Source organism: Vibrio sp. D404a (genome assembly GCF_030248535.1).
Classification (GTDB): domain Bacteria; phylum Pseudomonadota; class Gammaproteobacteria; order Enterobacterales; family Vibrionaceae; genus Vibrio.
The window spans coordinates 1-57,671 of the sequence record NZ_JAHGAJ010000008.1; the positions used below are offsets into that span (position 1 = coordinate 1).

A 57,671-nucleotide genomic window follows, 5' to 3' on the forward strand; every position below is an offset into this window, starting at 1 on the left:
CAGGTCTAGGTCAGAACGATGTACCAGTGCTGTTTGATTACTTCACTAAGCTAGAGAAGTAATACAAATAGACCCTGCTCATGAGGATTTTTTAGTGAACCTGATTTTTGTTCACTAACAACGTCAGTTGGCTAGGTGACCCTCGGCTTAAGAAGGGTCACTTAGTAATAAGCAGAATGCGTGCCAACTTTAAAACCATGGTTTTTTGGGGTGATATCGCAAAAAGAACCCTCGAAATGACTCTCACAATGCAAAATGCAATTGCAAAATGCAACAAACCGCAATATGAATAGGAAATCAATTTCATTTGGCAGACTTAATTTGAGAATCAATCTGAGTTGCAGCAGTTATCGTTCAATTCGAAACTCGTACTTAGATGAGAGATTTTAACGTCAGCCAATGACAGGATAATGAAAGTGCAGTTTCTTGATTGCATATTCATACTTTTTTTACACCAAAGTTTGTATACTGCTGCAAACCATTTTTAACTCTCAGAGACAAATGAACTACTTAAGTACTTTTTTTAAAGGCATGGCGATGGGCGCAGCGGACGTTGTACCTGGCGTATCTGGTGGCACCATTGCTTTTATCACCGGCATTTATGACACGCTTTTAGAAAGCATTCGTCGAATCAACCCTAGCGTTTTAGGTATTTGGAAGCGCGAAGGCTTTAAGGCTGCATTCAATCATATCAATGGCTTTTTCCTGATTGCTCTGTTTGGTGGCGTATTCACAAGTATCGCAACTTTAGCAAAACTGATCTCATGGCTTCTCGTCGCGCACCCTGTGCCATTATGGTCTTTCTTCTTCGGTCTTATCTTGGTCTCTGTGTTCCACATTCTCAAACAAGTTGAGAAGCGTGATGCAATACGTGGTCTGTTTTTACTGCTGGGAATCGCATTTGCCTACAGCATTACTGTACTTAAACCACTACATATGGAACCGACCAGCCTCAATGTGATGCTGGCAGGGGCGATTGCAATCTGTGCGATGATCCTTCCAGGTATCTCCGGCAGTTTCATTCTATTGCTTATCGGCATGTACACCCCAGTTCTTGCGGCAGTAAAGGGCTTTCAAATTGACATCCTACTGCTGTTTCTTTCTGGATGTGTGATTGGTCTTTTAAGCTTCTCTCACGTTCTTTCTTGGCTACTGCGTTCATTTAGAGACGTCACTTTAGTGTTCCTAACCGGTTTGATGATTGGCACCCTGCCAAAAATCTGGCCTTGGAAAGAGACCGTCAGCTGGCGCACTAACTCTAAGGGTGAGCAAGTGCCATTGATTCAAGAGAATCTTTCTCCATTTGAATTTGAATCTATTACATCTCAGCCATCACAGTTGGTTCTAGCGGTCATCATGATGATGGCAGCGATTCTATTGGTACTTGGCCTAGAGAAATTCGCAGAGCGAAACGGTCATTAACAGACCAGTAGCCAGAAATTAATAGAAGAACACCAAAAGCGAAGCAAGCAGCTTCGCTTTTTTGTATCTGGTTTGTACAAAAATTAGATATCTCCTACGCAGCTTAATCACCACAACAAAGCTTCTACCCTCCGCACAAAATTGTTTTTTGATACAAGCACGTAATGAGCTTTGTGATAACATCGCCTCCTCAATATAAGGAATGATGAGAGCCCCTATGCACCCAGCACTTAAGGTTGCGATGGTAAGCGCCGCCCTGCTTGCCGGCTTCTTTGGCCCACAACTACTCGAGCAAGTTAATCACGCGCTAGACACTCAAACAGAGCAAGACATCAGTCAGTACTGTATGTTGAGTACACAAGAGTGCGCTCAAGACTCGGTCACCATGGTGTTTGAGCACGATACGGCTCAACCTCTGGTTCCTGCTACTCTGACCGTCACTTGGGATGACACCAGTTCTGACCAACTTCAATTATCACTCAGTGGTTTAGAAATGGAGATGGGTACGGCGAGATTTCAATTACAGCGCACCGAAGGGAATACATTCCAAGGTGACGTCATTTTACCTGTGTGTACCATGGATAAGATGACATGGCTCGGTGAATTAACCGACGGCAATAATACGGTACACCCAGCAATAAGGATGGAAAGATGAGTAAAAACTGGTCACTCGCATTAGTCGTTGCGTTCGTACTCGGGTTCGGGATCAAAACCTACCTTGATGAACAGAGTAAAGCTCAGATGCAATTAGAGAAAGAGCAACAGATCTCGGCCACCACTCTGTTTGGTAAAGATAACCAACCCGTTGAGATCTTCGACGAAAATGATTCTCGAGTGCGCATTGTGTACTTTGGCTTCACACGCTGCCCAGACGTTTGCCCGACGTCACTAGCTATGTTGGCTGGCGCTCTGAATCAGCTTTCTGAAGATGAGGTAGCAAGCGTGCGCCCAATGTTTATCTCTTTAGACCCAGAGCGTGATGCCGCAGAAGCATCTTATGAATACGCACAGTACTTCCATCCGAATATGGAAGGATTAAGCGGTCCTCTTGATATCACAACAGCATTGGCTCATAACTATGGCGTAATTTTCCGTAAGTCAGAACTAGAAGGCTCCGAGCTTAAGTACACGCTTGATCACAGCTCTTACTTCTACTTTTTGAAGCCTGATGGCACCTTGATTACTAAGGTTCCGCATACACTTACGCCAGCACCGATTGTTGATGCAATCAAAAAGCTATAGCGCCTAGTTATAACCGTTAACACGATTCAAATAGATTGTTTAGGGAACCAAGAATTAATGAAACTAAAAGCCCTCGCATTAGCAGGTATGCTGTTCTCTGGTGTTACTCAAGCAAGTGACGTGATGATTCATGACGCCTACGCACGCGCAATGCCCCCCTCCGCTGTGAATAGCGCTGTTTTTACCACTCTGATGAATCACAGCGATGCAACTCGCACGCTTGTCTCTGCCTCGACACCAGCAGCTGGGAAAGTAGAACTTCATGATGTCATCATGGAAGGTGAGGTCATGAAAATGCGTCAGGTGGAACATATTCAAATCCCAGCGCACGGCAGCACAGAACTCAAACCGGGTAGCTTACACATCATGTTATTTGATTTAGCGGCTCATCTTGAAGAAGGCCAAAGCATCACTCTGACCCTCAACTACGCGAACGGCGACGCCCAAACTGTCGAAGTTCCTGTCAAAAAAGTGATGAGTGGTATGAAGAAAATGGATCACTCTCATCATTAAGCTAGAGTTTGAGTTCAATTTCGCATAATAATTGACCATGACAGCTTCTAGTTGTCATGGTTTTTTGTTAGAGTCGCCAAGCAATTTAGAGTCGAGTGAGATGACATTGCGTTATACTCACTACTTTCAATAACTCACCAAGGAGAACGTCCATGATTGTAATGAACCCACTAGCGCCCGTAGTAAAAGAAGCGTACTACTCGTAAGGCAATAACAACTTACTTTCCCTTACGACCAATAAGTTACAACAAAGCATCTGTAACTTGTTATCCAGCACAGTGTAAACACCACTCACACTTGGCTGAAGAATCTGACATAACCTTCTTTTACCCGGTTTGCGCTGCAGATAAGCACAAAACCCGGGGTCCTATCTATTGAATTCGACCCATATTCTCATTTTTTGACATCGCAATTACGCCCAACAGTCGCGGATTGTATGTCGAGGTATAGCAATGAATTCTAAAAACGTATTTTCCGATCCAATTTCACTCTCGCAACTTGGATGGAAACCTATTTTTCAACAACAGCTAACACTTGAAGATTACGAGCAAGAAAATTTCGCAGCACGAGTGATCGCGCATCACCGAAGCGGTTATACGCTTGCTTCGGAGCAAGGAGAAATCCATCTCGCGATTCACCATGCCCTACCCGCAATGACGATTGGCGACTGGGTGATACTCAAACCTAATCAACAATTCGAACGATTACTAGAGCGACAGTCTCTGTTCAGTCGCAAGGCTTCAGGCACTCGAGTAGCAGAGCAACTGATCTCGGCCAACGTTACGACCGTGTTCATCGTCGTATCCTTGAATCACGATTTCAATCTAAGCCGCATTGAGCGTTACTTAGCATTGGCTAATGAAGCGAAAGTGGAACCTGTCATCGTCTTAACCAAAAAAGACTTATGTGATGACTCAGAGACCAAAGTAAGCCAGGTTCAGAGCCTAGATCCATTACTCATGATTGAAACCGTCAACGGCCTTGATTTGGACTCGGTTCAGGTTTTAGCACCTTGGTGCAAATCTGGTACAACTGTCGCTTTGATGGGCTCATCAGGTGTAGGTAAGTCGACCATCGTCAACTCTTTGATGGCAGAGCAAGCACAAGCGACGAGCGGGATTCGTGAAGACGACAGTAAAGGTCGACACACGACCACATCACGTTCACTTCATTTGCTGAAAGACGGTGGTTTGCTGATTGATACTCCAGGAATGCGAGAGCTGCAACTTTCTGAGTGTGCCGAAGGTGTCAGTGAAACCTTTGCCGACATCGAAGAGTTTGCTACGAATTGTCGCTTCTCAGATTGCCAACATCAATCTGAACCGGGATGCGCGATTCAACGAGCATTGGTAAGTGGCGAGTTAAGTGAGCGTAGGTTTAACAACTACCAGAAACTGCTCCGTGAGCAAGCGAGAAATAGCGCGACGTTGGCACAGAAACGAGCGAGCTTTAAGCAGCTAACTAAGATGTATCGCAGTGTGCAGAATGAAAGCCGTCATCGAAAACAGTTCGATGATTGATATGCATACTTAGTCATTAAATAGCGAAAAAAGATAAAGCAACCTATGCTGCCGGTGAGAGGTCGCTCGGCAGCATTTTTATATCCAAGATATCAATTCTGCATACATAGTTTGCATAACCATTCCTTGCCAATCCCAACCACAGATACTTCAACTACATATCCATAGTTGTAAAGATTTATATCTTATCTTGCATACATAACTTTAACAATTAGAGCCAAAACACCCACACAGCGCAAACAATCACACCAAAATGAAACTAATCCTAGACACTGAGTCTAATCAAGCTAATATGACCGCCCATTCGACTAGTGTATAGTTCGAAATGGTTCCATTTTATAAAAGAAATATCACTATAATAAGTTAACAATTGCAGGTAATTTATGCAAAATCACAACATGTTCGCCCGCATCGCTCGTGGAAATCTTGTTCTACAGATCCTTGCTGGAATTGTATTCGGTGTCGTTCTCGCCATGTTCTCGCCTTCGGCGGCCCAAGATGCAGGTCTACTAGGTAGTCTGTTCGTAGGTGCGTTAAAAGCTGTAGCCCCAATTTTAGTATTCATTCTTGTTGCTGCTTCTATCGCTAACCAAAAGAAAGGTCAGCATACCCACATGCGTCCAATCATCGTGCTTTACTTGATTGGTACTTTCTCAGCTGCACTAACGGCTGTTGTTCTGAGCTTCATGTTCCCAACGACTCTAACTCTGGTTGCCGGTGCAGAAGGCGCAAACCCTCCTCAAGGCATCACAGAAGTTCTACAAACACTGCTATTCAAATTGGTTGATAACCCTGTCAATGCACTGATGAACGCAAACTACATCGGTATCCTTGCATGGGCGATCGGTCTAGGCCTTGCTCTACACCACGCTTCAGCAACAACCAAAGCGGTATTCGAAGATCTAAGCCACAGTGTTTCACACATTGTTCGCTTCATTATTCGTCTAGCGCCTTTCGGTATCTTCGGTCTAGTATCTGCAACATTTGCGACAACCGGCTTCGAAGCGCTAGCAAGCTACGGTCAACTACTGGCTGTACTACTAAGCTCTATGCTGATCATCGCACTGGTTATTAACCCAATCATCGTATTTGTTAAGACTAAGCAGAACCCTTACCCACTGGTTCTTCAATGTCTACGTGAATCTGGTGTAACGGCATTCTTCACACGTTCAAGTGCAGCAAACATACCTGTAAACATGAACCTATGTAAGAAGCTTAACCTAGACGAAGATACTTACTCTGTATCTATCCCACTAGGCGCAACCATCAACATGGCTGGCGCAGCAATCACGATTACTGTTCTAACACTCGCTGCAGTGCACACTATGGGTATCCAAATCGATATCTTCACAGCAATCCTTCTTAGCCTTGTTGCTGCTGTATCTGCATGTGGTGCTTCTGGTGTTGCAGGTGGTTCTCTACTACTTATCCCACTAGCATGTGGCCTATTCGGTATCTCGAACGACGTAGCAATGCAAGTTGTCGCGGTAGGCTTCATCATCGGTGTGATTCAAGATTCAGCTGAAACAGCACTTAACAGCTCAACTGACGTAGTATTCACCGCTGCCGTTTGTAAAGCTGAGCAACAAAAATCAGACGCATAATCTGAAATTCAGATAGAGAAAGGGGTAGCCAATGGCTACCCCTTTTTATTTGTGCGGTATATATCAACGCTTCTGTCTGTTAGCTCTTCCAATTAGGTTGAACCGTCGACTGACTGAAATCGAGCCCAGCGGCACCATCACTTTGCTTATTAGTTGACGCATCAAATGGAACTTGTGTGTAATCACTCACTTCTGCTCGACTCTGCTCTGGCGTTAGCTCTTCTGTCACCTCTTCCGGCATCACCTCAAGCCCCTCTTCTGTTTTCTTCGGCACCGGCACTTTACGTTTATAAAGCTTATTAAGCGCCTTGATAACCGAGTGCTTGGTTACCGCTTCTTGGGACAGCTTAGTCATAATAGGCTTGGTTAGTGCCTGCAAGCCCACGATCGAGTCAACGCCAAGGTTCCCTCCGACTTTGTCGCGAAGCGCCTTTGCAGGTTCATAGCCAAAGTGCGCAGATAAAAACAGCCAGATGTAAGCGATAGCATTGCCGTGCTCACCGTGATCAATCCACGCTTCACCCGCATGGAACATGGCTTCGGTATTGTTCTTTTCTGCCGCTCTCTCTAACCAATAACAGCCTTGGCCGTGGTTTTTCTCCACACCTAAGCCGCTCAAGTAACTCAGACCCAACTTAATTTTCCCGTTGAGATCGTGCTTATCTGCCGCCATTCGAAACCACTCGACCGCGTTCTCTGGCGAGTAATCAGAGTTGTCTTTATCAAGGCACCAGTCGCCCATAAACAACATCGCTTCGGTGTGGCCACTGGTGGCTGCTTCCTCAATCAGAGCATAGCCTTTCGGTATATTTTTAGTGGTGCCACGGCCGTGGATCAAGGCTTGCCCCATGTTGAACTTAGCGTCGGAGTCGTTATCTAGCGCAGCAATCGCTAATTGCCAGAAGTTGGCTTGCTCTTTCAGAATCAAGTCTTCTTTGCGCTTCATACTCAACCGAACAATACCGTACATACCATTGACGTTGTCTTGTTGAGCAGCCTTTTCATACCAGTACAAAGCCTCTTTAATGTTGCTTCGCTCGGCTTCTTTAGCAAGATAAAGAATCGAAGGTATATGACCAGTTTCTGCTTTAAACAGGCGGTCTTTCTTCTCTTGCAGGCGCGCCTTTTCGATCGCCTTACGATAAGCGACCTCTCTTGCCTTGCGCTCTTGCTCTAGGCGCTGCTTTCTCAACGATAATGAGATCAACCAAATGACGACCAGAATCAGAGAAAGTGCGGTTGCACCGATAGCGATGCCCATTGTGCTCATAACGTCTCAACTGTTTGCTATTCGACTAGTGTTTAACGGGAACGATACTAGGCGATAAATGATGATTGAATGACCGTAGAACGCAATCTGTTCATTAGCCCTAATGAGTTTAGTATCTCAGGAATCATGTGCCATAAGAAGCGAAACCAATGAACTCAGAATGAAATACTGTTAGCCGGTGTGATATTGATTCCATTATCAATATGGAGAAGGTCAATTCCCGTTTTGGAGATCAAATCATCACCGCAACCTGTGTTGTTATCATACCCACTTCGGTGGTGATTCCCTATTTATCATCACCAAAGTGTTACTGCGCTATCGTTTCGTTTGTCGGAAATCTGCTAGTTTCGATAGGTAAACCCCACACCCAGAGTGACACCGTAACTTTGCAGCCTATTAGTTTGTGGTGATTGACCTCAATTGAGCCTTTTTCCGACCAGTTTTACATTGTAAATCAGGGCACCAAAAACCCATCATAACCACCAAAAACAAAAAAGCGGCTTGAAACCAACGTCTCAAACCGCTCAAACTTATCGTTCTACATTATTTCGCGCTCTACGTTATTTTTCGCTTTGCATTCTTTCCCAAATGGTCGGTGAGCCGATATAGTCTTGGACGCAGCTAATGAACTCTTTTACCAACTTTGTCTGCTTTCGATGTGGATACACGGCATAAATAGCTGTTTCTTCAGTTGATATACGATACTCAGGCAACAACTGAACGAGTCCGAGATCTTTCATTGGTGCATGTAGGTTCGATTGATCCATCAAGCCATAACCTAATCCGTCACTCACGCCCGAGACGATAGTACGGACATCACTCACCTTATAGTTACCTTGCAGTGACAGCACTTGATAGGTGTCGCCATTTGGCTGCTCACTGATCCGAAGTTGATCGAGCGTCATATCACCATTGGTGTAAATGATTGCTGGCAACGCTAACAAATCTTGCGGGGTTTGTGGCTCACCATGCTCAGCGATAAAATCGTGCGATGCCACCAGCATAAAGTGACTATCTGCTATCTTCTTGGCGATAAGGTTTGATTCAACCAACTTACTGAAACGGAAGGCGATATCGATTTTACCCGCAATGATATTCGCAATCTTATCGTCCAGTGAGAGCACGATCTGAACATCGGGATAGCGACGCATAAATTGAGTCACGATAGGCTGCAGATACTGCTGGCCAAAATAGATCGGTGAGGTAATGCGTAGCACCCCTTTAGGCTCTGATTGATAAGAGTCTGCAATGCCTTGTATTTGACTCAAGGTATCTTGTAGCACTCTTGCTTGAGCCAAGATCTCCTCACCCGCCGACGTCAGTGAAAACGATCGAGTAGACCGATTGAGCAGCTGAACACCAAGGTCAGCTTCCAAGCGCTTGATCTGCTTAGACAAAGACGAATTATCCATGTCATGAAGCGTTGCCGCTTTGGTAAAAGATCCCTGCTGAACCACATCGAGGAACAGGAGTAATTGGTTGGTATTTAACACATGACTCTCTTTAGAAAATAGATTCGGTTATCGTTCATCTTTCGGCGTATCCATCACCACCATGGTTGTGATGGATTGTACTTGAGGGCACTCACCCAACACATCCGCATGAAACTTTTTATAGCTGGGCAAATCTTGGGTTTCGACCCTCAACAAGTACTCGTTCGCACCAGTAATGTTGTGGCATTCAACCACCTCTTTTTCCAAGCTCACATGATCTTCAAACTCTTGCTGAGCGGCTTTACTGTGACTGGATAAGCCAATTGAAACATACGCGATAAAACCAACGCCCATTAAGGTGTTATCGAGTACGGCGCGATAGCCCTGAATGACACCTTGTTTCTCTAATTCCTGTACGCGACGCAACGTTGCAGATGGAGACAAACCGATGCGCTCTGAGAGCTCAATATTGGAGACTCTGCCGTCCGCTTTAAGCTCAAGCAATATCCTTTCGTCAAATCTATCCATAGGTGAATTTAATTGTGCAATTAATGAATTTAACTCGAATAAAAGCACATAATTGCCCGACTTTCCACTTAGTATGAATCGTGACCGGTCAGACACAACTGTAATTTTTACTATTTAGGAACAACGCCATGCCTTTTGAACAACTTACCGCACTCGCGTTATTTGCGTTTGTCTCGACCTTTACACCTGGCCCAAACAACATCATGTTGATGACTTCGGGTGCAAATGTAGGCTTCACTAAGACCATTCCACACATGCTTGGGATCACGCTCGGCTTTGCCGTTATGCTGCTATTGGTCGGCTTTGGCCTGATGGGCTTGTTCCACAGCTTCCCTATTATTCATCAAGTGTTGAAATATCTGAGCTTGGCTTATCTCGTTTATTTAGCGATTAAGATTGCGACAAGCGGTAAAGCAGAAGAGAAGGAGAGATACAAGCCGATGTCATTTCTGGCAGCTGCGAGCTTCCAATGGGTAAACCCAAAAGGCTGGTCAATGGCATTAACAGCGATTTCAGTTTATAGCACGGGCAGCTCTTGGATTGAATTGGCGATCATCGCGGCCATCTTTACCCTTGCTAACCTTCCATCAGTCACCTTTTGGACGGCAGCAGGAAAGCAACTGCAACACTGGCTGACCACGCCACTGCGTATCAAAGGCTTTAACTACGCAATGGCATTGTTACTGTTGGTTTCAACCGTACCAATGATCTAAGCACACTCGATAATACGAACCCGTTTATAGCCAACTAGAAAGCATCTCATGCGGCAATGCCACAATAGCTTGTCCATGAGGTGTTAACGTCCAGACAAAGGCTAAGATGTTCAGCCCGACACACATAAAGAACACAGCTTTAAATGGCTGCTTCTGAGTCTTATGTCGAAGCTGCTGCTGAGCAATCAAAGCCCCTAACCAACCACCCAACAGTGCCAATAAATGCAGCGTTTTCTCTGGTACTCGCCACTCCCCTTTGATTGCCGCTCGCTTATCTTTAGCGTAAGCCAAGTAGGTGATGACACTCACGATCAAATACAACGCCAACATCACGCTAGAGCTTGGATAAAACCACATCGACAAGCCGACGATAAAGAGATAAGTGAATACAATTTTCAATGATGATGACAAGGTTATCCCCTTTTGCGCAGCAGCTCACGAAGCTGAAAAACTACGCCCTGAATTCTTAACTAAAGGATGAGTAATTGGTCTGTTGTTTGCGTTAGCCTACTCGCCTCATCCCTACATAACATGATGGAAGTTAAGGAATTATAACCATGTACAATAAAAAACATACCATCTATCAAGTCTTTACACGTTTGTTTGGCAACCAAAATACCAACAACAAACCTTGGGGCACAATTGAAGAGAATGGCGTTGGTAAATTCAGTGATTTTACCGACAAAGCGCTCTCTGAAATCAGAGACCTAGGCATCACCCACATCTGGTATACCGGTGTTCCACACCACGCTGTGATCAATGACTACCAAGAAGTGGGCATTACCCAAGATCACCCAAGCGTAGTCAAAGGGCGAGCTGGCTCTCCTTATGCAGTTAAAGACTACTACTCAGTAAACCCAGACCTAGCGGATAACCCAGAACAACGCGTCGAAGAGTTTGAGGCTCTTATTAAGCGCAGTCACGATAACGGGTTGCAAGTTATCATTGATATTGTGCCAAACCACGTCGCACGTCAGTATCGCGGTAGCCACAACCCAGCGGGTGTTGAAGACTTCGGTGCCAGTGACGATACCAGTGTCGAGTATCACAGAGAGAATAACTTCTATTACATCCCAGATTCTCAGTTTGAGCTGCCTGATATAGACCCCGCATTTACACCACTCGGTGGAGAAGCACACCCTAGCCTAGAAAAGCCGTTCGTTGAAAAGCCTGCCAAATGGACCGGAAACGGTTCACGTCTGGCTAAACCTAACTTCGATGACTGGTATGAAACCGTCAAGATCAATTACGGCATTAAACCAGATGGCAGCAAAGACTTCCCTGAACTACCTAAAGGCTATGAAAATAAAGACTATGTCGAGCATTATCACTTCTGGCAGCAATTTGATGTGCCAAGCTCTTGGGTTAAGTTCCGTGATATCGCTCTGTACTGGATCGCTAAAGGTGTGGATGGTTTCCGCTACGACATGGCTGAGATGGTGCCCGTTGAGTTTTGGAGCTACTTGAACTCATCCATTAAGATGCGCAAGTCCGATGCCTTCCTAATGGCAGAGGTCTATCAACCGGATCTCTACCGCGATTACATTCGTCTCGGTAAGATGGATTACCTCTACGATAAAGTCGATCTCTATGATGGCCTAAAAGAGATCATGCAGGGCAAAGCCTCCACTGCGATCATTCCTGAAATTCAAGGCAAGATGCAGGACATTGAACATCACATGCTGCACTTCTTAGACAATCACGATGAACAACGTGTCGCGTCGCCTGAGTTTGCTGGAAACCCTGACATGGCAAGACCTGCAATGTTAGTAAGTGCTTTGATCAGTAGCTCTCCAACCATGCTCTATTTTGGTCAAGAGGTCGGTGAAGCGGGAGCCGAAAACGCAGGCTTTGGTCAGCCATCACGCACGTCAATCTTTGATTACATCGGTGTACCACAGCACCAAAAATGGATGAACCACGGCAAGTTCGATGGTGGTCTTCTGAACGAGAGTGAGATGGCACTGCGTAACTTCTATAAACGCATCATGAACTTCACCTTAGAACACTCTTCCTTAACAGGCGAATACGTTGACCTCATGGCGAGCAGCGAGGTTTCCAACACCAGTCATGCGTTCATGCGTTATGACGCCAAAGAGTTGATTATTGCGACCAGTAGCTTTGCGACTCAAGGTCAAGACACCATTAAAGTGACCATCCCTGAAGCGCATATCTCAGCTATGGGCCTAGTCGATGGTGTCTATGTGTTGGAAGAGAAAATCGAGGGATTACCAAACCAATCGCTTACCGTTGACAACGGAATCGGTTATTTCAGCTGTGAGTTGCAGCCATTAGCCGCATTAGCGTGGGTATTAGAAACTAAATAATGTCATAATGAACAAATAATATAAAAGAGCCAATCGGCTCTTTTTTTTTGATTATAATTAAGTGGTGAATAAAGCACTGTTAATCTCACAATAATTAGGCTGAGTTCTCATCCTATTTACTCATCCTCCCCTCTACGCCTTTTTAAAACAATCGTTAATTATATGTGTTATTGATCCAATTAATTATCGATTGACCTAATACAAAATGTGATTCTGTCACTAATAATTCTTAATTTCCGAATTTTAAATAACTTTGTATATAAGGCTCACAAATAGATCACCATATTCAACATTACGATATTCATCGAGAATAAAACTAATATGGATATAACTCGTGAATACAAAAAACTTTAAACTCTCTACCCTTGCAAAAGCAATGCTGCCAATCCTTGCTGCAAGTGCACTAAGTGCCTGTGGAGATGACAACGACAACAGTTACACCGCTCCAACACCGGGCACCTCTGTACCGGGTGAAGTAGAACTTGCACCGAACGTTGATCTGCCAGCCGCAGCGCCAACACCAAGTGCCAATGAAGTGGCGCTAAGTTACATCGCCGATACCACTTCAACCGTTGCACGCATGTCGAATACCACCACAGATTTCAGCCAATGGACGTTAGTGTGTGGGGACAAGTCTTTTGCACCGACTTCGTCGGATCAGTTTGGTCCAACGTGGTTGGTTGCCGCTAGCGAAGCAACTGGAAGCTGCAAGATCACCGATGGTACGACAGATCAAGCGTCGGTCAATATAGATGCCTCTGACGCTGGTAGCAATGTGGGCGTCACTCACAATGGTGAAAAAGTGACTGGCTCACGTCAAGACACAATGCTCAAAGGCTACGGGCTTGATCAAACAGGCACCGATGTAAAACTTCCGGAAGCTAAAGCGCCGGGTGAGTTGCCTGCTCCACCAGCTAATCACTTCGCCGTTCACCTTTATGATCCTCTAGGCGATAAGAAAGAAGAAGGCGCAGACAAAGACGGTTACGGCAACCTTAACCTGCACATCTGGAACGATGCAAAGTGTGCAGCTGGCGATCCAAGCTATTTCAATGATGACTGGGAAGACACCAGTGTCACACCAGATGATTCAGACGAGTTCGGCCCAGTTTGGTATGTTCCGGTCACTGACGACGCAAGCCAATGTTTCAATCTTATCTTCCGTAATGCCAACAAAGACAAGCTGATTGGTGCGGACCTCGTCATCGACATTTCTGGGCAAGCGACTAACCCAGCCGTCACTTACATGTCTGGAAGCTCAACCTCTTACGCTACCCGTAGCGAAGCCTTTGCGGTAGGAGGTCCATCTTCTGAGTTCACGATTGATAGCGTAGGCGCGATTCTGATTGATGACAAAACCTTAGTTTGGAACGCAGGTAAAGATGCGGATCAAGTTCAGATCATGTTCAGCTCAAATGGTGAGTACCAAGTCTCAGATGATGGCGTTGTGAGCGGTGCCTCCATTGTACTTTCAAGCACAACACTCACAGACGCGCAGAAAGCGAAGTTCCCACACCTAGCGGATTACCCAACCTTCGAACTTCCTGACCTACCAGAAGAGCTATCTCTAAGTTCACTGATGAAAGGTAGCTTAGTCGCGCTTGCTTCATCCGATGGCACAGACGATGAACCAGCTCAGCTTCGCTCTTCAACCGCGGTGCAATATGCAGGTGCACTGGACGCAATCTTTGCAGAAGCAGCAACAGATCTTGAATACGGCCCTATCTATGGTGATGGCGGGGTGACATTCCGCCTATGGGCACCTACGGCATCTGAGGTTGAGTTGGTTGTCTACAACAGTGACAAATCAGAAGCTTCTCGCCACACCATGCAAGAAGACAGCGCAACGGGTAGTTGGAGTGTTGAAGTCGAAACTGATTCAGTCGATAGCAAGTTCTACCGTTATGCGATGAAGGTCTTCCAACCAAGAGAGCAGAAGGGTTACAGCTACGAAGTGACAGACCCATACTCTGTCAGCCTATCTATGAACTCCTTCTACAGCCAAGCTGTGGACCTAGATTCAGACGAGTTGAAACCAGCAGGTTGGGATGGACTAGACGCACCACACTCACAAGATCCAGAAAATGGCGATCTTGCAAATATGGTGATCTACGAGTCACACGTACGCGACTTCTCAGCACGCGATCAAAGCACGGAAAACAAGGGCAAATACCTTGCCTTTACCGAGCAAAACTCAGTACCTGTGAACCACCTCAAAGAGCTTAGTGAAGCGGGCATGACCCACCTACACTTAATGCCAGTGTTTGACATCGCAACCATCAACGAAGATCCAGACCAAGTCGCGGATATCGATGAGCCGTTCAGCAAGCTTTGTTCTTTGAATGAATCAATTAAGAACGACAGCCGCTACAGTGATTACTGTTCAAGTGGTGGCACCATCGCCGAAGCCTTTGAAGAGCTCAAAGCGACAGACAGCAAAGACAACGCCGTCGTCGAAGGGCTAAATGAATACGTACGTTCAGTCGATTCGTATAACTGGGGTTATGACCCATTCCATTACACGGTGCCAGAAGGCTCTTACGCAACTGATGCAGAAGGCACAACCCGTATTCTTGAATTCCGTGAAATGGTGAAATCGGTTAAGCAAGATGTCGGCATGAATGTGGTCGTCGATGTTGTTTACAACCACACTAACGCATCTGGCATGAACGACAAGTCGGTACTCGACAAAGTTGTACCGCTATATTACCAACGTCTGGTTCCAGATTCAGGTATGGTCGAGACTTCAACTTGTTGTGAAAACACCGCACCAGAGCACGCGATGTTCGCCAAGCTGATCGACGATTCCATTCAAACTTGGGTAGAAGCGTACAAGATTGATGCATTCCGTTGGGACTTGATGGGCCACCACCCTCTATCTCAAATGCAACAAACGCTCGCTGCAGCTCGTGAAGTCAATCCAGAGGTGTACTTCTACGGTGAAGGTTGGAACTTTGGTGAAGTTGAAAACAACCGTCGCTTTACACAAGCAACACAACCTAACCTAGGTGGCACAGGCATCGGTTCTTTCTCGGACCGACTCAGAGATGCTGTTCGAGGCGGTAGCCCATTCGATGGTGGTGAAGCGATTCGTAAGACTCAAGGCTTCGCAACGGGCGCAGCAACACTGCCAAATGAACTAATGGCCGATGATGAAGGTAATGTTTCTGACGTCGAGCTGGAACGCGCGCTACACCAAATCGACCTGACTCGTTTGGGCATGGCGGGTAACCTGAAAGACTTCAAGATGGTCGACTTCGAAGGCAACACCCAAGTAGGTTCATCCATTGACTACAACGGCCAAGAAGCGGGTTACGCAGAGCAACCATGGGAAGTACAGAACTACGTATCAAAACACGATAACCAAACATTCTGGGACATCAACATGTACAAGGTATCGGAAGATGCTAGCGTAGATGTGCGTGTTCAAATGCAGACCATTGGTATGTCTACTGTACTACTAGGTCAAGCGATGCCGTTCAACCACATGGGTGGTGAGCTGCTGCGTTCAAAATCGATGCAACGTGACTCGTACGACTACGGCGATTGGTACAACCTCGTTGATTTCACTCTTACCGACAGTAACTGGAACAAAGGTCTGCCAGCAAAAGATAAGGATGCGGATAACTACGACCAAATCGCTCGTGCAACTGCGGATCTAAACTCTCAGCCTCAAGCTGAACACATGGAGCGCATGTACAATAACTACAAAGAGTTGTTGATGCTTCGTTCTGCCTCAGATCTAATGACGCTTCCAAGCGCACAAGAGATCATCAATCGTGTTGATTTCCGTAATACGGGTAAAGGTCAAACGACCGGTGTGATCGCAATGACCATCGATAACGGCAGTACCCAAACCGCGGATATCGACAGCTCAGTTGATGCTGTTGTCGTTATCATCAATGCAACGCCAGAGACGCAAACAGTCGGTGATTTCGTTGACCACGAGAGCAAGCCAATTGTTCTGTCTGACTTTGAATTGAGTGCTGCGCATCAAGACAACGGTATTGCTGGAAATGCATCCTTCACTGAAGGCAAGTTCTCAGTACCAGCTTGGTCTACTGCAGTCTTCGTTCAACCACGAGGTTCTGAACGTGGCCTAGGTCTACCAGTTGCGGAGAAGAAAGCAGACTTACCACCGTTTGGTAAAACTAAGGTCTACATTGCAGGCGGCTTCGAGCAAGCTAGCTGGGATCCAGCAGCGATTGAAGTGCCTTACACCAACAGCGGTTTGTACACTATCGAGTTAGGCTTGGCTTCTGACACTGGTTACAAGTTCACGCATGGTGATTGGGACTCTCAAATTAGCTGCGGCGGTGAGAACTGTCCTTCAAACTTCACTGAAATGGGTATGTATGAGTTCTCATTGGACGCTTCTGATGCGGAAAACCCAGTAATTGTTGAAGCTAAGCTTGCTGAAAGCTACAAAGACAAAACTTGGTACATCCCAGGCACAATCTCAGGTAACTGGGGTCACGACGATGCACAGAAGATGACTACAAATGCGCAAGACGCCACTATGGTGAGCTTCACCACTGCAGAGCTGGCTGCGAACCAAGAGTTCCAATTCAAGTTTACTTGTGGAGATTGGGGACAGTGTGAGCATGGCTACAGTGATGTCGTGGTTGCTGAAGGTTCACTTGCCGTTACTGACAATGGTGGCAACCTAGCCTTTACGCCTGCAAGCGAAGGCACTTACACAGTGACATTCGATATCATCTCTAAACAGGTTAATATCGCAGCGACTGAGTAATCGCTTGTTCAACGCCTACAAAAAAACGCTGACTCAGGTCAGCGTTTTCTTTTTCAACTCGTTTAAAAACGTAAGATCGCAGAAAATTCAAGCTCGCAGAAATTAGGGCACACTAATAAGAGTGTTGCTGAAGAATCTCGATAAAGGCCTCGATCTTTTTATCCTTCACGCCCTGCTTTGCGTAAAGCCCAACATTCCCCAAACGTTCACTGTTCACCAAAAGTGTCTCAACACCCTGCTCTCCCATCCACTGGCACATGGTGTGACTATATGGCATAACCGCATCGGTCATTTTCAACAGATCGATGCTGGCAGATAGAGAGTCCACATCGTAGATATCTCGGCCCAGGTGTTCGCTCTCTTTGGTCATGATTTGAGAGTTTACATGATCACTCAATACCGAGTTGTGACGCGAGTGATCTGGCGTAACCCGCAAGATCGGATAAGCCTCGGCCTCAGTCATCAACACCTCAGTCGATAACTTTTTCCGTGTCAATAAAGGGTGTTCAGCCCTCACAAACATCGCTTCTTTATCTCTAAACAGCGGATAAAAGGTCACTTTACATCGCTCATGCAAACCGTAGATTTCGTGGCCAACAAACAGATCGATATCGCCTTGTACCAAGTGATGCATCAAAGAGAGATTGTTACCGAACTCCAGATGAAGTGATCCCGAAGGCTCTCGCTCTTTGTAGGTTGCTACCGCATCACGAACAAACTGTTCCCACCAAGCTTCACCCGTACCCAACTTCAACTTACCCAGTTGACGCTGCTGCATATCGGTAAAACGATGCATTAAAGAGAGATGCTTCTCTTGTTGCTCTTGAGCATGTTCACGAAAGAGTAAGCCATACTCAGTGAGCTCGACACCTTTCGACTTACGAACAAAAATCGGCACGCCAATATCGTTCTCAAGTTTCTTAATCGCAGCGGTCAATGATGGCTGACTGATATTGAGCTTTTCAGCAGCACCTTTAATACTGCCTGTATGCGCAACCATCAAAAAGTATCGGTAGAGCTTATTCATCGTATTCTCTTAGTTTGCATCGGATCACAAAATGTAAGGTTAGAATTTCAACAGTTTTAGACAGCTAAGACTGGATCCCGCCTCAAACCACAATGATATAGGATTTTTCTATAGAGAGCACCATTCTCGCTATTTCCCAGAGAGAGACGAAATCTCTATAGTGGCGAAAGTGAAATGAATAAGTGAGATCGTACAATGGAACAAAAATGGTGGCATGACGCGGTAGTCTACCAAATCTACCCTCGCAGCTTTCTAGACTCTAACAATGACGGTATCGGTGACCTAAACGGCATCATTAGCAAACTCGACTATCTAAAACTACTGGGCATCAATGTCATCTGGTTGTCGCCAGTTTATCAATCTCCAATGGATGATAACGGCTATGACATTTCAGACTACCAAGCGATAGCCGAAGAGTTCGGTAGCATGGAAGACATGAAACGTTTGATGGATGAAGCCAAAAAGCGCGATATCAAGATCGTGATGGATCTTGTGGTCAACCACACATCAGATGAACATCGTTGGTTCGAACAGGCACGCTCTTCAAAAGATAATCCATACCGCGATTACTACATCTGGCGTGACGCAAAACCAGATGGCAGCGCACCGGATGATCAGCAATCTATTTTTGGTGGCAGCGCATGGCAATGGGACGAGCAAACGGAACAGTACTACTTCCACTTATTCTCAAAACGTCAGCCTGACCTAAACTGGGAAAACCCGAAAGTACAAGAAGAAGTCCACCAGATGATGAACTGGTGGATTGATTTAGGTATTGGTGGTTTCCGTCTTGATGTGATTGACCTTATCGGCAAAGAGATCGATAAAGGCATTACAGGTAATGGCCCACGTTTGCACTCATTACTAAAACAGATGAACCAAGCGACCTTTGGTAATAAAGATCTGCTAACGGTTGGTGAAACTTGGGGCGCAACGCCTGAAATCGCTAAGCTATACAGCGCCCAAGATCGTGATGAGCTTTCGATGGTATTCCAATTCGAGCACATTACCCTGACCTGGGAAAATGGCGATAAGTGGAATCCAATCCCGCTAGATCTGCGTGAATTCAAGAACGTACTCACCAAGTGGCAGGTAGAACTGGCTGACGATGGCTGGAACTCGCTATTTTGGAACAACCACGACTTGCCGCGCTTAGTCTCTAAGTATGGTGACGACAAAAAGTATCGCGTTGAATCAGCGAAAATGCTCGCGACGTGTCTGCACTTCCTAAAAGGGACACCTTACATCTACCAAGGTGAAGAGATCGGCATGACCAACGTTGCTTTCGATACGTTAGAACAATACAAAGACATCGAGACTCACAACTTCTACAAAGTAAAAACAGAAGCGGGCGTAACCCATGAACACATGATGGGCGCGATTCACGAGAACAGCCGTGACAACGCTAGAACGCCTATGCATTGGGACAACAAACCTAATGGTGGATTTACAGAAGGTACGCCTTGGATCGAACTGAACCCGAATTTCCCAGAGATTAACGTAGAGAGTGCACTGAGCGATCCAAACTCAATATTCTTCCACTATCAAAAACTGATTGAGCTGCGCAAAGCACACCCTGCAATCGTTTATGGTTCATTCACTCCGGTCTTTGAAGAGCATGACCAAGTGTTTGCGTACGTGAGAGAACTGGATGGCGAAAAACTGTTTGTGGTTTGTAACTTCTCAAACGACAACCTGACACTGGATATGCCTGAACAATACCAAACTCAGACGCTTGATTGTCTCATCAATAACTATCAAACGATCACTGAACTGTCAGCTAAGCTTGAACTGGCACCGTATGAATCATTTGCTGTAAAACTGTAATCATACGTTAAATTCAACACACCAAAGGCAAGGTTCTCCTTGCCTTTTTTATTGCCCAAAGCCATCGATTCTATCCAACATTTCACATCTTAGCCTAAGCAACCTAGCGCTTAGTTTTGGATGGTTTTCAACACCCCAAAATAGTTTGAGCCCGCCTTCACATTTCTCTATACGCGCCACTTCACAAAACTATGGCGATAGCCTGTAAAACAGCACTATATCGGCATTGCTATAGCTTTTTACTATATCAAAGGTGCGTTTACCTATTTCTCAAAGGCTAAATTAGTCGATATTATTTTCAGCAGATAATAAGAACTGGTAGAAGCGTTTCCCGTTACGGATAACCTTCTTAATATGGAACAAGACTATGAAACCTCTATTAAAAACACTTTCAATTTGTACCCTTGCTGCTCTATGCAATGCTCCTGCTATTGCGATGGAAGAAGGCGAAATCACTATCTGGATTAATGGCGATAAGAGCTACGCTGGCCTTGCTGAAATCGGTAAGCAGTTTGAAGAAGACACAGGCGTTGCAATCAAGGTTCAATACCCAGATTCTCTAGAAGCGAAATTCCAACAGCATGCTGCAACAGGCGGCGGCCCTGACATCATCTTCTGGGCACACGACCGTTTTGGTGGTTACGCGGAAGCTGGCCTGCTTCATGAACTAAACCCAAGCAAAGAATTTAAAGAAAAACTTGTAGACTTCAGCTGGGATGCAGTAACAGTAAACGGCAAAGTTGTTGGTTACCCACTGGCAATCGAAGCACCTTCTCTTATCTACAACAAAGACTTACTGCCTACGCCACCAAAAACTTGGGAAGAGCTAGCTGACATTCAAAAAGAGATGGCGAAGCAGAACAAGAAAGCGATCATGTGGGACGTGAAAAACGCTTACTTCACATGGCCGATGATCTCAGCGGGTGGTGCATTCGCATTTGAGAAAACAGCGACAGGTTACAACGCAAAAAGCACAGGTGTGAACAACGCAGCTGGCGTTCGCGGCCTACAGTTCCTAGTCGACATGGTTGACCAAGGTGTTGTTGATCCAAACATGGATTACTCTGTATCTGAAGCGGAATTCACTAAAGGTGAAGTAGCAATGACCATCAATGGTCCTTGGTCTTGGGGTAACCTAGATAAGCTAGGCGTAAACTACGGTGTTGCTGAACTGCCAACATTGAACGGCGGTAAAGGTAACCCATTCGTAGGTATCCTAAGTGCGGGTATCAACGCTTCGAGCCCAAATACGGATCTAGCTGTTGAGTTCTTAGAAAACTACCTATTCCAAGACGACGCGCTAAAAATCATGAACGATGACAAGCCTCTTGGTGCGGTAACACTGAAATCATTCCAGAAGATTCTTGAGAGTGATGAGCGCATCAAGTCAACAATGACTAACGCAGAAAACGGCGAAATCATGCCAAACATCCCACAAATGACCGCTTACTGGTTCGCTGAGGGTGCTGCAATTGATAACGCAATGCAAGGCAAGCAAACCGTGCGCGAAGCGCTAGACACTGCCGCAAAACAAATTACTAAGTAAACCATTCCATAATTAATATCCTATGTCCTTTGGCACAGCAGTTTGCTGTGCCTTTTTTTGTTTTGGAACCTTCATCCTATGCAAATCCCAACACTCTACCTCAAAGGTACGTTTAATGGCTGGGGACTCGATACCCCACTTACAGCAATCAACAGTCATACACTGCAAGCCACCTTATGCCTTTCAACCGACCAATACCGCTTTAAGATCTCCGATCTCGATGGCACCAAGCAATGGACGTTATCAGGCCACCCAACCAAAGCCGTAGAATGTGCTCTAGAAAACGTGTTACCACTGGTTAACACTCAAGGCATTGGTAACGACCTACTCTTCACACCTCAAGCCGCAGGCCACTACACAGTGACCATTGACCTTGCATCTGACACACCAGCCATGGCTATAGAGCAAGGTGAACAGCAATCAAAAGCTGTGACACAGAGGCCACCTGTCGATATTGCATTAGAGGCAATCGAGGCCGAGCAACCAGAGTGGAGAAAGCCTAGCTTCGCTTTAGAGGCGAACGATCTTTTTGCCCAGCTTGCGATCACCGAAACAACGCCGTTTACTTTCGTGTTCGGCGACAACGTTGATGGCTACTACCACGGTACCACGCACACCTTCATCAACAGCGGCAAATATCGCCATCATCAAGGTTGGTTGTTTGGTGGGTTTGCAAGCTTCATCAATCGCGTTATCAATGACAAAACCCAAGCAAAACAAGCGTGTTTGATGCCTTATGGGCTTGAGCATCACTATCCATCGAGCCAAGACTGCTTGAGCTTGATGCAAGAGAAAAGACAGGTCGCAATTTCCGTTAAGAGCGATACTGAGCAGACATTAAACCTACTGCCTGAACTCAATATTCCAAGCCATTACGTGCAGGTTCACCAGTCTTCTAACCACATCATCCTAGAGCTCGATGACCAGGTTTGTCCTGAAGGGTGCCCTAAGTTTGTTTCACTCATAGCCAATCACGCCGTACAAGTTGAAGAGCTTTCTTCAGAGCAAGTCCATTCTATCGCTGAGCCTATGCAGCTCTCTTCAAACAACATCAACCTGCTGTTCTCAACCAAAGAAGAGCAGACAGAACTGGCGCTGTACATAAGCTTTGCACATCAGCGACAAGAAGCTGAATCCATGGCAGATTACGCTGCAGAGAAAGGTGCATTAGTTGGCCACCAGCAAGCGATTTACCAGTTCCTATGTAACAACTACTTGTGGACCAACGACGTTGAGTACAACAAAGCGGTAATGTGGGCGCGTTTAGCTAGCCGCACCTTTGTGAGCCATGAGTTCGGTACTGGCATATGGGCCGGCTTACCTTGGTTTAAAGACTGCTGGGGACGAGATACCTTTATCGCGCTATCTGGAACCAGCCTGGTTAATGGATTCTTTGAAGAAGCGAAGGCCATTATTGAGAACTTCGCAGCAATGCAAATGACCGACGAATCTTCGGTTAACTTTGGCCGCATTCCAAACCGAGTCACCAGTAAAACCAACATCATCTATAACACCACAGACGGCACACCATGGATGATTCGCGAAGCGCTGGAATACATCAACTACTCGGGAGATGAGGCCTTTGCTAAAGCCATCTACCCAGCTTTAAAACGCTTTATATCAGGCGTAGAAAAGCACTACCTTGCGCAAGATGGGCTAATGAGCCACCGACACCCTGATACTTGGATGGATGCCAAAATCGACGGTGCGATTCCGTGGTCACCAAGAGGGCCAAAAGCCAATGATATTCAAGCACTCTGGTTCGAAAGCCTTCATTGTGCGATGGCTTTAGCTGATCTTGTTGGTGATGATGAAAGCAAACAGCAGTGGCAAACGCGAGCAGCGCAAGTAAAAGAAAGCTTCATTAGTCAGTTTTGGAATCCAGAGAAGCAATGCTTAGCGGATCACTTAGCAGAAGGCGATAAACCAGACTACAGTGTCAGACCTAATCAATTGATGACAATATCGATTCCGCAACAAGAGTCTCTGACAACACCCGACATTGAGCAATATATCGTCAAAAATTCAGTCGATAAATTACTGTTCCCTTGGGGCATTTGTTCTCTGCAACAAGAGCATATCGACTTCCACCCATATCACGACAATCAAAGCCAATATCATAAAGATGCGGCCTACCATAATGGAACGATCTGGGGTTGGAATGCGGGCTTTACGGTTACGGCTTTAACTCGATACAAGCAGCAAGACTTCAGTTATCAACTGTCTAAGAACCTTGCCAAGCAGATCCTTAATCAAGGATGTCGTGGCACCATGAGCGAAAACTTAGATGCCTACCAACACGACAATAACAAATTGGTTGAGTCTGGCACCTTCGCACAGGCTTGGTCAGTATCGGAATACGCGAGAAACGCTCAGCAAGACTACTTAGGTTACCGCCCTCAACTGCTCGAAAACCGCATTAATATTGCGCCGAAGCTACCTCAGCTGTGGACGCAATTTAACGCATCCCTACCGTATGGAGACAACAAGCAAATAGTATTACGTTATTCATCGGATAATGAAATCGCTCGTTATACCCTTACATCGAGTGAAGAGTCTGAAGCGATGTCTGATATCGAGCTGGTTTTAGCCTTAGATGTTAGTAACAGCCAATACGTAGAAGTTCGTGCGCCCCTTGCGATTGATTTAGAGATAATAGTCAATCAAGAGAGCGGAGAAGTGACAACAAACACTTCCAAGGCCGTAGTAACTAGCCATAATCATCCAAATTATACACTGTTAGAAGGACTTGAGTTTGCGCAGCCTGATATTGCAATTGCCCACAATAGTATTCTGAATCAGGATTACTTGCGTAATAAAAGGGAAAAGCAGGAATTCGCAGTAGCGAAAGACTAATAGAAAATAAAAAAGCCTGAACAAAAAATCTATCAGAATATATTGTTCAGGCTTTTTTCTAATGATTCATAATAAATCGAATAAAATCGGGGAAGCGTTTCGCCCAAGCGATTTCATTATGTTCATGCCCCTCACCCTCGATATAAACAAGAGAGACATTGTCTTTACTTAATAAAAGATCGTTCATAGAGCGAGAACCATCTAAATATACCTGAGCAAAATCTACGCTGGTATCTTCTCGTTTTTCATTAGTTCCCATATCCATATAGATCTTAACAGGAAGCTCAAACTCCAAACCAGAGGCATAATTGAAATATTCACTGTGATTAAACCAAAACGCAGGTGAAAACACCCCAAGCGCACCGAATGCATGCTGGTGCTTGCCACCGCCATACAAACTGATCAATCCACCCATTGAACTGCCCGCTAAATAAGTGGAATTGCGTTGCGGCAGGGTTCGGTAATTACGATCAATATATGGCTTTAACGTATCAACGATAAAGTCGACGTAATCATCCCCTTCACCACCAAAATCGCAAAGCGCGTCTGGAATACCAAACTCACTGATCTGACTCGTCGCTTTCCAAGGCGAATACTCATTGTATCGTCCCATTTTATCGAGCTCATCACTGCTGTCGATCGCGACTAAGATGATGCCATCTGTTTCGCCTTGCTTCTGCATCTCATCCAAGGTGGTCTTTGCTTGCCAACACATACCGTAAGTTGCAGTAAGCTCATCAAACACATTTTGGCCATCGTGCATGTAGAGCACGGGGTAGTGCTTGTTGGATGTAGCGTAATCGTAAGGGAGGTAAATTCGTAGGGTACGAGTGCGCTTTAATTGAGGCATCGGAAACGCCTCAATCAGCAGCAGGTCATCTTGTTCTGTTTGTGTCATTGCAAAAACCGTTAACTCTAGATAGAAAAATAGCGCCTATATTAGGCGCTATCATTGTTCAATTACTTAGCGTTGACTGCTCGTACAAAGGCCTCTTGAGCCCCTTCAACGTTCAGTGCTTTAGCTTCATCTAGTAGGCTGAGTGCTTTTGGCACGTCGCCAGATTTCACTGCGTTTTGAATGGCAGAGATGTAGAAATCTTGAGTCTCTTGTTGCACACGGATTTTCGTGGCCGGCTTCTTCGCTTCAGCAACAGCTGGTGCTGCGGCTACCGCTGCTGGTGCAACAACAGGTTGGGCACGGTAAGGGCGAAGTTTGAGCGTCTCAATTTCTAACTCCAAGCGACCACCAAGCTGGTTTGTATAAACAGGGTCAGTCACCATAGGCATCACTTCACCAAACTCTTTGGCGCGCACTTTCGCTGGGTGATCAACCTGAATAGCTTTACCTAATTGATCTGCTGGAGTGTAAATAACCATAAATGGGGTCTTGCTAGCATCAATGCGGAGGCGCTCTACGTAGCTCGTACGGGTAAAAGCATCTGATGCTTGGATTTTGAAATCTTCAAACTTCAGTGTTTTCACTGGCTGAAAGTTCTCATCCAGCAGAATCGCTTCTGGTGCAAACACCGAGTCATCAATCATCAGGCTAGAAAGCGTCACTAGCATCTCTGCAGAGCGATCGCTAAATTTAAAGGCCGCAAAGTGGCTGTTGCCTGTTGTAAAGGTACCGACAGGCGAGCCTAAGTCGATATCAAATTTTAAATCTTCATTGTCGTTAAGTTGGGCGTATGGAAATTGCGAAAAATCGCTACAGCATACTTCTGCATTGGTTGGGGGCGTTAATTGTGTTTGTACTTGAGCATCTGAAGCACAACCGCTTAGTAAGGCACCTAGTAAAACGGCTAACATGGAGCTTTTATTTGTCATTGTAATCTCTCTCACTATTGGTTGTTAGTAGGGGGAAACGGAAAAAGGCAGCCAACTGGCTGCCCTTTACTATAAATGGTTTAGAACCAGATTTCAGTGTGAACACCGAATACAAATTGGTCTTTACCATTCTCAATGCCGATGTTTGAAGCACTGTCTTCATCGTCAGCTTTAATGTAGCTGATGTATGGCTTCACTTGTGGACGACCGAAGTAATCAGAGTTAGCTGTAAACGCTGTTGCGATTTCAAGGTTAATGACTTTAGACTCATCAACGCCTGCTGGTTTATTCCATGCTGCTGGGTCACCAAGTTCTTCGAAGCCGTAAGAAGCTGTTGCTTCAAGGCGAATGTTATCGTTTAGTTTGTATGATGGGCGAGCAGCAACAATCCAACGAGTAAGATCTTCTTGGCCAAATAGAGTGTCTAGGCTTGTGAAGTAAGTTGCTTCTGTACCTAGCTGTACTCGCTCAGAAACGTTAAGTACACCGTAAGAAGTTAGGAACAATGATTCAGCATCATCGCCACCACCTGACCAGCCACCGAAGTTTACACCACGGTTTTGCATTACGCCTTTACCGTAAGCAATTGCGTTTTGTGTCCAACCATCAAGGCCGTAGTAGCTAGTGTTCAATGTTACAGAAGCGCCGAAACCATCATCGTCTTCGCCATCTAGAGTCTGTTGACCGTATTTGAAGTCAAAGTCTAGAGAACCGATACCAGCATCAACACCGTAGTAATAGAAGTCAAGTGAAGATAGAGTTGTACGTTCTGCGCCAGGGTTTGCAGAACCAGCATCAGGATCAGCTAGAACGTATGCAACACCCGCAGTGTTACCACCTAATTTAGTTTGGATACCCGCACCGATACCAGAAGATTGTTTCCAAAACTCGCCAGATAGGATACCTGCAGCACGGTTTAGGAAGCGTTGACCACCCCAGATAGACGTGTCTTCGCCAAGAATGCCACCTAACTCAACAAACGCTTCTTTTACTTCAAATTGTGCGGTCGTGTTATTTTTTTGGCTACCTGAAGAAGAGTAAGCGTAAGAGTTACCATTACCATATTCAGTACGTAGAACATAGTCCGCCCATACACCATTTTGGTACTCAGAGTGTTTCTTAACTACGAATTCAACTTGGTTAGTACTCTTACCGTGCGTACCAGCTGTCATGTAGTCAGGCTTACCAAATTCAGTATCAACTGTTTTGCCATCTGCAACGCGAACGTTAGAAGACATGTAGCCGTGGATTTCCCAACCATCAGAAATAACGTCAGTTGGGTTAGCTACCTCAACTTCCATTGCCTCATCACCACTTGTTACATCAAGAGCTACTTCTTCTGCGTATACTGAGCCAGCCATTAACGCAGTGGTCACTGCTGCAGCAATCAAACTTACTTTTTTCATTCTTAACTCCATTAAGGACGATTTATTTTTAGGTTTTATATTTTTGCTCTCTTGCGACAGCCAAAGGCAGTAATGGCGGACGTAAGATAGAGAGGTTTAGGGTTTCCCCTGATTCGTTTCAACGGGGTCAATATTAAGGGGGGCGCACAAGTTTGACTTCCTCCACCCCCAACTAAATTAAGGGGGATGAGAAGGGAGTAGAAAATTTACAGAACGGTGTTTAGAAGAGTTAGATCACTTAATCTAGGAGGAGTAGACCGTACACAGATCTAATTATTCATATCAAATGAGATCCAGTTCAAATATATTGTTTGAACTTAATCGATGAATTATTTTTTTAACAATAAATTCTTTGTGAAGTTGCTTGACCTTAATGTGACAAAGCTTTTTACTAATAGTTCACCAAAGCTGTTTAACGAATAAGAAATAAGCAATGACTAAAACGCTCGGACGCCCACATCCACTCGGTGCAACGCTAGATGACACTGGCTGTAACTTCTCTATTTATTCTCCAGACTGCCCAAACCTATCGCTCGCCCTCTTTGACGAGAATGATGAATTTGTCACTTATAAATTAGAAAACGAATACGCTGGCATTAAGTACGCTTACATAGAGGGTGTTCGCGCTGGTCAAAAGTACGGCTTCATAGCTGAAACAGACGACGGCTCTCTGCTTCTTTCTGACCCTTATGGCAAGGCACTGAGTGAACCTCTGCACTACCAAACACCTTACACTCCAGAAAAGAGTTTCGGGATGGCGAAGTGTGTAGTGACAGACGACAGTTTTGATTGGCAAGGCATCGAAGGACCTAGAATTTCTCGAGAAGAGACCGTGCTATTCGAAACGCATGTAAAGGGCCTAACCAACTTACATCCTGAAGTAGAGAAAAACGGCCAAGGGCGTTATATGGGGTTAGTCAGCCCAGAGATGCTCGCCTTCTACAAACAACAGAATATCAACTCGCTGCAACTGCTTCCGGTCGCGGCGTGTATGCATGAACCGCATCTTTTGGATATGGGCAAAGTAAACTACTGGGGCTACAACCCTTACCTGTTTATGGCTCCAGATCCTCGCTATGCAGAAAAAGATGCAGTCACCGAACTCAAAACCGCTATTCGTGAGCTTCACCGTAACGGCATTGAAGTGATCCTTGATGTGGTTTACAACCATACTGCGGAAGGTGGTGAAGGTGGCTGTACCTTTAACCTTAAAGCACTGGATCACCGCCACTACATCAAACACGGTTGCCACTACGCCAACTTTACTGGCTGTGGAAACACGGTTGACCTTACCTATCAAGCATCACTCAACTTAGTAATGGATACGCTAAGATACTGGGTGAGCGAATTTAAAGTTGATGGCTTCCGCTTTGACTTGGCAGCTACCTTAGGTCGCCAAGGTGATCAATACAGCCCAGACGCTGCGTTTTTCAAGGCTGTGGCTCAAGATCCTGTCTTAAAAGAGACCAAACTCATCGCTGAACCGTGGGACATTGGCCCGAACGGCTATCAAGTAGGTAACTTCCCACTGGGCTGGAACGAGTGTAACGACAAACTCCGCGATATCACTCGTAGCTTCTGGCGGGGTGATCAAGGCTACCTAAAAGAGTTTGCGACACGCTTGATGGGCTCACGCGATATATACAGTGCTGCTCACTGGCCTTACAAACTCACCGTCAACTACATCACTTATCATGACGGCTTCACCATGCAAGATCTTGTCTCATACAAGCACAAACATAATGAAGAGAATGGTGAAAATAACCGTGATGGTCATGGTGACAACCGCTCAGATAACTACGGTGTTGAGGGTGAGACTGAAAACGTTCTGGTGATCGAGACGCGTGAAAAGCAAAAACGTAACTTCATGGCAAGCTTGCTGTTCGCATTTGGTATTCCTCATATTCTGACCGCTGACGTGCTTTCTCATACGCAAAACGGTAACAACAACGCCTATTGCCAAGACAGTGAGACCAGCTGGTTAAATTGGGCACCTAACGAGCGCAAAGATGACTTTAAGCTGTGGCTCTCTGAAATGATTGCAGCTCGTCACGAGTATATGGTGCCGTTCATCAAAGCATTCAGTGGTGAGCAACGTAACTCGAACCGAATCTTTTGGAGCCGTGTCGATGGCACTCTAATGGAGCACGATGACTGGAATCGCCTTAGCTCTGTCGCACTACACTTAGGTATTGGTGAAGACGGCAATGAAATGATCTACCTGATCAACCAGACTAACGCTCCGGCTCGCTTTAAGCTGCCAAACGACAGAGGCCAAAACTGGGTAACGATTTGCGATACCAATTCTCGCAATGTGAAGCCAGGGTCGGCGGAAGGAGAAATGTTGCTTTCTCCAACTTCAATGGCGATTTTGCACTACTCTGCCGCTGCTCAAGAAGACGCCAGCGAAAAGTAGAAAGACGCTCAATATTAGAACGATTTTCATAAAAGTCAGCTATGTTTATAGCTGACTTTTTTATTAGGTGAATATCACAAATCTGTTTTATTTATATGGAATCATTTGCATTGATGTGATTACGAAAACTGTTTAGTATGCTGCCACTATAAAAAATGAATCTATAACGTCTTTGGATATCATGGCTTTACCTAAAACATTAATTCGTCTATTCAAACCTTATCTCGTCATACTCACAGGAGGGATGATCTATTTAGCCGCAGCACAATTAGAGCGGATGGAGAACTCAGCGAGGGAACAATCTGCTTCAAATATCCGGATAGCTAACTCTATTATCGACTCCAACATCGAAGCCACCTTAGGAAAACTCTACCTCCTTGAAACCAGCTTAGAACAGGGGCAAACAGCTTCAAAAAATGCCTTCTTAACGCTGAGTGAAAACATCCTCAAGCGTACCCCCAACTTCTCCGATATCGTTTTGTACCACTCAGGCACTCAGCAATATTTTTCAAGTCGTGGCTTATCCCTTCCTTCAACTACGCTCAATGACCTCAAGTGGCATCGGATAGAGAGCCTAGTAGAAGACTTTTTTATCTCTTCCGTGTATCAAAAAACCGATGGTCGCTGGGTATTCGCAATTAAGCACACCATTTCAGAGCGCCTGAAAGAAATATGGATTGAGTTTGATCTGTTACACACCACACAGGGTTTACGTGATCTCAAAACACTCGATAACGGTTATGTGTTTGTGGTTGATCGCTCAACCGAAAGGCTTATTTTCCATCCAGACCCAGTACGTGTCGGTAGCAAGTCTATTAGCTATCATGCGGGAATCAGCCACCAGATCTCTCAAGGCGAAACCGCCGGACAGCACGAATACTACTATCAAGATCACTTCAAAGTGTCTGTGTTTAATGCCAACAACAATCTCAATTGGGTATTTATTGCGGGAACGGATCGTCAAGATATTCTCACCAGTTCTCATCAGTTCACGCTGACAGCGGTGGTGTTGGCTTCGCTATTGCTACTATGGATTGTGGCTAACTATCTGATTCACAGACTTAACCGTGCGCTAGGCTTGCTCAATCAAGTTGACGATCTCGCGAGCTTCAAGCGTCAGCTAAAATCCGTGCTTAACGATTTCTGCTACAACAATGGCATTCAATTCTGTTTGTACAACCCAAACAGCCATGCCTTTAGTACCTTGGACTACCACGGTAACAAGAGCGTTGTGCACACCAACAAAGCCTTGGCTCAGAGCTTATTGCCTGACAGTTTGGTCTATCGAAATGGCCGCTACGCTGATTCACTGGCGCGTAATCTAAAAATCAACCAGCGTCATTACTGTATCCCATTGCACTCTCGTAAACAGTTATTAGCAGTACTCTATATCAACAGTGCGTTTCCGATCAGTCGCTCGATCCTTCGTATGATAAGAAGTGCGACAGAAACTTCTCTCGCCAACCTGTTGTTGCATCATCAATTGAGCTGCAAAGATCTGATGACCCAGCTTGATAATAAAAACAACTTCAATGCAGCGTTGTCTTCACACACCAATGCACCGGATACCTTTGTCGCTCTGCTCGACATTGACCATTTCGAGCACCTCAATAACGCTTACGGAGAAGCCATCGGTGATCGCCTCATTAAGAGCACCGCTGAAGCGATTCGGGCGCACTTTCCTAAGCCAAAAAGCCTTAGCCTAGCGCGCATTGGCGGCAAAGAGTTTGCGATTCTATTCAAGGCCAACAATGAGCGTGATGCAAAGGCCCAGCTTGAGCAATGTCGTATCAGTATCGCTTCGACGGCCATCAAAACGCCAGACATTAACCTGTCTGCAAGTGCCAGTATTGGGTTTGCGATGCTGGAAGGTGAATCAGAGTCGGCTCTGGCTCTTGCTGAACAAGCGAAAGTGATTGCCCAGCAGCTAGGTCGAAATCGAGTTGAGGGCTACTCAAAGCGGCAATCGCCTGCTGAGCCTACCTCAATGAGCGCCGCCTAATAATCCAATCAACGCCACAAAGCACTGAACCTTCTTCGGTGCTTTTGTTTTTTCTGAAAGTGACTACAATGCTCCACGCTTCCCCTTCAAACACACCACTGAAAAGACAGACACAGCCAATGATAAAGCTTAGCCATCGACTTCAATCCATCAGTAACCTCATTTCCAAGCCTTATGATCACATTTGGGATTGCTGCTGTGACCACGGTCATCTGGGGATGCAGCTTTTAGTGGAACAAAAGGCACCCAATATCCATTTTGTCGATATCGTGCCTAACTTAATGGCGAAACTGGAAATAACGCTCGAGCAGTATTTTTCCGATAGTCAGCCTTCCATTTCAAAAAGTGATTCAGATACTCAATGGCATGTGCACTGCATGGACGTTGGTCAACTGCCGTTAAGCGAGCAAAGCGGACAACATTTAGTGGTGATTGCGGGTGTCGGAGGAGAGCTTACACAAACACTGATTGAGACGATCATTTCAAATCACACGGATTTGGCGTTTGATTTCTTGCTGTGTCCGGTGCATCAATTGTTTGAGTTGCGTGAATACCTAGGGAAAGGTAATTTCTCGATGATTGACGAAAAGCTCATCGAAGAGAATCGTCGTTTCTATGAAATTTTGCATGTCTCTTATCAGCCAGAAACCAGCAAGAATGTAAGTACTCACTTATCTGAATACAAAGTATCACCCGTTGGTAACAAGATATGGTTAGGTGCTACAGAGCAAGATAAGCACGTTATAGAACAATACAAACAACGCACTCTACAACACTATCAACGCATCTCTTTCGGCTTAGAAAAACAGGGGAAGCCTAACTCTGTCGCGCACATTATTGAGCATTACCAAGCCGTTTAAGTCGCTAGATTTACATATCGAAGACAAAGAAAAAGCCGACTGGAATCAATCGGCTTTCTCGTATCTGGTTATCAATGATATCGGCTATTGTTTACTGGTATACACACCATCTAGGTACTGATCTTTCTCTTGCCATGTGCCATTTAGCCAACTGTGGAAGCGGCGCTTAAAGGCTTTGTCTTCAAAGTAATTACCGTCTAAATTTTCATCCATTGGATGCACTTTAATACGCACCACAATCTTAGTCATCTTGCCTTTAAGCATATCTTCAAATGGCGATTCTTGGTTTTCAGGGTATGCCAATGTTACATCCACTACGCCATTAAGCATGTGTCCCATGTTCGACAGTGCGAACGCTACCCCGCCTGTTTTAGGTTTAAGCAAGTGCTGATAAGGCGTTTTCACTGACGTCAGTTTGTCTGCATTCACACGGGTGCCTTCGACAAAATTCACCACGGTTGTTGGAGTGTTTTGAAACTTCTGGCAAGACTTCTGAATCGCATTAAAGTCATCATTGCGACGCTCTGGGTTTTTAAGCAGAAACTCGCGCGAGTGTCTTCTCATGAAAGGCATATCGAGCCCCCAACAAGCCAAACCAACAAACGGTACGTAGAGCAAGTCGTGCTTCAAAAAGAACTTCGGCATTGGCATTTTGTCTTTCATCACAGAAGCCAAAACCACGATATCTGCCCAGCTGCGATGGTTAGACATCATCAGGTACCATTGATCTTTAGATAGCTCCTCGCCCCCTTCAATTTGCCAATCAATGCGATTCATTGACGACAAAATGCCAAGGTTAACCGTTGCCCACATCCAGAAAACCGCATCCGCTGCACGATTAGAAAATACCGTCACTTTTGAGAGAGGTAACAGCAGCTTGATGAGGGCGAATAATGAGATCAGAACCGTGACAATGGCGGTGTTGATAGTCACCAATGTAACACTGATGACTAGACGGAGGTTATCTAACATATTAGTAAACAGTAACTTAACGAAATTCGGTATAAAACAGGAGCAGATATTATACCTTTTTCATCCCCTCTCTATCTACACATTGAAATATTAATGACACATTTGAGCAGGTGGTCATAGCAGTCACTTCTTGGCAAATTTGTCACGCCACTGAGTCGGAGCTAAGTTGAATGTCGATTTAAAATGCTTACGAAATACACTTTCCGAACCAAACCCCGCCTGCTCTGCCACTTGATGAATTGGGTGGCTAGTCGATTCCAATAACCTCTGGCTGAGCTTAAGTCGCTGTTGAAGCAACCATTCACCAAATGAACACCCATAAGCCGATTTAAATTGACGTGTGAAGGTACGGCGACTCATAGCACACAAGGAGGCAACCTCATCTAATTGATAAGATTGAGTCAGGTTCTGTTCGATATCTTGAATCACGCCCTCAAAGCTAATCGCCTGAGTTGGCTTAGTTTGTATCGGCGTTGGAATGTATTGCTGTTGACCGCCAGAGCGATAAGGTGCGGTCACCATAATACGAGCTAGTTGGGTTGCGACTTCTGTCCCGCAGATTTTTCTTACAATGTGTAAACAACAGTCTAATGCGGCGGCAGTGCCAGCCGAGGTAATCGTGGTTTCATTGTCGATAAACAGAGGCTGTTCATCGAACTCGACCAGAGGGAATCGCTCTTTGAATTGGTGGCTAAAAGCCCAGTGTGTGGTCGCCCTCTTACCATCCAATAAACCTGCTTCAGCCAACACAAATGCCCCCAAGCAGAGCCCAACAATGGTTTTGCCTTGTGAGTGACACAATTGCAATTCACTCAATAAAGCATCTGGGACCTGTGGTAACGAGTTAGGCCAACTCGGAACCACAATAATATCGCAATCGCGGGCGCGTTCAATTCCATCTTCTATACTGATCCCAAAGCCTGACCCCGAAGAAAACTCAGTCCCAGAGACGCTGCACAAAGTCACTGAAAACTTGGGTTGCTGTTCAATGAATACATCTTGAAAAACCAAACAGGGCACCGACAAATGGAATGCGCTGATCCCTTCAAAAGCGATCACGGCGACCTTTATTGGAGCTGTAGCGGACGAAAGCATAAAAGTGACCTCAATAAAACAATGGCCCAATTTGAGCGATAGATTACCTTAAACACAGTATGACACTTTTTCACTCTGCACCATAATTGTTGAAGACTAATTCATCGGAGCAAACATCATGAAAATTCATCACCTTCGCAGTGCCACTTTTATCATTGAATCTGGCCAATACCGTATTCTGATTGATCCGATGTTAGGTGAAAAAGGTTCACTGCCTCCATTTTCTGTCTTGCGTTTTAAAGCCGCCAAGAACCCAACTGTAGACTTGCCCGCCAATGCAGGGCCACTGCTTAATACAGTCACTCACGCTTTAATCACTCACAGTCAAACCTTTGGTTTCAAGCCCCTACAACATGGTGACCACCTAGACACGGCAGGTGAAGCTTTCTTGATTGATAACGGCATTACAGTCGCAACACCAAGCAAAGATAAAGCTTACCTAGAGAAATACGGGATCACTGTGAGTCATGGTTTAGACAGTTGGGTAGAAACGGATTATCTCGAAGGCAAGATTACCGCTGTGCCAGCGCAACACGGTCATGGCTGGATTCATAAAGTGATGGCGAATGGCTGTGGGTTCTATTTAGAGCTCCCGAACGAACCATCAATTTACATTAGTGGTGATACGGTACTGACTGACGACGTAAAACGAGCTTTAAGCGAACTCAAGCCAGACATTACTATAGTAGCAACCGGACAAGCTCAAATGGATGTGGGGCAGCCTCTGTTGATGCCAACCGATGAGGTGATGGAGTTTATCCGCCTTTCTCCAGGTAAAGTGATTGCTAATCATATGGAAGCGTTGAACCACTGCCCTATCGAACGTTCAACATTAAAGCAGACACTTGAACATCATCAGTTAGCTGACAAAGTGTTGATTCCTGAAGATGGTGAAACACTAGAGTTTTAAATACGAGGTATTGACTCAAGATATCAAAGTTTCTGGTCTCCAAAAAGAACAAACCCCGCGTAATGCGGGGCTTGCTCTAGGCAGTGTCTGTTTTTTAGAAGCTGTAAGCAACAGAAGCTTTGAAGTTACGACCTGCCTCGTAGCTGGTGTACTTCTCTGAACCCCAAGAGATACCAAAGCCTGTGTGCTCTGCGTACTTCTTATCAAATAGGTTATCGACAGCAAGGTTAACCGATAGGTCCTTAGCAAAATCTGGAACGTAAGCCGCCCAAATATTGTGAGTACCGAAGCCAGCACGTTCAATCTTCACGCCATCTTCATCGGTGTAGTCATTACCCGGAACAAAACGTGAATCCCAACCAAACACTAGCTCGTTAGATAGGCTGTAGTTGAAGCCCGCTTTAATGTTATGGATACCTGTTTTGTTCATGTGACTTGTTGTGCCATCTTTTAGACTAGTTTGGTCACCGTCAGAGAACGAGTGGTTCGCGTAAAGAGCAAAATCATCAATGCTGTACGTAAATACTGTCTCTACACCCCAAACTTCAACATCGTACTGGTTTGCCAGTGTTGTGTTGTTTTTGGTTGGGTGCATCTGGTTATCAAGGTCGTACTGGTAAGCCGTGAAACCTAGGATGGCATGATCAGCGGCAAGCAAATCAGATAGGTCGTAATCGAAGCCCGCTTCATAGTTGTTACCTGTCATCGCCTTAGTGTCTGCCTGATTTACATCGCTCGCGGCTTTCATGGTTAGCGTTTCAGGAAGGGCTGCACCCTTGAATAGACGACCGTAACCAACACGTAGTCTTAGGTTGTCTGTTGTTTGGTGTTCACCTTGGAATTTCGGTGAAAGTTGATCGTATTTACCCGAGAACACACCACCCAGTTCGTGCACGTCATAACGAAGACCTGTCACAAAGCGGAAGTCACTGATTTCAAAAGCGTCTTGAGCGTAGATACCGTAAGCGGTAACCGTGCCACCATCCATGTCGTAGTTCTTGGTCTCACCAGTTTTAGAACCCGATGTGTAAGTACCTAGACCAGAATCAATCCACTGCTCAGCTTTGTAACCTTCAACACCGTAGGTCAGCTCGTGATCACCGACCCAAGAGATGTTGCGAATATCACCACCAATGGTCGTGACGTTGTATTCACGATCTGGAATTGAAAGCTCACCGTCTTTGGTAAATACCCAGCTGCCTGATGAATTGTCCCAGTTGCCGTAGTCTTCAGTTAGCGCATCACGGTCCATGTACTGACGGTTGTAGTAAAGGTCAGTGGTTAGGTTTACAAGATCGCTGCCATTGTCGTAGTGGTGGTTTAGCGTCACTGTGTCGCGGCTGATTGCATGATAATTATGCTCATCATCTGCGTATAGTGCGCCGGCTTTTTCGCCTGACAATTGGCGTACGCCACCATCTTCATAGGTGTTGAACGTCAATTTAAACTCGTTAGCATCGTTCGGGATAAATACGATTTTTGCTAAGCCAGATTTTAGCTCGCCCTGCTTAGACGTTACATCGTCTTCACCCGGGATATGTAGGTCACCGTCTTCAGAGTAGTTAGCGATACCCATGAACTGTAGTTTGTCGTTTAGCTTTGCATAAACGGCTACGTTTGTAGTGAAACGCTCGTAAGCTGTCTGGTAGCCCGTTTTCACACGAGCGCCAATGGTTTCGTCACCACGCAGTAAGTCACTTGGATCTTTTGTCTCGTAGCTGAAAGAGCCGTTAATCGCGCCTGCACCAGAAAGCACAGAGTTACCACCTAGAGTGATCTCAGCAGACTTTAGCATCGCAGGGTCAAAAGTTTGGTCACCAGAGTGGTGGAACAGTTGGCCTTCCTGACGTGCACCGTCAATGGTCACAACAGAGAATTTATCTTCCATACCACGGATGAAGACTTTACGAGAGTAACGAGCGTTACCATCGACCGTCACACTTGGCATAGTGTTCAGAACATCTTTAATGTCTGACGCTTGTTTCTGTTCCAGAGTATCTGAGTTGATCTCAGTTTGAACGTGTTGGTCTAGGGCTGAACCTACTACGACCACAGTTTCGTCGGCAGCTTGAGTAGCAAAAGAGGCTAATGCAACAGTAATCGCTGCAGAAAGTGACTTCAGTTTCATAATAGTACTTATATTTTATAAACAACAACAAGAGCGGTGCATAATACACGATGCAAATGATAATTCATCTCATTTACATTCTTTACTTTTCTATGCTTTGTTTTTATAAAATCACAATGTAATATTCATAAAAGTTCACTGAACTCTTGTTTTTTGAACTGAATATTTCAAAAAATCCTAGTAATAGGTAACCGCCAGTTCACTTCTGGCGGTTTTTAAATCAAAACATATCTCCCACCGACCATCTTCATTGAATATCTTTCAAAGACTTATTCACTATAAGCATCACAGATACAGCTCGTAAAGAGACTCAAAAAGCGCGCGCTATTGAGTTTTCACGCAGATCCATTCTCCAGATACTTAGCCAACCAATTCAGGTTAAAAAGAACTTATTGAGTTATAAAGACACACTTTAAACCAAGTCAATTTGACATCAAAAGCGTTGTGATTGTTTATCAAGCCTTATTTGATAACGATTCTCATTATTGGCATATAACCTGCTACCCTCAGTATGAGAATCTTTGATTATGCTTATTAAGACCCTCAATAAAGAGGACCTTATAGGAGAGCAGAACTATGACAGAACTTCCACATGGCTTAGTCGCAGGGAAAGTCGTGAACCGAGTTGATTGGAACCATCAACTTTTTTCCTTAGAGATTAAAGCCGCTATATCGCCCTATTTAGCAGGCCAGTTTACCAAGTTGGGTCTCGAAAATGCGCAAGGAGAGCTAGTTAGACGGGCGTACTCGATGGTGAATGCTCCGTCCCATGAAAAAGGCTATCAACACCTAGAGTTTCTGATTGTGAAAGACAGCGATGGACAACTGTCACCAATGCTTCACCAGTTAAACAGTGGAGACGAGGTTTTTGTAGGACGAGATCCAAGTGGATTCATGACGATCGAAGAGATCCCTGCATACGCTCAAGATCTGTGGATGCTCGCCACCGGCACTGCAGTCGGCCCGTTCATCTCACTGTTAGAACAGCTTCAAGATCACAACCAGATACGATCATTTGACCGCCTTATTCTGGTTCATGCGGTTAGAACCGAGCAGGATCTGACCTATCAAACGCGAATCGAACAGTTCATCCAACACTTCCAAGGAAAACTTCACTATGTGCCAATTATTTCAAGAGAATCCGTTGCCGGAACTTTGCGCGGACGAATCCCAAGTTTGTTACTTGGAGGCGACCTTGAGCAAGCCACGTCTATCGCTATCAATAAAGACCGTAGCTTCTTCTACCTGTGCGGTAATCCAGAAATGGTTCGCGATACTAGCTCAGCACTAAACCAACTTGGATTAGAGAAACACTTGCGCCGCAAACCGGGGCAATTTAGCAGCGAAAATTACTGGTAACACAGATATTTACTTATTGATTGAAAACTAAAGGATCACACTATGGCTCATTTACGTATTCCTAAACATTGGACAATTCAACGCTCAACGCCGTTTTTTACTAAGGACAATATCCCAGCGGCTCTGCTTAACCACCACAATACTGCTGAAGGTGTGTTTGGGCAGATCTGTGTGATGGAAGGGACGGTCACTTTTTATGGTTTCGCGGATGCCGATGCAACTGAACCGGAACAAGTCGTGGTTATTGAAGCGGGTCAGTTTGCTACGAGTCCTCCTCAATATTGGCACCGTGTTGAGCTCAGTGACGATGCTCAATTCAATATTAATTTTTGGTCAGAGAAAGAGACGAAGAAGATGTTCAACACCCGTAAGTAGCGTCATTGAACTCGTAATTTACGGAACGAAGGGCTGACGTGCAAAACAAATAACCATAACAAAAACAATGACTAGTCGTGATAGACAACACATCTAAAGTGACGCACACTGCAAGAATTGACCATTTTGATACTTATTATTGATGTTTAAGGTAAGAGGGGAAGCTATGCTCAACATTGCTTTTTTTAGCTCAAAATCATACGACGAGAAGTCATTTACTCTAGCGAAAGGCGAGCTCAACGCCGAGTTCCATTTTCACGACTTCCGTTTAACCACCACTACAGCAAAAATGGCACATGAGTGCGAAGTTGTTTGCGCGTTCGTCAACGATGACTTGTCTCGTGACGTGTTAGAGGTGCTGGCGCAAGGCGGTACCAAACTGATCGCAATGCGCTGCGCTGGCTTTGATAAAGTCGACCTAGACGCAGCCAAAGAACTGGGCCTTCAGGTTGTTCGTGTTCCTGCTTACTCACCAGAGTCAGTGGCAGAGCACACGGTCGGAATGATGATGTGTTTGAACCGAAAACTGCACAAAGCCTATCAACGTACACGCGACGCGAACTTTTCATTGGAAGGTCTGGTTGGGTTTAACTTCCATGGCAAAACTGTAGGCGTGATCGGCTCTGGTAAGATCGGCCTAGCGACGATGCGTATCCTTAACGGCTTAGGAATGAATATCCTTTGTTACGACCCATATCCAAACCCACTCGCCGAAGAACTGGGTGCTAAATATGTGGAATTGGACGAGCTGTACCAAAACTCGGATGTGATTTCTCTGCACTGCCCTATGAGCAAAGAGAACTACCACCTGCTTGATGCCAAAGCCTTTAGCAAGATGAAAGACGGCGTGATGATCGTCAACACCAGTCGTGGTGAGCTTCTAGATTCTACGGCTGCGATTGAAGCCCTAAAACAGAGCAAGATTGGCGCATTAGGCCTTGATGTCTACGACAATGAGAAAGAGCTGTTCTTCCAAGACAAGTCAAACGACGTGATTGTTGATGACGTTTTCCGTCGCTTATCGGCTTGTCACAATGTACTGTTTACAGGCCATCAGGCTTTCTTGACCAAAGATGCCCTGTCAAACATTGCCAACACTACATTAGGTAGTGTCGCGGCTTACTTCAACAATCAAAAAAGTGGCAACGAGCTTATCTAGCGATAACTCTAAAATCGCTAAAACTAAGGCTGCTAAATTAAAGCCGCTAAAATAAAAAGCACGAGTCTTAGGTCAAGACTCGTGCTCTCTATAACGCTTAAGCTGTAGCGCCAACTAGATACAGAAGTGACAGTTTTCAGTATCTAACCCATGAATACCGTTGCGAATGGCTAGGTGTTCGTTACCCGCATCAATCCCCATTTGATAGCCTTCACTCAACAATGATTGATCCATGGTCAGCCTTTTCACTCGGAAGTTTTCTGGTGGTGCAATCACTTTCACTTTGGCATCTTTGGGTGGATTACGGATAAACTCCAATGACTGATTGTAGTTTTCCGCACGTACCGCCATCGATTCTGCGATGTTTGGGTATTTCGATAGCAGCTTCTTGATCATCCATTGATATTTCTGCGGTTTCATCTGATAGCTCAAAGGGTGCGACAAAATCACAGTGATGTCTCGTGCTCCTCGTCGATAAGCCTCTCGAACAGGAATCGAATCAGCCACACCGCCATCGGTATAGCACCCCCCCGAAAAGCACGGTGTTTCGCGGTAAGCTATCGGCAATGCAGTCGTCGCTTCAACCACATTCGACAGGTTCGTTGGATTGATTTGGTAGTAATCGGCACTGCCAGTTTCAACATTGGTGACCGCAGCATAAAAAGGAATACCACCAAACAGTCGGCTGCAATCTAATGGATAGCGAAGATTAGATTCTTCCCAAAGCCATTTCACATCCACAAGATTACCGCCTTTGGCAAAACGAGTAGGATTGAAGAACGTTTTGTCAGTCGCCATGGTCGTGATCACGTCGAGGCTGCGACGAGGCGCGTGAGACAAATAGCCTATCAAGTTAGAGACACCAGCAGACACACCAATTGCGAAATCGTACGGTTTGAAATCTTCGGCCATAAAGGCATCTAATACGCCTGCCGCGAAAATACCGCGCATCGCGCCGCCTTCAACAATCAGTGCTTTCTTACTCATTTTTCTTACTCTATTTACTGCTCTAAAACTGATAGAGAGCATAGTAAGACTCGACGAGATGAATTGATAATGGGATAAATTTATAGATTCGATAGGTGAAATCTATCATTGAAGGTACCGCCGGAATAACCACCAGCGGCAATATCAAATTTAGCTAATTGAATCAGGATATTAACTTAGGATGGAGTGGCCTAATTTTAATGTCGCAGCAATGTTCCTAGCCGTGCGAGTGAGGTTAGCTTCTGCCTCTTCGAGAACTTGGCTTAGTGGCTGCGGTGAACGCACTGTCCCAAACAGTGATGCCATTGCTGAATAGAGTTCATCAACTTCGGTTCCTAATGAGCCTGCAATACCAATGGTTGGTATCCCCTGCTTTTGAGCACGAAACGCAATCCCATATGGGGTTTTACCTTGCAGGGTTTGGTTATCCATCTGCCCTTCTCCGGTAATCACAAGGGAAGCCCCTTTAAGCGCTTCATCCGCATTGAGCGTATCCAATACCATCTCGATACCCGGCTTCAATTGCATTGAAAACAAAAGGCTAAGTCCCATCGGCGTACCACCAGCAGCGCCATAACCTGAACGCTCTAAGGTATCACTTAGGCTCAATGTCGGGTGCTGTTGCATGGCAATTTGCGCGAAGTGATGGAGCGCGGAATCCAACCTCATAACCTGCTCTGGTGATGCGCCTTTTTGTGGACCAAAAATATGACTCGCACCGCTCTCACCACACAGTGGGTTTGCCACATCACAAGCAACTGTCAGATCAATATCGTTCAAGCGATCATCGAGATCTGAAAGGTCAATCGCTGCTAACTCAGACAGCGCCAACCCACCCAGCGTGATCTGCTTACCTTCATCATCCAGTAGCTTGCCCCCTAACGCTTGAACAATACCTGCGCCACCGTCATTGGTCGCACTACCGCCTAGACCAAGAATGATCACCTCTGCACCCTGCTCAATCGCTTCAAGCATCAACTGCCCCGTACCAAATGAGCTCGCAATCATCGGGTTGCGCTGCTCAGGCGTAATCAAATCCAAACCAGACGCGGCTGCAATTTCAATCAGAGCGGTACGTTTAGGGTTAGTATTCGAAGGCTCTAGCATCGCCCATTCGGCCATGACTTTATCACCAAGTGGCCCCATCACTTCGGTTTGATACTTGTTACCAGACAAGCCTTGCAGCAAAACATCAACCGTGCCCTCACCGCCATCAGCCAGAGGAAGCGTCACGTATTCCGCATCAGGAAATATCTCGCGGAATCCTTTTTCAATACACGCCGCAACCGAAACGGCCGCCAATGATTCTTTAAATGAGTCTGGTGCGATAACTATTTTCATAATTCGAAGATCCAATAAGCCCCTATGAGAGATCAGCTAGCCAATCACGCGATAGGGGCAGTATAAACAGAGATTTAATGTTAGTTAGCGATTGCCGCTTTTACTTGTGACTTCTCTTTCGATTTTAGCCAAACCATGATTGCGCCTAACACCGCAATTGGAACTAGTGGGTCAATGATAGTGCCGCCTTTACCAAACACTAGGTTAAGAACCATGATGATAGACGCACCGATTGCCCAAGCGATGGTTGACGATACCGACCAGATCTTAATTTGATCCGTTAACTCTGTAATACCCAAAGTACGGTTGATGATATGGAAGTAAGAGTCGTTTAAGTGTGAGAAACCAACCGGGCCTACCGCACAAGCAAGCGCTACGAATACAGGGTCTAAGCCTAACGTTTCAACCAATGGCAGTGTCATCGTTGCCGCTACCATCATTGATGCCGTTGCTGAACCTTGGATTAGACGAAGCATAGAGGCAATCGCTAGTGGTACTAATAGTGGCGGAATACCGCTGCTTGCAATAGCGTCTGCTACCTGTGGACCTGCGCCTGACGCTTTCAATACCGCGCCCATCGCACCACCACAACCTGTAACAACAAGGATAAGACCGGTAGTAGACAGAGCGTCATCCATTGAGCCAACCATGTCTTTGCGCTCAATCTTCATAGTTAGGCCGTAGAGTGCCATTAGCACACCGATACCGACGGCCACCACTGGATTACCTAGCAGAGATAACACTGTGTGTACTGCAGTATCACCTGTACCTACCAGAGTATTAATAAGAATTAGCGCAATCGGGATAAGAATAGGGCCGAATGATAAGAAGTTACTTGGTAGTTCTTTGTCATCTGTTGCCTGTACTTTCTCTAGGTTTGCCCAATCTGCTTGGTTCGTAATCCAAGACTCACCATTTGGTACTCGGTAGTACTCGTTACCTACGCGGCGGATGTAGATCATCGACAATAGCATCATAGGGATAGAAACCATTAGGCCCCACAACATGTATTGACCAAGGTCGACACCTAAAATGCCAGCAACTGCAACTGGACCCGGAGTAGGCGGTACAAGCGCATGTGTAATAAGTAGACCAAGAGCTAGCGTCACACCCAGACCAACCGCAGATTTACCTGTGTCTCGTGAAATAGCGCGAACAAGAGAATGTAAAATGACATACGCAGAGTCACAGAATACTGGGATAGCAACAAGCACACCCGTAAAGCCTAGAGCAAGATCCTCACGACCTTTACCACAGAGCTTCACAAAGGTTTTTGCCATACGAACAGCCGCACCAGAACGCTCAAAACACGCGCCCATGATCACACCAAATGCAATGATCAGACCGATACCGCCAAGCACACCACCAAATCCAGCTTTGATTGCATCAATCAATTCGGTCGGCGCCATTCCAGCAAAAAGACCCATGATAATGCTTGAAATAACCATTGCGAGTGCGACTGGTATACGCGTTTTAATGATCATTCCCATCATGGCGATAATGCCAATCACAATGCCTATTAATGCTCCATCCATTTTACTTTCCTTTTGTCTCTTATTTTGTAGGGGAAGAACTGTGGGTGGTTCAATCTACCCACAGCGCTTTCTATGCAAGCGATTTATTCTTTGTTAAATCGTCGAATTATTTATTTTGCTAATCGGTTCTTGGTTGAGTTGCCTGATTAGAGGTAAGGCTTAACCCAACCTAAACCTTGTTCCGTTGTGTTGCGTGGGTTGTACTCACAGCCAATCCACCCTTGGTAACCTGACTCATCCAGCACATTGAACAGGTGAGGGTAATTGAGCTCCCCCTCTGAAGGTTCGTGTCTTTCTGGAACAGAAGCGATTTGGATATGGCCGGTATAAGGCGCGACATCGCGAATCAAAGTGCTCAGGTCGCCATCCATAATTTGTGCGTGGTACAGGTCAAGCTGCAACTTCACGTTTGGACGACCCACTTGCTTGATAAGCTCGACGGCGTCACGTTGATGTGCCACAAAGTAGTCAGGGACATCGCGATTGTTGAGAGGCTCAATCATCAGTTCAATTCCATGCTCAACAAACTTGTCTGCTGCGTAACGAATATTTGAGATGAAAGTATCGATATGCTGTTGGCGACTGTAGCGCTCATCAAGAAAGCCCGACATTGCGTGAACCTTTTTACAGCTCAATGCCTCGGCATACATCAGCGCCGTGTCGACACTCGCTTTAAACTCTTCTTCACGCCCAGGAATAGCAGCGAAGCCACGTTCGCCAGCGTCCCAATCACCCGGAGGCATGTTGAACAGCGCTTGTTCAAAACCAAACTGTTCCATCTTGCTTGCCAGCTCTTTCGCTTCAAATGGGTATGGAAATAGGTATTCCACCGCTTTGAAGCCTGCTTGGTGAGCCTTTTCAAAACGTTCTAGAAATGGAACTTCTGTGAATAACATGGTCAGGTTTGCTGCGAACTTAGCCATTACTTACCTCTCCCTTTTAGGTCTTGAACCTCTGCATCCGTTAGATAACGAATGTTGCTGTCTTTAAGAATGAACGCCAGTTTGGCTGTTTCTTCTAACTCTTCGGCGTTATCTACGGCATCTTCAAAATCAGAACCCGTAATAACAGGACCGTGATTCGCCAATAGGAAGGCGCGATAGTCCCCTGCACGTTGTGCTAACTCTTCTGCAATTTGTGGATCACCCGGACGTAGGTAAGGAATCACTGGCAGCTCACCAATGCGCATCACAAAGTAAGGTGTGAAGGCCTTTATGGCATTCGCGCGGTCAAGACCTTCAAGGCAAGAAAGTGCCGTCAGGTAGGTTGAATGCAAGTGAACAATCGCATTGCACTCAGAGTTATTACGATAAATCGCAAGGTGAAAAGCCGCCTCTTTTGATGGTTTTTTACCAGAGATATGGTTGCCATCAATATCGACAACCGATAGCTCCTCCGCGACCAGACGACCAAACGACGAGCCCGTCGGTGTCGCTAAGAAGTGACCATTAGGAAGCTTAAGAGATAAATTACCTGCACCGCCTGTTGCATAGCCACGTTCAAACATCGAACGAGCCAAAATAACCATTTGCTCACGTAGTTGCTGTTCTGTCATCACATTAGTACTCATCACAGCCTCACTTATACAAAGAACGATTGAGCTTTAGCGAAAAAGTCTTTATCGCCAAAATTGCCAGATTTGAGTGCAAGTGAAAGTTCACCTTCCACCGACTTCACCCACGGAACACCCGGAGCAATCTGAGGCCCAATATGGAAACCTTTCACCGCTAAACTCTGTGTCACAACGCCCGATGTTTCACCACCCGCAACAATGAAGTTTTTCACACCATGTTGCTGTAGTTTGATCGCCAACTGGCTAAAGAACTGCTCCACCGCATGACTAGAGGCGTGAGCGCCAAACTCTTCCTGAATTGCCTTCAACGCAGTCGCATCCGCAGTCGCGTAAACTAGTGGAGCAAACTCACTCTGAATATGTGTCATCACCCAGTCGAAGACTTGGTTTGAGTAATCTTGATCGGTTAAACACGCTTTCACATCAATCGCGAAGTGTGGGGCTTTCTCTTTGTAGACAGCAACTTGTTGATTGGTCATTACTGAACAAGAGCCTGAAAAAACAACCGTTTCCGCTTTAGCAGGATTCCCCGCCAGTTTGGCATCTGTTTGATCTTCTAGATGCTCGACCCAATTCTTTGCGATACCAGCAGCTAAACCTGAGCCACCCGTCACTAGCTTCAGAGACTTTGCCGCTTGTCCAAGTGTGACAAGGTGCTCAGCATTGAACGCGTCAACGACGGCATAACGATTCCCTTGATGCTTGAGTTCAGAAAATCGTTCAGTGACAGCTTGAGCGCCTTGCTCAATAACCTGAAAGTTAACCAAGCCTGTTGTGCCTTCTGCTTGCGCATCCATCATGCGAATAACACTAGAGTCTGTCATTGGCGTCACAGGGTGATTACGCATACCTGAGTCACTTAACAACTCTTGGAATACAAACAGATGGCCGTTGTAAACTGTGCGACCATTCACCGGCAGCGAAGGGCATACCATAGTGAAATCTTCACCTAACTCAGCAAGCAGTGCATCAGTTACTGGACCAATGTTGCCTTCTGCTGTGCTATCAAAGGTTGAACAATATTTGAAATAGAACTGCTGACATCCATTCGCTTGCAGCCACTTAAGAGCTGCAACTGAATCATTAATCGCCTCACCGACTGGACAAGAGCGAGATTTAAGACTGATCACAACCGCATCGGCGTTGATCTCAATCTCTTCTTTTGGAATTCCGTTAAGCTGAACTGTGCGCATACCGTTTTCTACCAGAAAACCTGCTATGTCCGTTGCGCCAGTAAAGTCATCTGCAATAACACCTAATAACATGATTTATTCTCCACTCTACTTTCGCTTACTTGTCTTTGCGTTCTACGCCTGGAAGCTCAATGCCATCAAAGATCTTGATAACAGCACTGTCATCTTCCTGTCCAAAACCGGCATTGCTTGCACTCACAAACATGTTCAGTGCTGTGCTTGAAAGAGGAAGTGGGAATTTCAGGTCTTTAGCTGTGTCAGATACTAAGTTGAGATCTTTCACGAAGATGTCGACCATAGACTTTGGTGAGTAGTCGCCATCAACCACATGCTTCATGCGATTCTCAAACATCCAAGAATTGCCTGCCGCATTGGTCACAACGTCGTACATTAAGTCGAGAGGAATGTCCGCGCGTGCTGCCAGAGCCATCGCTTCTGCACCGGCCGCGATATGAACACCAGCCAGCAGTTGGTGAATGATCTTCACCGTAGCGCCCAAGCCAATCGCTTCACCAATGTTATAAACCTTCGCAGCTGTTGCATTTAGCACCGGCTCAAGCACATCGAATGTGCTTTGCGAACCAGATGCCATGATGGTCATCTCACCCGCTTCCGCTTTAATTGCTCCACCAGAAACCGGAGCATCAAGCATCATTAAGTTGTGCTCTGCCAGTTTCGCTTCAATTTGTTTTGCGTCTTCTGCTGAGATAGTTGCAGACACCATAACCGGTGTATTTGGCTTTAGCGCCGCCGCAAGACCCGTTTTGAACAGTACCGTGTTAACTTGAGCTGCGTTCACGACCAGAACGAGAACTGAATCTAGCTTGTCTGCAAACTCAACCGCATTAGTAGATACCGCTTTCGCACCGAATGAACCTAGCTCTTCAAGCGCTTGAGGATTTAAATCGAAACCATAGACATCTAACCCTGCACGTACACATGACTTCGCAGCACCCATGCCCATCGAACCCAAACCAATAACACCGACAGATTGAACTTCACTCATAACAACAATGCCTTCTTGGAAAATATATAAGTAGATTTTGTTAATTCTTGTTTATGTTTGTGATTATATGTGAAGCAACCGTTCACTACTTAGTGATAAGTCACACTTTTAACAAAAGTTAACATACACCTGTCGATTTAACCCTTTATAGGCATAGAAAGTCGTTTATAGGCGTCAAATCACAATAATGCAGGCTGTTCTAGAACATAAGTTCACAGATATTCACAAGCACTGTGAAGATTGGTAGGATGTGTTAAAACAAAGATATAGAAGAAAAAACATGATTCCAGCTGAACGCCAACGCACGATTTTATCGCTGCTTTCACACCAAGAAGTAATCAGTATCTCTGAATTAACAGAACACCTCGATGTTTCACATATGACAATACGCCGAGATATCGTGAAGCTTGAATCATCAGGTAAGGTGATATCTGTATCAGGAGGGGTTCAACTGGCGCAAGCGCTTCACAGTGAGCTCTCACACGATGCAAAAGCTGAGCAACAAGCGTTAGAAAAAGTGCAAATTGGAGAGTTGGCAGCAAGTTTGATCTCACCTGAGGCAACCATTTATTTAGATGCAGGAACAACCTCATTAGAAATTGCCCATCAATTAGCCGGTCGTGACGACTTATTAATTATTACCAATGACTTTTCAATCGCAGCCTACCTAATGAATCACACTCGATGTGATATCTACCATACAGGCGGTAAAGTAGATCGTGAAAACCAATCAAGCGTTGGGGGCAAGGTTGCGGAGTTTTTAAACGGTGTGAATATTGACGTGGCTTTTATCTCCTCCTCTTCATGGAGTTTAAAGGGCCTATCCACGCCAAATGAAAATAAGGTCTTGGTCAAACAAGCGATCGTGCGAGCAGCACAGACAAACTACTTGATCTCAGACTCAACCAAGTATGGTCGAATTGCTAGCTTCCATGCACTTGATATCGAAGAGTTGAATGGCATTGTCACCGACAGTAACCTATCGACGAGTGTCGTTGAAGAGCTGCATGAAAAAGGTATTGAGGTCATCCGCTAACTGGAGCGAAACCGCTTAACAACTCGAACTGCAAACAAAGCTAAAACACCAATAATGTATGCCTTGCCGACCCACATTCCGACAGTGATCAGCTGATTCTCCTTATCGATCAGGCGTTGATACTCAACACCTGAAAGATAGGGATCGTCGAATGGTGCAATACTGGCGCCCCAGAAATACCAACAAAACCAGACGATACCTCCAACAAGCAGAAGAAGGGTTAACAAAGAGAGTTCTTTTAGCACGCCGAGCAGCATGTTCTTATTCACTGACATTCGAGTCTCCTTCACTCAAACCACCTTTCTCTGATGTGCTGAAGCGTATGTCCATCAAAAACATATTAAAGCCTTGAGCCCCACTTACCTTGATGGTCACGGTCGCAGTTTTCTTGGGTGTCGTAGCTAATGTGCTTGTCCGCATTCTTAAGTTTGATCCCAACCTGATTGAACGCGTTTTGAACAACGGCTGACACCTGTTGCTGGCCATTAGATTCTAAGAAATTGGCTCTGTCTTTGTTGGTGTTGAATACACAAACGATTTTCAGGCTCTGCGGAAAAGAAGAGAAATTGACCGTATGAGTCACCCAAAGAAAACCCTCGTAGCCTTTTAACGTATCTTCACAGACATCAGTCAACACATCTCTTATCTGGTTTTCTATCTTCTTATCGGATTTACGCATCAACAAAAACTCCTATTTAACACCTTAAATAATAAGGTTTTTATTACATTGTCGCTTGAATCGGTATTGGACACCGCTGAGGTTTCAAATGCAAAGGGTTTATAAAGAATCGCAATAGAAGTGAATAGAGAAAAACTGATTAGAGAAGCAGTAGAGAGGATAACGACTCATGCTTTATTGCTGATAGGTACAGCGAGGTAGTTCAGCATGAGTCGTAAAAATTGAGAGGACGATTAGGCGCTTGCAGCGTGCTCCCAATCCGTCAGTAACTTCATGATTACGTGAGAGTCTTGATGAGTTGCCATTGGCGCAGCCAGTTCCTTGTTACCTTGCTCAATCGCTTGGCGGATATTGCGCACTTGATAATGGAAGCCATCGCCTTGCGCTTCGACTTTCACTTCACGCTTCGACGTTTCATAGATCTCAACCGTGAATGTGCTTTCTTCAGTCGGTAACCATGGGTTGGTGTCGAGAGTGATACAGCCTTTGCTACCTAAAATAGTGAAACCATGCTTTAAACCGTGGTCTTCTGCAGTGTGGATTTGCGCAGTAAAACCATCATTGAAGCGCATCATCGCTGACGATTCACAGATATTACCATCGTGGCCGCGTCGACCGATTGCAGAGATCTTTACGCTTTCAAATACACTCTCACCAAACTGGTGTTGCGCGACCGAGTGAATCAGAGACATCGGGTAGCAGCCAAGGTTATACAATGCACCTTTACTTTCTGGATTCACAAACTGGTCAATCGCCGCCACGTATGAACCTTGAATTGAGCGTACTTCACCAATTTCGCCGGTTGCTAGCTCTTGATGAAGCTTGGCGATCAGTGGATGGTTTAGGTACATCAAGCCTTCTGCAAAGAAAACACCCGCTTGTTTTACGGCTTGCAGAGCTTGTTCGGTTTTCTCCATATCAACCGATAACGATTTTTCACACAGAATCGCTTTACCCTTTTTAGCCGCTTTAATCACGTACTCGTGGTGAACGTGATTTGGTAGCGCGATGTAGATGATATCAACCGACTCATCTTCAATAAGAGCGTCATAGCTGTTAAAGGTGCGTGTTGGTTGGTACTGGGCTGCAAACTCATCAAGTGTTTTTTCTGTGCGACCAGCAACCGCGTACAGCTCACTTTGAGCATCGCCTTTGATCGCATCTGCCATAACGCCTGAGATAAAGCTGGTTCCTAGAATTCCCCATTTCATGACTTACTTCTCCTGCTTCTGAGTTTCAAATGCTTGTACTAATTCCGCTATATCACGCTCAATGAAGGCTTGTGTGTGAGGCATACCAAAGTGCTGATTAATGGCATCACGATCGACGTACTGTTCTAACAGTATGACTCGATCACTCTGTTTTTCATCATAGGTTGCGATTGCTTGCAAGCAGCCCGCTTCACTCTGCATGTCTAAACAAAATTGTTCAATAGCCTCAATGGCCACAGCGCGTTCAATGTTTGGCTTAATTCTTAGCTCAGCCGTCACGAAGATTGGATTAGTCATTCTCGTCTTTCCACAGTTTTAGTTCACCTTCAATATAATTACCCCCTAATAATTGATAAACTCATCTTTCGTTTATTATTTGTAAACCAAGAGTGTTTAATAGGACTAAAATATGGATAAACTCACCAGTATGAAGGTATTCGCTTATGTGGTTGAGCATGGCAGTTTTCGACGAGCGGCCGATCACTTTGCCCTCTCAGCGACCATGATCAGCAAGCATATTCACTCACTAGAGACAGGCCTTAATACTCAACTCTTGCATCGAACCACGCGCAAACAGTCACTGACAGACTCAGGGCAACTCTATTACCGCGAGTGTAAACGAATTCTAGAAGACATCAGCAATGCAGAGAATCTGATTCAGACACTCGAAAACAAGCCTCAAGGTACAGTCAAAATCAACAGTCCGATCACCTATGGAAATAAGGTTTTGGCTCCCATCATTGCCAAGTTCTTAAGCCAGCACCCAAGCATCAACGTTGAATTGATGCTCAACAATGATCTGGTTGATCCTTACTCATCCGATATTGATTTGATCGTGCGGATTGGTGACCTGACAGACTCCAGTTTGGTCGCTCGTCATTTGGGGGACTATGAGATGATTTATTGCGTATCGCCTTGCTATCTAAAGCACCACCCTACGATTGAGTCACTCGACGACCTCGCAAATCATCCATCCCTGGGGTTCAGCTACTCCAGCCGTGGCGACAGTCAAACTAAACAGACAGCCACCCAATCAGGAACATCTGAACATATCCGTTTAACCTCTAATAATGGGGATGTACTGCGCTATGCGGCATTGCAAGGCGTTGGTGTATTGCTGCAACCGAGAATTCTAGTTGAAGAGGAGTTGGAAAAAGGAGTACTGCAAGAGATCTTAGTTGGACAAACCCCGAAGCCAAAACCAATACATCTGCTCTATAAAACCAAACAGCTATCGTTGAAGAATCGAACCTTTGTCGACTTCGTGTTAAATGAACTGGCGCTAACCAAATAGCTGCTTTAAATGTTCTGCCAAGAGTGGGCGCAGGGTTGAAGGTGAAGTCTTGTGAACATTACAAGAGTGACAATGATTAAACGCCATAAACTGCGTTAATTCCTGACCCAATGCATCAATAAAGTCATCCCATTGTTGTAATTTGTCTTCTAACGCTAAGTTATTGATATGTAAACACCCTTGTTTACGGTCGACCTTGCAATCCATACGAGCCACCAGTTCACCCTGCCACAATATCGGCAGACTAAAATAGCCATATTGACGCTTCGCCTCGGGTACATAACACTCAATTAAGTAATCGAAGTTAAACAATGCGCTCATTCGTTTCCTCTGAATCAACAGATTATCAAACGGCGACAAAATCTTGAGTTTGCTGCGGCTCAGCGGGCGCTTTAACAGCTCAAGCGAATGAGGAAGCATGTAGTAGTGCTGCTGTCCGATAGCAACCTTGATCAACTCACCTTGCTCCAACATCTCTTTCAGCACATCGATCAACTGAGGTTTGATATTCTTCAGCAGATAGCTCATTTCAGCCGCTAGACCAACGCCATTGGCCTCCAGATATCGCACAATCAAGTAGCGAGCGTATTCCACTTCACTAGGCACACTAATATCAATGTCGCTCGGGATCACGCGTTCAGTCAGGTCGTACACTTTATGAAAATTAACTCGCTTCGGAACCATCAAGTCACCCTGCATGAATAAGGTCTCTAATGCCTGCTTGGCGGGTTTGCCACCCCACCCACCTTTGTTCGCTCTCTCGCCCTCAAAGTCTTTGGCCATTAAAGGCCCTTCTTGCTCGATGCGTTTGAGTACCTTATCCATTAGGGGCTGATCTTTTCTATACCAGTGTTTCAGTTGCCCGCTTTTAAAACCATTTTTACGATAAAGGCTATAACGGTAATCGCGCATTGGTAAATAAGCAGCGGCATGAGACCAATATTCAAAGACCTGTTTTTGATCGAGCAGAACGTCGAGATCGCTAGGCTGATAGCGAGCATTTCGATTCCATAACGTATGATGGTGAGCACGTTGAATCACTGAGATGGTGTCAATTTGAATGTAGCCAAGCTGCTCAATGGCGGATAATGTCACTGCCTTTGAGGCCTGCTTTGTCTGCTTGGGAGGCAACTGCTGAGAGTGCAGAATGATTTTACGCACTTGAGGAAGGGACAGTGAATCCATAAAGATCCTGAGAATGACGAAGGGAATAAAAAGAGCCTATCGATTCGAATGTTTGCTGTAAAACGATATAGTCACAAAACAGCAAACACTCTCTATAGACTCGGCAGATCGTTATGACGCTTGTTCTAGCTCTTCAAGTAAGATCTGTTTATAAGTTTCTACCGTTTGAGCACCGGTAACAGCACTGGTTCGGTTGATCACAACTGTCGGGACAGAAGAGATACCCAACCTTTGCCATTGGAACTCTTGCGCCTCTACTTGCTCGATGTGAGATGCCTGACTCAAACGCTCAAGGGCTTTCTCAGCGTCTAGACCCACTTGCTCTAACTCAGCTTTCACTACGTTTAGGTCAGACAGATCTTTCTGTTCGCTAAAGTGTGCAGTGAAGAAACGCAGTTTAAGTTCCGTTTGCTTACCATGCTCTTTAGCGAACTCTAGTAACACGTGTAAATGGCGTGAGTTAACCATTCTCATGTCATCGTAAAAATCGAACGTAAAGCCGACCTCTTTGCCACGTTCTGCAATGTTTAAGCGATTTTGCTTACTCTGCTCTGCGGTAATTTGATATTTACGAATCAAGTGCTCACGAAGGTTTTCACCTTCAGCAGGCATATCTGGGTTGAGTTCAAATGGTTGCCAAGTCAGGTCTATCTGCTGCTCAACGCCTAGATCGTGAATCGCTTTCTCTAAGTTCTTGTATCCAACCACACACCAAGGGCACATTACATCAGAAACAAGATCCAGTTGAATTTTCTTACTCATAACTTTCACTCAGTACTCTCATTACGGTTAATATCGATGCTGTAATATAGTCAAACATGAACAGTCGTTCAAGCACCATTCAGTACTAACTTATGCCTTCTTGTCATCAAGAGTAAGCGCGGTCATTCGAGAATTAATCGGCAGTTTCCGGCCTTCCCTGAGTCAGACTACCACCCGCTTCATGCACCCCTTTTGTGTCATCTGGGTTATAAAGTTTGCATTTCTCCATAGACAAACACCCACAGTAAATACAGCCACTGAGCTCAGATTGCAGCGTTTTCAGGCTCTGGATCTTCGCTTCTAGCTGTTTATTCCAATCAAGTGCGAGCTGTTCCCACTCCTCTTTCTTGGGCGCTCTATGAGTAGGCAGTGTCGCGAGTGCATCAATGATCTCTTGTAGAGACAAGCCGATGTTTTGCGCCGCTTTAATCACCGCAATCCGACGTAAGATCTGTCGATCAAACTGACGGCGATTACCCTGATCTCGGGTACTGGTGATCAGCCCTTTCTGCTCATAGAAGTGCAGTGTCGGCACACTGACACCAGCTCGCTTGGCAACCTGCCCCACCGTCATATGCATAAACTTTCTCCTAAAACCCGTTGACCTCAAGTTAACTTTAGGATTTAGAGTAGCTCAAAACGGAATCAATTACATGGACAGATTATGAAAAATAAGACCCCACCTTATCTTGCAGGACGCTTTTTTGATGGCATTAGCTCTGGGCTATTTATGTTGGCGCTCCCATGGTTGATGCTAGCTCAGCCAGGGCAAGGAAGCTTTGTCGCTCTCACCGCTTTGATCTGTACCTTAACCACCTTCTGTGCCACACCCTATTTCTCGGCCATGATTGACCGACACTCTCGCAAGCAGATCTTGGTATGGATGCAAGTGATTCAATTCATCACCGCTTTTTTGGTCGCTCTGGTATATACACTGAATTGGGGAAATTTATGGGTATTTGGCGCTGCTCAAGTAGTATTTTGGGTTTCAAGCAACCTAGCATGGCATACAAACAACGCCTTTACCCAAGAAAACTATGACCAAGCCGAATACGCAAAAATATCGAGCTATCAAGAAATTGTGATGCAGTCGACTACGTTGGGGGCTGGTGCTCTCGGTGTCATATTATTAGAGCAATGGAGCATAATCGAATTTGGGATTTTTGCAGGGTTTGCTTCTCTATTGGCGACAATCAGTTATCTAGTGACCCCTTATCGCCGACAAGTGACGCCACAAGCACGAACGCCATTCAAACAACAGATAATTGAGATAAAACAACTGGTTTGGCAATCCCCGGAGTTCTTTGCCTTTCTTATGGCATCGTGTCTCTCGTATCCGGTATTAACCTACCTAAGCCGCTTGGTGCCAATCTGGTTTTCAGAAATCCAAATCACCGGAGACTGGCTTGCTCTATATAATATCGCGTTGGGTGTAGGGGCACTGTTCATAGGCCTACTGCTACCCAAAATACTCAAGATGGCTTCACACCAATCGGTGATGAACATCTCAATGTTGGTTATTGGTATTACTTTGCTTGCAATAGGACAAGTGACAGAGCCAACCTATATCATCTTACTGACCCTTGTTCTGGGTGCTTTCAATGCACTCAATCGAATCGCACGAACCAACTGGATGCACCATGCAGTGGATATGGGGCAAAGAGGACGCGTTGATGGCGGACTCACGCTATTCGCGACCCTAACTCAGAGCTTGAGTTATGTGCTGATTGCCTTTCTCGCGTCTGTCGATGCGATCGTTCATGGCTTTGTGATTGCAGGCGTGATTGTTTTGGCGGCAGCGCTATGGATGACCAAATTGGCTAAACAAATCAAACCTGAATGTACCCTATCCAATCAGTGCATCTAACTTTCGTGCCTCGTTATTAAACGAGCATCAAGCATAAAAAACCAGCGCCATTATTTGGGCTGGTTTTTAATTCAAATATCAGGTTTTAGAGCCTGTCAGAGGCGTGGATCAATTAGCCAAGTAATTTTTCTAGCACTTGGAATACGCCCGCTTCTTTATTGCTTGGCGCACTGAAACGCGCGATTTCTTTAAGCTGAGGGTGCGCGTTCTCCATCGCATACGAATGGTAGCTCTCTTTTAGCATTTCGTAGTCGTTGAGGTAATCACCAAAGCTCATCGTCTGTTCATAAGTGAAGCCCAAGGTATTTTGAAGATGCTTGATAGCGGCCCCTTTTGAAGCCTCCGCATTCATCACATCAAGCCAGATCTTAGCACTTACAACCACTTGGAAATCCTGACCAAACTTCTCATTGATGACCGGATTCACACACTCTTGTGAGCCATCGAAATGACAAATCGCCACTTTGATAAACTCATCGTCAACCGTTAGCAGATCATCCACGTATTCACAGCGGTGGTAATACTTTGCAAACTCGGTGGTGGCTTGCTCATCTTTCGTTTCAATGTAAGCAGACTTCTTGCCACACAGAACTAGGTGTGCGCCCTCAATCGTGCGAGCTTCTTTGATGATGGCTTGAATGGACGATTTCTCAATCGTGCAGCTGTATAGCTCTTCGCCTTTGTGCATCACGAGTGTGCCGTTCTCAGCAACAAACATCATGCGATCTTTAATTGGAGCAAAGGTTTCCATCAAGCTGTAGTACTGACGACCCGACGCCGCAGCAAACATGATGTTTTGATCTTCCAGCTTTTCGTATAGATCGAAAAACGCAGGGTCCAGTTTCCCATGCTCATTAAGTAGAGTGCCGTCCATATCAGCAGCGATAAATTTAATGTTGTGGTGTGGCATCT

The 57,671-nt window shown here is 45.4% G+C and carries 48 protein-coding genes; 22 read left to right on the top strand and 26 right to left on the bottom strand.

Going from position 1 to position 57,671, the window contains the following annotated elements; translation table 11 throughout:
• Nucleotides 1-501 precede the first annotated feature (501 nt).
• From KI655_RS05450 to sstT, 6 genes are all read left to right on the top strand, one after another.
• Nucleotides 502-1,422: a DUF368 domain-containing protein gene (locus tag KI655_RS05450; protein ID WP_285402485.1), complete on the top strand. Its 921-nt coding sequence runs from the start codon at nucleotides 502-504 to the stop codon at nucleotides 1,420-1,422.
• Between the two features lie 217 nt (nucleotides 1,423-1,639).
• Nucleotides 1,640-2,077, top strand: coding sequence for a hypothetical protein (locus KI655_RS05455; RefSeq protein ID WP_285402487.1), 438 nt, complete (start codon nucleotides 1,640-1,642; stop codon nucleotides 2,075-2,077).
• On the top strand, nucleotides 2,074-2,664 hold the full coding sequence (locus KI655_RS05460; protein WP_285402488.1) for an SCO family protein: 591 nt from the start codon (nucleotides 2,074-2,076) through the stop codon (nucleotides 2,662-2,664). Before KI655_RS05455 ends, KI655_RS05460 begins: the two co-directional genes overlap by 4 nt.
• Before the next feature lie 57 nt (nucleotides 2,665-2,721).
• Nucleotides 2,722-3,177 carry a copper chaperone PCu(A)C gene (locus tag KI655_RS05465; protein WP_285402490.1) on the top strand — a complete coding sequence of 152 codons (456 nt, stop codon included), beginning with the start codon at nucleotides 2,722-2,724 and terminating at the stop codon, nucleotides 3,175-3,177.
• A gap of 452 nt (nucleotides 3,178-3,629) precedes the next feature.
• Nucleotides 3,630-4,697: a ribosome small subunit-dependent GTPase A gene (rsgA, locus tag KI655_RS05470; RefSeq protein WP_285402492.1), complete on the top strand. Its 1,068-nt coding sequence runs from the start codon at nucleotides 3,630-3,632 to the stop codon at nucleotides 4,695-4,697.
• A gap of 383 nt (nucleotides 4,698-5,080) precedes the next feature.
• Nucleotides 5,081-6,301, top strand: coding sequence for a serine/threonine transporter SstT (gene sstT / locus KI655_RS05475; RefSeq protein ID WP_032550540.1), 1,221 nt, complete (start codon nucleotides 5,081-5,083; stop codon nucleotides 6,299-6,301).
• Nucleotides 6,302-6,380: 79 nt separating this feature from the next.
• On the opposite strand, the gene KI655_RS05480 is transcribed toward sstT, so the two are convergent.
• The 3 genes from KI655_RS05480 to KI655_RS05490 all read right to left on the bottom strand — a co-directional run bounded on the left by KI655_RS05480 (nucleotide 6,381) and on the right by KI655_RS05490 (nucleotide 9,532).
• Nucleotides 6,381-7,562, bottom strand: coding sequence for a tetratricopeptide repeat protein (locus KI655_RS05480; protein WP_285402818.1), 1,182 nt, complete (start codon nucleotides 7,560-7,562; stop codon nucleotides 6,381-6,383).
• A gap of 569 nt (nucleotides 7,563-8,131) precedes the next feature.
• Nucleotides 8,132-9,064 (bottom strand): LysR family transcriptional regulator, encoded by a 933-nt coding sequence (locus KI655_RS05485; RefSeq protein ID WP_285402495.1) that lies wholly within the window; start codon nucleotides 9,062-9,064, stop codon nucleotides 8,132-8,134.
• Nucleotides 9,065-9,091: 27 nt separating this feature from the next.
• Nucleotides 9,092-9,532, bottom strand: a complete 441-nt coding sequence (locus tag KI655_RS05490) for an Lrp/AsnC family transcriptional regulator (protein ID WP_032550543.1) — start codon at nucleotides 9,530-9,532, stop codon at nucleotides 9,092-9,094.
• 128 nt (nucleotides 9,533-9,660) lie between these two features.
• On the opposite strand from KI655_RS05490, the gene KI655_RS05495 reads away from it, so the two are divergent.
• The gene (locus KI655_RS05495; RefSeq protein ID WP_285402497.1) at nucleotides 9,661-10,245 is read left to right on the top strand and encodes a LysE family translocator; all 585 of its coding nucleotides are present in this window, start codon (nucleotides 9,661-9,663) and stop codon (nucleotides 10,243-10,245) included.
• Nucleotides 10,246-10,269: 24 nt separating this feature from the next.
• On the opposite strand, the gene KI655_RS05500 is transcribed toward KI655_RS05495, so the two are convergent.
• Entirely contained in the window at nucleotides 10,270-10,602 is a 333-nt protein-coding gene (locus KI655_RS05500; protein ID WP_285402820.1) for a DUF1294 domain-containing protein, read from the bottom strand.
• 200 nt (nucleotides 10,603-10,802) lie between these two features.
• On the opposite strand from KI655_RS05500, the gene KI655_RS05505 reads away from it, so the two are divergent.
• The gene (locus KI655_RS05505; RefSeq protein WP_285402499.1) at nucleotides 10,803-12,572 is read left to right on the top strand and encodes an alpha-amylase family protein; all 1,770 of its coding nucleotides are present in this window, start codon (nucleotides 10,803-10,805) and stop codon (nucleotides 12,570-12,572) included.
• A gap of 334 nt (nucleotides 12,573-12,906) precedes the next feature.
• Nucleotides 12,907-17,325, top strand: coding sequence for a pullulanase-type alpha-1,6-glucosidase (gene pulA / locus KI655_RS05510; protein WP_285402500.1), 4,419 nt, complete (start codon nucleotides 12,907-12,909; stop codon nucleotides 17,323-17,325).
• Nucleotides 17,326-17,437: 112 nt separating this feature from the next.
• On the opposite strand, the gene KI655_RS05515 is transcribed toward pulA, so the two are convergent.
• Nucleotides 17,438-18,352 (bottom strand): LysR family transcriptional regulator, encoded by a 915-nt coding sequence (locus tag KI655_RS05515; protein WP_285402502.1) that lies wholly within the window; start codon nucleotides 18,350-18,352, stop codon nucleotides 17,438-17,440.
• A 195-nt stretch (nucleotides 18,353-18,547) separates the two neighbouring features.
• Between KI655_RS05515 and KI655_RS05520 the strand changes: the two genes are divergently transcribed.
• From KI655_RS05520 to KI655_RS05530, 3 genes are all read left to right on the top strand, one after another.
• Nucleotides 18,548-20,179 carry an alpha-glucosidase gene (locus tag KI655_RS05520; RefSeq protein ID WP_285402504.1) on the top strand — a complete coding sequence of 544 codons (1,632 nt, stop codon included), beginning with the start codon at nucleotides 18,548-18,550 and terminating at the stop codon, nucleotides 20,177-20,179.
• 367 nt (nucleotides 20,180-20,546) lie between these two features.
• On the top strand, nucleotides 20,547-21,725 hold the full coding sequence (gene malE / locus KI655_RS05525; protein WP_150896795.1) for a maltose/maltodextrin ABC transporter substrate-binding protein MalE: 1,179 nt from the start codon (nucleotides 20,547-20,549) through the stop codon (nucleotides 21,723-21,725).
• A 78-nt stretch (nucleotides 21,726-21,803) separates the two neighbouring features.
• The gene (locus tag KI655_RS05530) at nucleotides 21,804-24,581 is read left to right on the top strand and encodes an amylo-alpha-1,6-glucosidase (protein ID WP_285402507.1); all 2,778 of its coding nucleotides are present in this window, start codon (nucleotides 21,804-21,806) and stop codon (nucleotides 24,579-24,581) included.
• A 58-nt stretch (nucleotides 24,582-24,639) separates the two neighbouring features.
• Here KI655_RS05530 and KI655_RS05535 read toward each other — a convergent pair whose 3' ends face one another.
• The 3 genes from KI655_RS05535 to KI655_RS05545 all read right to left on the bottom strand — a co-directional run bounded on the left by KI655_RS05535 (nucleotide 24,640) and on the right by KI655_RS05545 (nucleotide 27,814).
• Entirely contained in the window at nucleotides 24,640-25,479 is an 840-nt protein-coding gene (locus KI655_RS05535) for an alpha/beta hydrolase (protein WP_285402509.1), read from the bottom strand.
• 62 nt (nucleotides 25,480-25,541) lie between these two features.
• Nucleotides 25,542-26,408 (bottom strand): MalM family protein, encoded by an 867-nt coding sequence (locus KI655_RS05540; RefSeq protein WP_285402511.1) that lies wholly within the window; start codon nucleotides 26,406-26,408, stop codon nucleotides 25,542-25,544.
• Between the two features lie 80 nt (nucleotides 26,409-26,488).
• Nucleotides 26,489-27,814: a carbohydrate porin gene (locus tag KI655_RS05545; protein ID WP_285402513.1), complete on the bottom strand. Its 1,326-nt coding sequence runs from the start codon at nucleotides 27,812-27,814 to the stop codon at nucleotides 26,489-26,491.
• 433 nt (nucleotides 27,815-28,247) lie between these two features.
• Here KI655_RS05545 and glgX point away from each other — a divergent pair, with 433 nt between their 5' ends.
• The 3 genes from glgX (at nucleotide 28,248) to KI655_RS05560 (ending at nucleotide 33,092) form a co-directional block, all read left to right on the top strand.
• On the top strand, nucleotides 28,248-30,230 hold the full coding sequence (gene glgX / locus KI655_RS05550) for a glycogen debranching protein GlgX (protein WP_285402515.1): 1,983 nt from the start codon (nucleotides 28,248-28,250) through the stop codon (nucleotides 30,228-30,230).
• Nucleotides 30,231-30,474: 244 nt separating this feature from the next.
• On the top strand, nucleotides 30,475-32,232 hold the full coding sequence (locus KI655_RS05555; RefSeq protein ID WP_285402822.1) for a diguanylate cyclase domain-containing protein: 1,758 nt from the start codon (nucleotides 30,475-30,477) through the stop codon (nucleotides 32,230-32,232).
• Nucleotides 32,233-32,354: 122 nt separating this feature from the next.
• Nucleotides 32,355-33,092: a tRNA (adenine(22)-N(1))-methyltransferase TrmK gene (locus KI655_RS05560; protein WP_285402825.1), complete on the top strand. Its 738-nt coding sequence runs from the start codon at nucleotides 32,355-32,357 to the stop codon at nucleotides 33,090-33,092.
• A gap of 84 nt (nucleotides 33,093-33,176) precedes the next feature.
• Here the strand turns inward: KI655_RS05560 and KI655_RS05565 are convergent, their stop codons facing one another.
• Nucleotides 33,177-34,064: an acyltransferase gene (locus tag KI655_RS05565; protein WP_285402517.1), complete on the bottom strand. Its 888-nt coding sequence runs from the start codon at nucleotides 34,062-34,064 to the stop codon at nucleotides 33,177-33,179.
• Nucleotides 34,065-34,187: 123 nt separating this feature from the next.
• Nucleotides 34,188-35,159, bottom strand: coding sequence for a GlxA family transcriptional regulator (locus KI655_RS05570; RefSeq protein ID WP_285402519.1), 972 nt, complete (start codon nucleotides 35,157-35,159; stop codon nucleotides 34,188-34,190).
• Between the two features lie 118 nt (nucleotides 35,160-35,277).
• Here KI655_RS05570 and KI655_RS05575 point away from each other — a divergent pair, with 118 nt between their 5' ends.
• Nucleotides 35,278-36,069: an MBL fold metallo-hydrolase gene (locus KI655_RS05575; protein WP_285402521.1), complete on the top strand. Its 792-nt coding sequence runs from the start codon at nucleotides 35,278-35,280 to the stop codon at nucleotides 36,067-36,069.
• A gap of 94 nt (nucleotides 36,070-36,163) precedes the next feature.
• Here the strand turns inward: KI655_RS05575 and KI655_RS05580 are convergent, their stop codons facing one another.
• The gene (locus KI655_RS05580) at nucleotides 36,164-38,197 is read right to left on the bottom strand and encodes a TonB-dependent siderophore receptor (protein ID WP_285402523.1); all 2,034 of its coding nucleotides are present in this window, start codon (nucleotides 38,195-38,197) and stop codon (nucleotides 36,164-36,166) included.
• 576 nt (nucleotides 38,198-38,773) lie between these two features.
• Here KI655_RS05580 and KI655_RS05585 point away from each other — a divergent pair.
• The 3 genes from KI655_RS05585 to KI655_RS05595 all read left to right on the top strand — a co-directional run bounded on the left by KI655_RS05585 (nucleotide 38,774) and on the right by KI655_RS05595 (nucleotide 41,090).
• A complete protein-coding gene (locus tag KI655_RS05585; RefSeq protein WP_285402525.1) occupies nucleotides 38,774-39,556 on the top strand; it encodes a ferredoxin--NADP reductase in 783 nt (260 codons plus the stop codon).
• 42 nt (nucleotides 39,557-39,598) lie between these two features.
• The gene (locus KI655_RS05590) at nucleotides 39,599-39,931 is read left to right on the top strand and encodes a DUF1971 domain-containing protein (RefSeq protein WP_285402527.1); all 333 of its coding nucleotides are present in this window, start codon (nucleotides 39,599-39,601) and stop codon (nucleotides 39,929-39,931) included.
• A gap of 166 nt (nucleotides 39,932-40,097) precedes the next feature.
• Complete coding sequence (locus tag KI655_RS05595; RefSeq protein WP_285402529.1) at nucleotides 40,098-41,090, top strand: 2-hydroxyacid dehydrogenase; 993 nt, start codon at nucleotides 40,098-40,100, stop codon at nucleotides 41,088-41,090.
• A 114-nt stretch (nucleotides 41,091-41,204) separates the two neighbouring features.
• On the opposite strand, the gene KI655_RS05600 is transcribed toward KI655_RS05595, so the two are convergent.
• From KI655_RS05600 to ltnD, 7 genes are all read right to left on the bottom strand, one after another.
• Entirely contained in the window at nucleotides 41,205-42,077 is an 873-nt protein-coding gene (locus tag KI655_RS05600; RefSeq protein ID WP_285402531.1) for a patatin family protein, read from the bottom strand.
• A 171-nt stretch (nucleotides 42,078-42,248) separates the two neighbouring features.
• Nucleotides 42,249-43,418 carry a glycerate kinase gene (locus KI655_RS05605; RefSeq protein ID WP_285402533.1) on the bottom strand — a complete coding sequence of 390 codons (1,170 nt, stop codon included), beginning with the start codon at nucleotides 43,416-43,418 and terminating at the stop codon, nucleotides 42,249-42,251.
• An 80-nt stretch (nucleotides 43,419-43,498) separates the two neighbouring features.
• On the bottom strand, nucleotides 43,499-44,953 hold the full coding sequence (locus tag KI655_RS05610) for a GntP family permease (protein WP_285402535.1): 1,455 nt from the start codon (nucleotides 44,951-44,953) through the stop codon (nucleotides 43,499-43,501).
• 146 nt (nucleotides 44,954-45,099) lie between these two features.
• Nucleotides 45,100-45,876: a 2-oxo-tetronate isomerase gene (gene otnI / locus KI655_RS05615; RefSeq protein WP_285402538.1), complete on the bottom strand. Its 777-nt coding sequence runs from the start codon at nucleotides 45,874-45,876 to the stop codon at nucleotides 45,100-45,102.
• A complete protein-coding gene (locus tag KI655_RS05620; protein ID WP_285402540.1) occupies nucleotides 45,876-46,523 on the bottom strand; it encodes an aldolase in 648 nt (215 codons plus the stop codon). Before KI655_RS05620 ends, otnI begins: the two co-directional genes overlap by 1 nt.
• Before the next feature lie 11 nt (nucleotides 46,524-46,534).
• On the bottom strand, nucleotides 46,535-47,791 hold the full coding sequence (gene otnK, locus KI655_RS05625) for a 3-oxo-tetronate kinase (protein ID WP_285402543.1): 1,257 nt from the start codon (nucleotides 47,789-47,791) through the stop codon (nucleotides 46,535-46,537).
• A gap of 25 nt (nucleotides 47,792-47,816) precedes the next feature.
• The gene (gene ltnD / locus KI655_RS05630; protein WP_285402545.1) at nucleotides 47,817-48,725 is read right to left on the bottom strand and encodes an L-threonate dehydrogenase; all 909 of its coding nucleotides are present in this window, start codon (nucleotides 48,723-48,725) and stop codon (nucleotides 47,817-47,819) included.
• A 280-nt stretch (nucleotides 48,726-49,005) separates the two neighbouring features.
• Between ltnD and KI655_RS05635 the strand changes: the two genes are divergently transcribed.
• On the top strand, nucleotides 49,006-49,761 hold the full coding sequence (locus KI655_RS05635; RefSeq protein WP_285402547.1) for a DeoR/GlpR family DNA-binding transcription regulator: 756 nt from the start codon (nucleotides 49,006-49,008) through the stop codon (nucleotides 49,759-49,761).
• On the opposite strand, the gene KI655_RS05640 is transcribed toward KI655_RS05635, so the two are convergent.
• From KI655_RS05640 to KI655_RS05655, 4 genes are all read right to left on the bottom strand, one after another.
• Complete coding sequence (locus tag KI655_RS05640; protein ID WP_285402548.1) at nucleotides 49,758-50,036, bottom strand: hypothetical protein; 279 nt, start codon at nucleotides 50,034-50,036, stop codon at nucleotides 49,758-49,760. The two genes, KI655_RS05635 and KI655_RS05640, sit on opposite strands and share 4 nt — an antisense overlap.
• A gap of 65 nt (nucleotides 50,037-50,101) precedes the next feature.
• A complete protein-coding gene (locus KI655_RS05645; RefSeq protein ID WP_285402550.1) occupies nucleotides 50,102-50,440 on the bottom strand; it encodes a Fis family transcriptional regulator in 339 nt (112 codons plus the stop codon).
• 233 nt (nucleotides 50,441-50,673) lie between these two features.
• On the bottom strand, nucleotides 50,674-51,651 hold the full coding sequence (locus tag KI655_RS05650; protein ID WP_285402552.1) for a Gfo/Idh/MocA family protein: 978 nt from the start codon (nucleotides 51,649-51,651) through the stop codon (nucleotides 50,674-50,676).
• 3 nt (nucleotides 51,652-51,654) lie between these two features.
• Entirely contained in the window at nucleotides 51,655-51,948 is a 294-nt protein-coding gene (locus tag KI655_RS05655; protein WP_285402554.1) for a putative quinol monooxygenase, read from the bottom strand.
• Nucleotides 51,949-52,060: 112 nt separating this feature from the next.
• Here KI655_RS05655 and KI655_RS05660 point away from each other — a divergent pair, with 112 nt between their 5' ends.
• Nucleotides 52,061-52,945, top strand: coding sequence for a LysR substrate-binding domain-containing protein (locus KI655_RS05660; protein ID WP_285402556.1), 885 nt, complete (start codon nucleotides 52,061-52,063; stop codon nucleotides 52,943-52,945).
• On the opposite strand, the gene KI655_RS05665 is transcribed toward KI655_RS05660, so the two are convergent.
• The 3 genes from KI655_RS05665 to soxR all read right to left on the bottom strand — a co-directional run bounded on the left by KI655_RS05665 (nucleotide 52,934) and on the right by soxR (nucleotide 55,472).
• Nucleotides 52,934-54,130, bottom strand: coding sequence for a winged helix-turn-helix domain-containing protein (locus KI655_RS05665; RefSeq protein ID WP_285402558.1), 1,197 nt, complete (start codon nucleotides 54,128-54,130; stop codon nucleotides 52,934-52,936). The two genes, KI655_RS05660 and KI655_RS05665, sit on opposite strands and share 12 nt — an antisense overlap.
• A gap of 111 nt (nucleotides 54,131-54,241) precedes the next feature.
• Entirely contained in the window at nucleotides 54,242-54,892 is a 651-nt protein-coding gene (locus KI655_RS05670) for a DsbA family oxidoreductase (RefSeq protein WP_285402560.1), read from the bottom strand.
• A gap of 133 nt (nucleotides 54,893-55,025) precedes the next feature.
• Nucleotides 55,026-55,472 (bottom strand): redox-sensitive transcriptional activator SoxR, encoded by a 447-nt coding sequence (gene soxR, locus KI655_RS05675; protein WP_285402562.1) that lies wholly within the window; start codon nucleotides 55,470-55,472, stop codon nucleotides 55,026-55,028.
• 84 nt (nucleotides 55,473-55,556) lie between these two features.
• Here soxR and KI655_RS05680 point away from each other — a divergent pair, with 84 nt between their 5' ends.
• The gene (locus tag KI655_RS05680) at nucleotides 55,557-56,759 is read left to right on the top strand and encodes an MFS transporter (RefSeq protein WP_285402564.1); all 1,203 of its coding nucleotides are present in this window, start codon (nucleotides 55,557-55,559) and stop codon (nucleotides 56,757-56,759) included.
• A gap of 112 nt (nucleotides 56,760-56,871) precedes the next feature.
• Here KI655_RS05680 and KI655_RS05685 read toward each other — a convergent pair whose 3' ends face one another.
• Nucleotides 56,872-57,669 (bottom strand): Cof-type HAD-IIB family hydrolase, encoded by a 798-nt coding sequence (locus tag KI655_RS05685; protein WP_285402566.1) that lies wholly within the window; start codon nucleotides 57,667-57,669, stop codon nucleotides 56,872-56,874.
• Between the last annotated feature and the right edge of the window lie 2 nt (nucleotides 57,670-57,671).

Coding starts and splice junctions, on each gene's coding strand:
- KI655_RS05450 (WP_285402485.1), top strand. CDS start 502: ATGAACTACTTAAGTACTTTTTTTAAAGGCATGGCGATGGGCGCAGCG.
- KI655_RS05455 (WP_285402487.1), top strand. CDS start 1,640: ATGCACCCAGCACTTAAGGTTGCGATGGTAAGCGCCGCCCTGCTTGCC.
- KI655_RS05460 (WP_285402488.1), top strand. CDS start 2,074: ATGAGTAAAAACTGGTCACTCGCATTAGTCGTTGCGTTCGTACTCGGG.
- KI655_RS05465 (WP_285402490.1), top strand. CDS start 2,722: ATGAAACTAAAAGCCCTCGCATTAGCAGGTATGCTGTTCTCTGGTGTT.
- rsgA (WP_285402492.1), top strand. CDS start 3,630: ATGAATTCTAAAAACGTATTTTCCGATCCAATTTCACTCTCGCAACTT.
- sstT (WP_032550540.1), top strand. CDS start 5,081: ATGCAAAATCACAACATGTTCGCCCGCATCGCTCGTGGAAATCTTGTT.
- KI655_RS05480 (WP_285402818.1), bottom strand. CDS start 7,562: ATGGGCATCGCTATCGGTGCAACCGCACTTTCTCTGATTCTGGTCGTC.
- KI655_RS05490 (WP_032550543.1), bottom strand. CDS start 9,532: ATGGATAGATTTGACGAAAGGATATTGCTTGAGCTTAAAGCGGACGGC.
- KI655_RS05495 (WP_285402497.1), top strand. CDS start 9,661: ATGCCTTTTGAACAACTTACCGCACTCGCGTTATTTGCGTTTGTCTCG.
- KI655_RS05500 (WP_285402820.1), bottom strand. CDS start 10,602: ATGTGGTTTTATCCAAGCTCTAGCGTGATGTTGGCGTTGTATTTGATC.
- KI655_RS05505 (WP_285402499.1), top strand. CDS start 10,803: ATGTACAATAAAAAACATACCATCTATCAAGTCTTTACACGTTTGTTT.
- KI655_RS05515 (WP_285402502.1), bottom strand. CDS start 18,352: ATGAATAAGCTCTACCGATACTTTTTGATGGTTGCGCATACAGGCAGT.
- KI655_RS05520 (WP_285402504.1), top strand. CDS start 18,548: ATGGAACAAAAATGGTGGCATGACGCGGTAGTCTACCAAATCTACCCT.
- malE (WP_150896795.1), top strand. CDS start 20,547: ATGAAACCTCTATTAAAAACACTTTCAATTTGTACCCTTGCTGCTCTA.
- KI655_RS05530 (WP_285402507.1), top strand. CDS start 21,804: ATGCAAATCCCAACACTCTACCTCAAAGGTACGTTTAATGGCTGGGGA.
- KI655_RS05535 (WP_285402509.1), bottom strand. CDS start 25,479: ATGACACAAACAGAACAAGATGACCTGCTGCTGATTGAGGCGTTTCCG.
- KI655_RS05540 (WP_285402511.1), bottom strand. CDS start 26,408: ATGACAAATAAAAGCTCCATGTTAGCCGTTTTACTAGGTGCCTTACTA.
- KI655_RS05545 (WP_285402513.1), bottom strand. CDS start 27,814: ATGAAAAAAGTAAGTTTGATTGCTGCAGCAGTGACCACTGCGTTAATG.
- glgX (WP_285402515.1), top strand. CDS start 28,248: ATGACTAAAACGCTCGGACGCCCACATCCACTCGGTGCAACGCTAGAT.
- KI655_RS05555 (WP_285402822.1), top strand. CDS start 30,475: ATGATCTATTTAGCCGCAGCACAATTAGAGCGGATGGAGAACTCAGCG.
- KI655_RS05565 (WP_285402517.1), bottom strand. CDS start 34,064: ATGTTAGATAACCTCCGTCTAGTCATCAGTGTTACATTGGTGACTATC.
- KI655_RS05570 (WP_285402519.1), bottom strand. CDS start 35,159: ATGCTTTCGTCCGCTACAGCTCCAATAAAGGTCGCCGTGATCGCTTTT.
- KI655_RS05575 (WP_285402521.1), top strand. CDS start 35,278: ATGAAAATTCATCACCTTCGCAGTGCCACTTTTATCATTGAATCTGGC.
- KI655_RS05580 (WP_285402523.1), bottom strand. CDS start 38,197: ATGAAACTGAAGTCACTTTCTGCAGCGATTACTGTTGCATTAGCCTCT.
- KI655_RS05585 (WP_285402525.1), top strand. CDS start 38,774: ATGACAGAACTTCCACATGGCTTAGTCGCAGGGAAAGTCGTGAACCGA.
- KI655_RS05590 (WP_285402527.1), top strand. CDS start 39,599: ATGGCTCATTTACGTATTCCTAAACATTGGACAATTCAACGCTCAACG.
- KI655_RS05595 (WP_285402529.1), top strand. CDS start 40,098: ATGCTCAACATTGCTTTTTTTAGCTCAAAATCATACGACGAGAAGTCA.
- KI655_RS05600 (WP_285402531.1), bottom strand. CDS start 42,077: ATGAGTAAGAAAGCACTGATTGTTGAAGGCGGCGCGATGCGCGGTATT.
- KI655_RS05605 (WP_285402533.1), bottom strand. CDS start 43,418: ATGAAAATAGTTATCGCACCAGACTCATTTAAAGAATCATTGGCGGCC.
- KI655_RS05610 (WP_285402535.1), bottom strand. CDS start 44,953: ATGGATGGAGCATTAATAGGCATTGTGATTGGCATTATCGCCATGATG.
- otnI (WP_285402538.1), bottom strand. CDS start 45,876: ATGGCTAAGTTCGCAGCAAACCTGACCATGTTATTCACAGAAGTTCCA.
- KI655_RS05620 (WP_285402540.1), bottom strand. CDS start 46,523: ATGAGTACTAATGTGATGACAGAACAGCAACTACGTGAGCAAATGGTT.
- otnK (WP_285402543.1), bottom strand. CDS start 47,791: ATGTTATTAGGTGTTATTGCAGATGACTTTACTGGCGCAACGGACATA.
- ltnD (WP_285402545.1), bottom strand. CDS start 48,725: ATGAGTGAAGTTCAATCTGTCGGTGTTATTGGTTTGGGTTCGATGGGC.
- KI655_RS05635 (WP_285402547.1), top strand. CDS start 49,006: ATGATTCCAGCTGAACGCCAACGCACGATTTTATCGCTGCTTTCACAC.
- KI655_RS05640 (WP_285402548.1), bottom strand. CDS start 50,036: ATGTCAGTGAATAAGAACATGCTGCTCGGCGTGCTAAAAGAACTCTCT.
- KI655_RS05645 (WP_285402550.1), bottom strand. CDS start 50,440: ATGCGTAAATCCGATAAGAAGATAGAAAACCAGATAAGAGATGTGTTG.
- KI655_RS05650 (WP_285402552.1), bottom strand. CDS start 51,651: ATGAAATGGGGAATTCTAGGAACCAGCTTTATCTCAGGCGTTATGGCA.
- KI655_RS05655 (WP_285402554.1), bottom strand. CDS start 51,948: ATGACTAATCCAATCTTCGTGACGGCTGAGCTAAGAATTAAGCCAAAC.
- KI655_RS05660 (WP_285402556.1), top strand. CDS start 52,061: ATGGATAAACTCACCAGTATGAAGGTATTCGCTTATGTGGTTGAGCAT.
- KI655_RS05665 (WP_285402558.1), bottom strand. CDS start 54,130: ATGGATTCACTGTCCCTTCCTCAAGTGCGTAAAATCATTCTGCACTCT.
- KI655_RS05670 (WP_285402560.1), bottom strand. CDS start 54,892: ATGAGTAAGAAAATTCAACTGGATCTTGTTTCTGATGTAATGTGCCCT.
- soxR (WP_285402562.1), bottom strand. CDS start 55,472: ATGCATATGACGGTGGGGCAGGTTGCCAAGCGAGCTGGTGTCAGTGTG.
- KI655_RS05680 (WP_285402564.1), top strand. CDS start 55,557: ATGAAAAATAAGACCCCACCTTATCTTGCAGGACGCTTTTTTGATGGC.
- KI655_RS05685 (WP_285402566.1), bottom strand. CDS start 57,669: ATGCCACACCACAACATTAAATTTATCGCTGCTGATATGGACGGCACT.